This is a genomic window from Bradyrhizobium sp. MV1.5, from assembly GCF_055807615.1.
On the sequence record NZ_JBVVPL010000030.1, the window covers coordinates 60474 to 102228 of the forward strand.

Sequence of the window (41755 nt, forward strand, 5' to 3'; positions counted from 1 at the left end):
TGTTTTTTTTCCTTCGTGTCGCGCCCCCCGCCGTGTTTTTTTCCCCCCCCCCCCCCCGGGGTGGGGGGGGGGGCCCCCCCCCCCCCCCCCCCCCCACGGGTGAGGGGTTCTATCCGCGCGTGAACTTCTCTCCCTTTGGACTCGCGGACAGATATCCCTCATCCGGCGCTTCGCGCCACCTTCTCCCACAAGGGGAGAAGGGAAAAGACCGAGCCAAGTGATGCCCCACCCCAACGACCCCAGCCTCCGCTCCTTCATCGACGTCGATCCCGCCTCCGACTTCCCGATCCAGAACCTGCCTTACGGCGTGTTCTCGACTGCGGACAATCCAACTCCGCGCGTCGGCGTGGCGATCGGCAATTATGTGCTCGATCTCTGGGAGCTGGAGCAGGACTCTCGGCTCGACGTCGGGCCACTCGGCGTGTTCTCGACCCCGTCGCTCAATGCTTTCATGGCGCTGGGGCCAAAGGTCTGGGCGAAGACGCGGGCGCGGATCAGCGAGCTCCTGCGTGCCGATCATCCCGAGCTGCGCGACAACGAGGAACTGCGCAAGCAGGCTTTGGTGCCGATGCGCGACGCAAAACTACATCTGCCGTTTGCGGTCTCCGGCTACACCGATTTCTATTCCTCGAAAGAACACGCCACTAACGTTGGCGTCATGTTCCGTGGCAAGGACAATGCGCTGCAGCCGAACTGGCTCCATATGCCGATCGCTTACAACGGCCGTGCCTCGACCGTCGTGGTCTCGGGCACCAAGGTGAAGCGTCCGCGCGGGCAGCTCAAGCCGCCGAATGTGGAGGCGCCGAGCTTCGGACCGTGCAAGCGGCTCGATTTCGAGCTGGAGATGGGCGTCGTGGTCGGCCAGCCCTCAGCCATGGGCGGGATGCTCACAGAGCAACAGGCCGAGGAGATGATCTTCGGCTTCGTGCTGCTCAACGATTGGAGTGCACGCGACATCCAGCAATGGGAATATGTGCCGCTTGGCCCGTTCCTCGCCAAGGCGTTCGCGACCTCGATCAGCCCGTGGGTGGTGACGCGCGAGGCGCTGGAGCCGTTTCGTCTGAAGGGGCCGGAGCAGGAGCCGGTGCCGCTCGATTACCTCAAACAGGGCAAGCCGCAGAACTACGATCTCGAACTCCACGTCTCCTTGCGGGCCGCTGGAGCCAACGCGCCGGCCGGCATCAGCCGCACCAATTTCAAATATATGTACTGGTCCTCGGTGCAGCAGCTGATGCACCACGCCTCCTCCGGCTGCGCCATGAATGTTGGCGACCTCCTCGGCAGCGGCACCATTTCCGGCCCGGAGAAGAACCAGCGCGGCAGCCTGTTGGAGATCAGCTGGAACGGCACCGAGCCGGTCGAATTGCCCGGCGGCATCAAGCGGTCATTCCTGGAAGACGACGACAGCCTCGTCATGCGCGGCTGGTGCCAGGGCAAGGGCTATCGCGTCGGGTTTGGTGAGGTCGAAGGGACGATTCTGGCGGCGGAGTAGGGCGCGCTGCCGCCACGACCTCCGTCATTGCGAGCGAAGCGAAGCAATCCAGAATCTCTCCGCGGAGGCAGTCTGGATTGCTTCGTCGCAAGGGCTCCTCGCAATGACGTGGAGAGAGGTCACCGCTTCTCCGGCGCCACATCCTTGACCCGCGCGCAATGCGCGGCGACGTCCTCCAGGCTGTACTTCAGATGCACCCGCTTGTCCGACGGCGCCTGGTTGGTCGTGCACACGCCCGGTCGCCATTCCCGCGTGGGCCTGATCGGGCGCGGCGCAAAACCGCCGCCGCAGTTCGGGCAGACGTTGGAGAGTTTCGTCTCCACACAGTCCGCACAGAACGTGCATTCATAAGAGCAGATCCGCGCATCAGTTGCGTTCGGGGGCAGGTCGCGGTCGCAATATTCGCAGTTCGGTCGAAGCTGGAGGGCCATGCTCAGTCTCCGCAGATTGCCCGGGATCATCGCAGATCGTGCGGGCAGCGCGAATGCCGGATTTCCCTCGATTTCAGCCGGGTTTGATCTCCTTCAGCGGCAGCCGCGTGCTCTCCTTCAGCCTGTCGAGCACGATCGAGGAGCGCACATGCGCCACGCTCTGGTGCGGCATCAGCACGTCGTTGACGAGATTGGAGAGACCCTTGAGGTCGCGCAGCACGGCTTTCAGCACATAGTCGGCGTCGCCCGTGAGCGAATAGGCCTCCTGGATCTCGTCGATGCGGTTGACCAGAGCCCGAAACCGCTTGGAATTGTCCGGCGAGTGGGTCGCCAGCGTGACCTGGATGAAGGCGATCACGCCGAAGCCGAGCGCCTCGCTGGAGAGATCGGCATGATAGCCCGCGATCACCTTCTCCTCCTCCAGCCGCATCCGTCGCCGCGAGCATTGCGAGGCCGAGAGCCCGGCGAGGTCGGCGAGTTCCTGGTTGGTGAGGCGGCCGTCGTCCTGGAGCGCGGCAAGGATCTTGAGGTCGAAGGCGTCCACCGGAATCATGCGTAGTTCATCCATTTCATGCACAAACTGTGCATATTTTAATCAAAAGACGTCTCATTTGCACGCCCCTTGCGCGTCCCATGAAGGATAGTTCCTTCCAGCAGCAATTTGGGAGAGCACCATGGGTCCGTTTCCGCACGATGCACCGCCGGCCACGATCAGCGTCGACAATCCGATGGGCACCGACGGGTTCGAGTTCGTCGAATATGCGCATCCCGATCCGAAAGAGTTGCACGCGCTGTTCAAGCTGATGGGCTATGCGCCCGTCGCGCGTCACAGGACCAAGTCCATCACGGTCTATCGCCAGGGCGACATCAACTATCTCGTCAACGAGGAGCCCGGCACCCACGGCTTCGACTTCGTCGCCGCGCACGGCCCGTGCGCGCCGTCGATGGCGTTTCGCGTCGTCGATGCGAAGGCGGCCTATGACCGCGCGATTTCGCTCGGCGCCGAACCTGCCGATGTGTCCTCCGCGCAGAAGACGCTCGATGTCCCCGCGATCAAGGGCATCGGCGGCAGCCTGCTCTACTTCGTCGATCGCTATGGCGCCAAGGGATCGGCCTATGACAGCGAGTTCGAATGGCTCGGCGTGCGCGATCCCCGTCCCGCCGGCGCCGGCCTGTTCTATCTCGATCACCTCACCCACAACGTCCACCGCGGACGCATGGATGTCTGGACCGGCTTCTACGAGAAGCTCTTCAACTTCCGCCAGATCCGCTTCTTCGACATCGAGGGTCGCGCCTCGGGCCTGTTCTCGCGGGCGCTGACGAGCCCCGACGGCAAGATCCGGATTCCGATCAACGAGGACGCCGGCGATCGCGGCCAGATCGAGGAATATCTGAATATCTATCGCGGCGAAGGCATCCAGCACATCGCCTGCGGCTGCCGCGATATCTACAGCACCATCGAGGGCCTGCGCGAGGCCGGTCTGCCTTTCATGCCGGCGCCGCCCGAGACCTATTTCGAGCGGATCGACGCGCGCCTGCCTGAGCATGGCGAGGACCTCGCGCGCCTGCAGAAGAACGGCATCCTGATCGACGGCGAAGGCGTGGTCGACGGTGGCCAGACCAAGGTGCTGCTGCAGATCTTTTCGGCCAATGCGATCGGCCCCATCTTCTTCGAGTTCATCCAGCGCAAGGGCGACGACGGTTTCGGCGAAGGCAATTTCAAGGCCCTGTTCGAATCGATCGAGGAGGATCAGATCCGGCGTGGGGTGTTGAAGGTGGATGCGGCGTAGGCGCGCTATTTAGGCGCGCCGCGGCGTCAAACACAGCCGTCGTCCTGGCGAAAGCCAGGACCCATTAGCCCAGGGAGCGATCGGTGGGCGAGCTGGTAACTCCGGGTCTTCGTCAAACCACGTTTCGTGGCTATAGGTCCTGGCTCCCGTGCGCAATTGCGCACTAGGCCAGGACGACGGCGGAGTGTGGTGCGGCAGCGGAGATCTTGCCGCTCCTAACGCTCCGCCCACGCCTTCGTCACCGCGCCGATCTCCGCTGCTTCCGGCTCGCGCACCGCCGATGGCGTCCGCGAAAAGCGCGGCGCCGGGGCCGGCTGCTTCACGCCGTGGCGCTCGACGAAGACGTTGCGGGCGACCATGTGCGGATGCTTGGTCGCTTCCGACATGGTCAGCACCGGCGCAAAGCAGATGTCGGTGCCTTCCATGATCTTGCACCAGTCCTCGCGCGTCTTGCTCTTGAACACCGTCTTCAGTTTTTCCTTCAGCGCGGGCCAGGCCTTGCGGTCCATCTGCGCGTCGAAATCGGCGTCGGTCAGGCCGGCGTGCTCGCGCAGCAGCGCGTAGAATTGCGGCTCGATCGAGCCGATCGAGACGAAATGGCCGCAGGCGCATTCGTAGACGCCGTAGAAATGCGCGCCGCCGTCGAGGAAGTTCTCGTTGCGGCCTTCGGTCCAGCGGCCGAGCGTGGTCATGTCGAAGAAGAACGACATCAGCGATGCCGCGCCGTCGCACATCGCGGCATCGACGACCTGCCCCTTGCCTGACCGCGAGGCCTCCAGCAGCGCCGCAAGCACACCGACGACGAGGTAGAGCGCGCCTCCGCCGAAATCGCCGACCAAATTGAGCGGAGGCACCGGCGCTTCCTTCGTGCCGATCGCGGCGAGCGCGCCGGTGATGGAGATATAGTTGATGTCGTGGCCGGCGGCATTGGCGAGCGGGCCTTGCTGGCCCCACCCTGTCATGCGGCCGTAGACCAGCTTTGGATTGCGCGCGAGCACCACATCAGGCCCGAGGCCGAGCCGCTCCATCACGCCGGGACGGAAACCCTCGACCAGCGCGTCGGCATTCGCAAGCAGATCGAGCACCTCCGCGATCGCCGTCTTGTCCTTGAGGTCGAGCTCGACCACCTTGCGGCCGCGGCCTGCGACCGACTTCATGTTCTTCCTGGCGCCGACCCGATCGAGCGTGACGATTTCGGCGCCCATGTCGGCCAGCATCATGCAGGCGAATGGGCCGGGTCCGATGCCGGCGAATTCGACGATGCGGAAACCTGCGAGCGGACCGGAGGTGCGAACGGAGGAGGTGGGGGCTGATTTGTCGAGCACGCTGCTATTTCCTCGGGTCGCGGGCGGATGCCGATTGTTCGGCAATCGCCTCGGACATTCCTCTGTGGGCGAGTTAATTGGCTGATTAACTTTTCTCGCCTTCGCGCCAGCGAGGCAAGCGGTTTTCGTGCCGCATGGCCAAAATAAAAACGGCGCGCACCGAAGTGCGCGCCGCGGAAGATTTGTGTTGAGGCGCTAGAGCGCGATGATCAGCGTGCGGCAGCCACCGCGCGCTGCGCCATCACCTTGATCAGGTTGGCGCGGTACTCCGCCGTGCCGTGGATATCGGCCAGCAGATTGCTCGCCGAAATGCTCACGCCGTCGATCGCCGACGGCGACCAATTCGCCTTCAGCGCCGTTTCGATGGCCGGGACCCGCATCACGCCGCTTTGGGAGGCGCCGGTGGCGGCCACCCGAACGTCGCCCGATTTCGTCTGCGCCACGAACACGCCGGTCAGCGCGAAGCGAGACGCAGGGTGGCGCATCTTTTCGTAGCCCGCTTTCGCCGGAACCGGGAACGACACCGCGGTGATGAGCTCGCCGTCCTCCAGCGCCGTCGTGAACATGCCCTGGAAGAAGTCATCCGCCGTAATCGACCGCTTGTTGGTCTTCACGGTGGCGCCGAGCGCGAGCAGCGCGGCCGGAAAATCCGCGGCGGGATCGTTGTTGGCGATCGAGCCACCGATCGTGCCGCGATAGCGCACGGCGGGGTCGCCGAGCACCGAGGTGAGATAGGCGATCGCGGGAATCGCCTTCTTCACATCGGCATTCTGCATGATGTCGAAATAGGTCGTGCCGGCCTTGATGGTCAGTACGTCGGCCGAGAGTTCGACGCCCTGCAGCTCCTTGATCTTGCCGAGGTCGATGACGTCGGACGGGCTGGCGAGGCGTTGCTTCATCACCGGCAGCAGCGTCTGGCCGCCGGCAAGGAACTTTGCTTCGCTGCTCTTGGAGAACAGGCTGACGGCTTCGTCAACCGAGGACGCGCGATGATAAACGGTCTGGTACATCTTCGTTCCTCCCTTAAGCCGCGTGGATCGTGCGCCACACCCTGTCAGGGGTCGCGGGCATTTCCAGATTGTTCTTGCCGATCGCGTCCGTGATCGCATTGATCACGGCCGCTGATGCCCCGATCGCGCCGGCCTCGCCGCACCCCTTGATGCCCAAGGGATTGCCCGGGCATAGCGTCGTGGTGTGGGAGAGGTTGAACGAGGGAACGTCGTCGGCGCGCGGCATGGCGTAGTCCATGAACGAGGCCGTGACCGGCTGCCCGTTGGCGTCGTAGATCGCGTGCTCGAGCAACGCTTGTCCGATGCCTTGCACAAGACCGCCATGGACCTGGCCCTCGACGATCATCGGGTTGATCAGCCGGCCGAAATCGTCGGCTGCGACAAAGTTGACGAAAGAGGTCTTGCCCGTGCCGGGATCGACCTCGAGCTCGCAGATATACGTGCCGGCCGGGAAGGTGAAGTTGGTCGGGTCGTAGAAGGCGCTCTCCTTCAGGCCCGGCTCCATCCCGTCAGGCAGATTGTGCGCGGTGTAGGCCGCGAGCGCGACCATCGGGAAGGCGATCGCCTTGTCGGTGCCGGCGACCTTGAACTCGCCGTTCTCGATGACGATGTCGCCTTCCGAGGCTTCCAGCGCGTGCGCGGCAATCTTCTTGGCCTTGGATTCCATCTTCTCCATTGCCTTCAGGATCGCGGTGAGGCCGACGGCCGCCGAGCGCGAGCCGTAGGTGCCCATGCCGAACTGCACCTTGTCGGTGTCGCCATGGACGATCGAGACCTGGCTGATGGGAACGCCGAGGCGCTCCGCGACGAGCTGGCAGAACGTGGTCTCGTGACCCTGGCCGTGACTGTGCGATCCCGTCAGGACCTCGATGGTGCCGACCGGGTTGACGCGGACTTCGGCGGACTCCCAAAGACCGACGCCGGCGCCCAGGCTGCCGACGGCCTTCGACGGCGCGATGCCGCAGGCCTCGATGTAGCAGGACACGCCGATGCCGCGCAGCTTGCCGTCGGCTTTCGCCTTGGCCTTGCGCCCGGCAAAGCCGGCATAGTCGATCGCCTTCATTGCGGCGTCGAGCGAGGCGTTAAAGTCGCCGGTGTCATAAGCCATGATCACCGGCGTCTGATGCGGGAACTGGGTGATGAAGTTGGTCCGGCGCAGCGCGGCCGGATCGACCTTCAACTGCCGCGCCGCCGTTTCCATCAGACGTTCGATCAGATAGCTCGCCTCGGGGCGGCCGGCGCCGCGATAGGCGTCGACCGGCGTGGTGTTGGTGTAGACCCCGACCACCTCGGCATGGATCGCCGGGATGTTGTACTGGCCCGACAGCAGCGTCGCGTAGAGATAGGTCGGCACCGACGACGAGAACAGCGACATGTAGGCGCCGAAATTGGCGTAGGTCTTCACCTTCAATCCGGTGATCTTGTTGTTGGCGTCGAACGCCATCTCGGCGTGGGTGACGTGGTCGCGGCCATGCGCATCGGTGAGGAAGGCTTCGGTGCGGTCGCCGGTCCATTTCACGGGACGGCCGACCTTCTTCGAGGCCCACAGCGCCACCATCTCTTCGGGATAGATGAAGATCTTCGAGCCGAAGCCGCCGCCGACGTCGGGTGCGATCACGCGCAGCTTGTGCTCGGGTGCGATGTTGTAGAACGCCGACAGCACGAGGCGGGCGACGTGCGGATTCTGCGACGTCGTGTAGAGCGTGAAGTGCTCTTCCGCCGAATCGTAATCGGCAATCGCCGCGCGGGGCTCCATTGCGTTCGGCGCGAGACGGTTGTTGGTGACGTCGAGCTTCACCACGTTGGCGGCCTTGTCGAAGGCGGCATCGGTGGCGCCCTCGTCGCCGATCACCCAGTCATAGACCTGGTTGCCGGGAGCTTCGGGATGCAGCTGCGGCGCGCCGGACTTGATAGCCGCGTGGACGTCGGCGACCGCGGGCAGCTCTTCGTAGTTCACGACCACGGCTTCGGCCGCGTCGCGTGCGAGATTTTTGCTCTCGGCGATCACGACTGCGACGGCCTGACCGACGAAGCGCACCGTCTCCGGCGCCATTGCCGGCCATGCGCCCATCTTCATCGGGCTGCCGTCCTTGGAGGTGATGGCCCAGCCGCAGATCAGGTTGCCGACCTTGTCGTCGACGATCTCCTGTCCCGTCAGCACCGCGACCACGCCCGGCATCTTCAGCGCGGCGGAGGAATCGATTCCCTTCACCCTGGCATGCGCATGCGGGCTGCGGATGAAATGGGCATGAGTCATGCCCTGCAATTTGATGTCGTCGACGTAGCGGCCCTTGCCTGTAATGAAACGCTTGTCTTCCTTGCGCACGACGCTTGCGCCAATGCCTTCAACACCCATGTCTGGTCCTCCCGACCGGAATTTGTCTTGACCGCGCTTTCCCTCGAAAGCGGCGGCCATGGTTCTTATTTCGAGGCGGGCCGCTTACTCGGCCGCCTGCGAGACCTTCATGCGGCCTGCCGCGTCCAATACGGCTTTGACGATGTTGTGGTAGCCGGTGCAGCGGCAGATGTTGCCTTCGAGCTCGTGGCGGACGGTGGCCTCGTCGAGCTGCCCACCATAGCGGTGCACGATGTCGATCGCCGACATGATCATGCCCGGCGTGCAATAGCCGCACTGCAGGCCGTGATTGTCGCGGAAGGCTGCCTGCATCGGGTGCAGCTCGTCGCCCTTGGCGATGCCTTCGATCGTGGTGATGCTGGCGCCGTCGGCCTGGCCCGCGAGCATGGTGCAGGATTTGACCGCCTTGCCGTCCATATGGACGACGCAGGCGCCGCACTGGCTGGTGTCGCAACCGACATGGGTTCCGGTGAGGTTGAGGTGGTCGCGCAGCAGCTGAACCAGCAGCGTGCGGTCCTCGACGTCGACGGCAACAGCCTTGCCGTTCACCGTCAGTTTGACTGTAGACACGGTTGAATCCTCCCCGGGGTCGATTTTGATTGTTTCTAATTAGAGACAGCGACCCGGAACTTTGCAACTACGATTTTGGTCGCCCGCGTCATGGAAAAGTCATTGATCCGGAATGGCCAGCATTGGTGGGGGGTGGCCGAGTCGACCGGATGGGGGCACGGCCCCGGGGCGCAGCTGGGATGCCAGCCTCTATATCCCTTTGCAGTTCGCCTTTTCAGTTCGCCTTGGCCGATAGAGCCGGAAACTCCGCGGGCGCACCGAATTTACCGCCCCTTATCGATTCTGCCTTAGTTTTGCTCAGCTAGGTCAGGGGGCGGGACGCCACCGGATCGCGGCTGAATGAAAATGGGGGTGGGAATGTCCGGGCGTATCGCGTTTTCGTCGAAGCGCACAATAATGCCGACCCTCAGGTTCCGCGCCAAGATCATTCTGGGCTTTGCCGCCGTGCTGGTGATCTCCGCCGGCAGCATGGCTTTCTCCTATTTTGGCTTCGAGCGGGTCTCGTCCGGGGTCGGGTCCTACCGCAGCAGCGTCACCGAGGCCGATCTCGCCCGTAATATCGACCGGGAGCTGCTCGCCTATCGCTCGGCCGTCAAATATTTCGTCGTCACCGGCAAGGAGGACGACGCCAAGACGGCGCTGGACGCGGAGACCGGCCTGAAGAGCGCCATCGACCAGGCGGTCAAGAGCGCCAAGATGCCGGCGCGCCAGGAGAGCCTGGGCAAGCTCGCCAAGGAGTTCTCCAACTTCTCCGCGACCTTCGCGAAGGTCCTCCAGGCCAAGCGTGACAGCGCGCTGCTGGTGCAGAACCAGCTCATGCGCAACGCCAACCTCCTGAAATACAAGCTCGACGACATCGGTAACAACGCCTCCGATTCCGAGGCGCAGGCGATCGAGTTCGGGACCAAGCAGGTCAATGCCCAATTCCAGACCGCGAACGCGGCGGCGACCAATTTCGTGCTGACATCCGACCAGGCGATCGCGACCAGCGCGCTGGCGCGGCTGAAATTCGTCGAGAACTCGCTCAACGCGGTCTATTCCATGGACGACAAGATCGTCGCCGGCCTGAAGGACGCCAAGGAATTGCTCGGTGCCTATCGGGGATCGCTGGAGAAGCTGATCGCCAATGCCAAGATGATCGAGGATCTCGTCACCGAGATGAGCGGTTCGGCCGGCGCGATCCTTCAGGGTGCTACCGCCATGAAGGCGGACCTCGTTGCCGAACAGCAGCGGCTGGAGTCCGAATCGGAAACGACCATCGGGAAGACGGAGCAACTGGTGCTGATGCTGGCCGTCGGCGGCACGCTGCTCGGCGCGGTCCTCGCTTTCCTGCTCGGCACCGGCATTTCGCGTCCGATGATCGCGATGTGCAAGGCGATGCGCGAGCTTGCCTCGGGCAATTTCGACGTCGTGCTGCCGGGCCTGGGCCGCAAGGACGAGATCGGCGAGATGGCCGGCGCGGTAGAAGAATTCAAGGTGCAGGCCGTGGCCAAGGCCGAGCGCGATGCGGCCGCCAACGAGGCCCAGAACAAGGAAGCGAGCGCTGCTCGCCGCTCCGAACTGATTCGTTTCGCCGACGATTTCGAGAGCGCGGTCGGCGCCATCGTCTCCAACGTCTCGGCTTCCGCCGTGCAGCTGGAATCGGCGGCCTCGACGCTGACCCGCACCGCCGAGACGACGCAGAGCCTGTCGAGCCAGGTCGCCGACGTCTCCGAGCAGGCCTCCAGCAACATGCAGTCGGTGGCGACCGCGACCGAAGAGCTCTCGGCCTCGGTCGAGGAGATCGGCCGCCAGGTCCGCGATTCCAGCCGCATTGCCGAAGCTGCCGTGGTGCAGGCAAAGGAGACCGATAACCGCATCGGCAAGCTCTCGCATGCCGCCCAGCAGATCGGCGAAGTCGTCAAGCTCATCACGGCGATTGCCGAGCAGACCAATCTTCTCGCTCTGAATGCGACGATCGAGGCGGCACGCGCTGGCGAAGCCGGCCGCGGCTTTGCAGTGGTCGCCAGCGAAGTGAAGTCGCTGGCGAGCCAGACGGCGAAGGCCACCGACGAAATCTCCTCGCACATCACGGGCATGCAAGGGGCGACGGCCGAGTCGGTTGCGGCGATCAAGGAGATCGGCGCCACCATCGGCCAGATCTCGTCGATCTCGACGTCGATTGCGAGCGCAGTGGAGCAGCAAGGCGCGGCGACGCAGGAAATCGCGCGCAGCGTCCAGACGGTTGCGCAGGGCACTCAGACCGCCGCCACCGACATCGGCCAGGTCAACCGCGGCGCCGCTGAAACCGGCTCGGCCTCGGAAGAGGTGCTGCACTCGGCCAAGACGCTGTCGTCCGAAAGCACCCGCCTGCGCGCCGAGCTCGACCGCTTCATGGGGAATATCCGGGCCGCGTAGGGGCATTCCCGCCAATGTCGTCCTGGCGAAAGCCAGGACCCATTATCCCAAGCCGGAGTTGTCGGGCGAACTGTTAACTCCGAGTCATCGCCAAACCGCTCCCTGGGGTCATAGATCCTGGACCGTCGCTACGCTTGTCCAGGACGGCGAGACCCAGCGTCACCTAACCGCCGGTTGCGGCGCCACAAATTTACCGCAGCTTATCCTTTGCCATTTACCGTGCTCACGCGTCAGGAAGCGGGCTGCTTCCGGGCTGCGCCTGGTTTTCCGCGAATGGAATGGGGTGGGGAATGCCCGTCAAGTCGAAGCCGACCATATCGAAGCTGCTTACCTTGCGTTTTCGCGCAAAAATCATCCTCGGCTTCGTGGCGGTGCTCGCCATCCTCGCCGTCAGCATGGCTTTCGCGTATTTCGGCTTCGAGCGGATACAGGCCGCCGTGGCTTCCTACCGCTCCAGCGTCGCCGAAGCAGACCTTGCGCGGACGGTCGATCGCGAGCTGATCGCCTATCAGGGGCTGGCGCGGGCCTACACGCTGACCGGCGCAGCGGATGATGAGACCGCAGCCAAAGCAGCCGAAGAGAATTTGAGGGCCGCCATCGCCAAGTCGGCGGCGGCCACCACGGGCGCAGCGCGCCGCGAGCAGGTCGGCAAGCTCGAGGCCGACTTCAAGAGCTTTACCAAGGTGTTCGGCGAGATCATCACGCTGACGCGCGACAACAACAAGATCGCGACCGATGAGCTCAACAGCGTCGGCAACAAGATCCGCTTCAAGTTCGACGATCTTGCCGATACCGCGGCATTGGCGGGCCTGAACTCGGTTCAGAGCACGGCCAAGGACATCACCTCGCAATACCTTGCGGTCTCCACCTCGGTCAGCGCTTTCGTCGCCAAGCCGGAGCCGAAGACCGCCGACGGCGTGACCGCCCGCATCAAATTCCTGGAGACCTTGCTGGTCTCGATCTATGCCAACGACCAGAAGATCACCGACCGCGTCACCGAGATCAGCAATCTCCTCAAGCAGTACCGCGCCTCCTTTTCAAAGCTGACCGAGAACGTGAAGGTCATCGTCAAGCTGAACGGCGAGATGACCAAGACGGCCGCGTCCATTCTCAAGCTCTCGGGTGAGCTGCGGTCGGAGCTGACGGCGGATCAGCAGCGCATCGAGGTGAACGCCAATGCCACCATCGGCGAGACCGAGCGGCTGATGCTGATGATGGCGCTGGGCGGCCTTGCCGTCGGCGCTGCGCTCGCCCTGATGCTGGGCAACGGCATCTCGCGTCCGATGATCGCGATGTGCAAGGCGATGCGCGAGCTTGCCGCGGGCAATTTCGACGTCGTGCTGCCGGGCTTGGGCCGCAAAGACGAGATCGGCGAGATGGCCGGCGCGGTCGAAGAATTCAAGGTGCAGGCCGTGGCCAAGGCCGAGCGCGATGCCGCCGCCAACGAACTTCAGAACAGGGAGCAGGCCGCAAGCCGTCGTTCCGAACTGATTCGTTTCGCCGACGATTTCGAGAGCGCGGTCGGCGCCATCGTCTCCAACGTCTCGGCTTCCGCCGTGCAGCTGGAATCGGCGGCCTCGACGCTGACCCGCACCGCCGAGACGACGCAGAGCCTGTCGAGCCAGGTCGCCGACGTCTCCGAGCAGGCCTCCAGCAACATGCAGTCGGTGGCGACCGCGACCGAAGAGCTCTCGGCCTCGGTCGAGGAGATCGGCCGCCAGGTCCGCGATTCCAGCCGCATTGCCGAAGCTGCCGTGGTGCAGGCAAAGGAGACCGATAACCGCATCGGCAAGCTCTCGCATGCCGCCCAGCAGATCGGCGAAGTCGTCAAGCTCATCACGGCGATCGCCGAGCAGACCAACCTTCTCGCTCTGAATGCGACGATCGAGGCGGCACGCGCTGGCGAAGCCGGGCGCGGCTTTGCAGTTGTCGCCAGCGAAGTGAAGTCGCTGGCGAGCCAGACCGCGAAGGCCACCGACGAGATCTCCTCGCACATCACGGGCATGCAAGGGGCGACGGCCGAGTCGGTCGCGGCGATCAAGGAGATCGGCGCCACCATCGGCCAGATCTCGTCGATCTCGACGTCGATTGCGAGCGCAGTGGAGCAGCAAGGCGCGGCGACGCAGGAAATCGCGCGCAGCGTCCAGACGGTTGCGCAGGGCACTCAGACCGCCGCCACCGACATCGGCCAGGTCAACCGCGGCGCCGCCGAAACCGGCTCGGCCTCGGAAGAGGTGCTGCATTCGGCCAAGACACTGTCGTCCGAAAGCACCCGCCTGCGCGCCGAGCTCGACCGGTTCATGGGGAATATCCGGGCAGCGTAGGGGCATTCCCGCCAATGTCGTCCTGGCGAAAGCCAGGACCCATTATCCCAAGCCGGAGTTGCCGGGCGAACTGCTAACTCCGAGTCATCGCCAAACCGCTCCCCGGGGTCATAGGTCCTGATCAGCGCTCCGCTTGTCCAGGACGACCTGGCGCTCACTCCCTCCCGAACGCCCGCTTCAGCTCCACCTTTGCCCGCTCCAGCCGCGTGCGCTGCGTCTGCGGCAGCGTCTTGCCGGCGCGGTTGATATAGAACGTCAGCATCGACAGCGCCGAGCGATAGGCGCCGGACTTGCGGCGCGCGCTGTGCTCCGCCGAGCGCTTCAGGGAAGCCGCGATCTTCTTCGCGCTGGTCAGCTTGAACACGCCTTGCTTGAGGTCGAGCGCGTCGCTCTCCTTGGTTACGCGCTGTGACCAGCGCTTCGTGCGGCGCGCCTGGTGCTCTTGCGCGCCGCTGTTTTGCGAGAATGTGTCGTCTTTCTGGCATGAGCCATGCGTCAACTCCTTGCGGCTCCACCGAAAACCAGCGCCGCGAGCGGCCGTTCCTGCGGGAACCTGCCCTCGCCGCAGACGTTGTCGCAGGTGGCAGGCGGAATGCCGCACCCCCTTGATCGGATCGCTCCCGTCCACGCCATGTGAACCGGGGCCATGTCCATTGGTCAGATGCAACAACGCGATGGAATTGCAGCGAAGCCCAGCGCCGAACGATGGACCTGTGGTCTCCACGGCGTACGCGGCCGATCGCATCATCGAAACCAGCATTCCCGCACGACTTGATGCGCTGCCGTGGAGCGGCTTTCACACCCGGGTCGTGCTCGCGCTCGGCATCACCTGGATTCTCGATGGCCTCGAGGTGACCTTGGCCGGCGCCCTCTCCGGCGCGCTGAAGCAAAGCCCCTCCCTGCACTTCTCCAATCTCGATCTCGGCATTGCCAATTCCGCCTATCTCGCGGGCGCGGTGCTCGGCGCGCTCGGTTTCGGCTGGCTGACCGATCGCATCGGCCGCAAGAAGTTGTTCTTCATCACGCTCGCGCTCTATCTCTCGGCGACGGCCGCGACCGCTCTGTCATGGAATGTCGCGAGCTACGCACTGTTTCGCTGCCTCACCGGTGCCGGCATCGGCGGCGAATATACCGCGATCAATTCGACCATCCAGGAATTGGTGCCGGCGCGCTATCGCGGCTGGACCGATCTCGTCATCAACGGTAGCTTCTGGATCGGCGCCGCGATGGGCGCGGTGGCGGCCATCGTGCTGCTCGATCCCGCGGTGATCGGCCCCGATCTCGGCTGGCGCCTCGCTTATCTCATCGGCGCGGCCATCGGCCTCGTCGTGCTCTTGATGCGGATGTGGATTCCGGAGAGTCCGCGCTGGCTGATGATCCACGGCCGTCCCGACCAGGCCCACGCCATCGTCGACGAGATCGAGCGCTCGGTGATTGGACACGACCAGGACACGAGCGATGGCCGGTTCGCCAAGATCCGCCTGAAAATGCGGAGTCACACGCCGATCCGCGAGGTCGTGCACACGCTGTTCTCGGTGTATCGCCAGCGGGCGATGGTCGGCCTCGTGCTGATGATCGCGCAGGCCTTCTTCTACAACGCCATCTTCTTCACCTTTGCGCTGGTGTTGACCGATTTTTACGGGATCAGCGCCGATCATGTCGGCTGGTATCTGCTCCCCTTCGCCGCCGGCAATTTCCTCGGTCCGCTGCTGCTCGGCCGCCTGTTCGATACGCTCGGCCGCCGTACCATGATCATGTTCACCTACGGGACGTCGGGCCTGTTGCTGGCGCTGTCGGGTTATCTGTTCTCGATCGGCGCCTTGAGCGCGCAAGGGCAGACCATCGCCTGGATGGTGATCTTCTTCTTTGCCTCGCCGGCCGCGAGCGCCGCCTATCTCACCGTCAGCGAGACTTTTCCCTTGGAAGTCCGCGCGCTCGCGATCGCGGTGTTCTATGCGGTCGGCACCGGCATCGGCGGCGTGATCGGCCCCGCGTTGTTCGGGGCGCTGATCGATACGGGATCACGCACGAGCGTGTTCGCAGGCTATTTGCTGGGGGCATTCCTGATGATCGCGGCCGCGATCGTGGCGTGGCGCTATGCCGTCTCGGCGGAACGCAGATCGCTCGAAGAAATCGCGCGGCCGCTTGCTTCCATGGAGTAGACTATGAAATCGGAACTGGCTGAATTGGATCAGAAGCGCACCATGGTCGACGATGAAGCGCCCGATGCGGTGCCGGTGCCCCACGCACTTGTGCCGCATCTCAATGAAACAGCGATCCTGCTCGACATCGACGGGACGCTGCTCGACCTGATGCCGACGCCGCGCGAGGTGTGGGTGCCGCCCGGCCTGTCGGAAACACTGAACCGGTTGACGGAGCGCACCTCGGGCGCGCTGGCGATGGTCAGCGGCCGTTCGCTCAACGACATCGACCTGATCTTCGCGCCCGATGTCTTCCGCGCCGTCGCCGGCCACGGCGCGGAGATGCGGCTTTCGGTCGACAACGAAGCCGACGCCGTCAGCGCGCCGCCGCTGGACAAGGAGTTGAAGCGGCGGCTCGCGGCGGTTGCCAAGCTCAGTCCCGGCATTCTGCTCGAAGACAAGGGCTATTCGCTGGCGCTGCATTACCGCCTCGCGCCGCATGCGGAGAAGGCGATCTATGAAGCCGTTTCGCTGATCCGCGCCGACCTGCCCAATGCGCCGATCGAGGTGCTGCCCGGCAAGTTCGTTTGCGAGATCAAGCATTCCGGTTTCACCAAGGCGACCGGCGTGCGCGAATTGATGAAGCACGAACCTTTCAAGGGGCGCCGTCCGATCTTCATCGGCGATGATGTCACCGACGAGACCGTGTTCGCGATCATGCCCGACATGAACGGGCTCGCCTTCTCGGTCGGCCGCCGCGCCATGGGTGTCAACGGGCACTTCGACGCGCCGAACGACGTGCGCGCGTTCCTTGCGCGGCTGCTCGACGACTCAAGGTTGGAATAAGGCGCCGACATCTCGCAGCCACATATCGCGCGCGTAACTCTCCAGCGCGACCGCTTCATGCTGCGCGCGCCAATGTTCCAAAACCAAGTTTGTGTAGCGAAATCGTTGGGTTCCGTGAAGGTAAACCGGTTCCAACGCGCACGCCCGATTTTGGTTTCAATTGGTGCAAAGGATGATCAGGAACCATATTGATGAACGGCAGTTAAATGGGGTGGAATGAAACAGGAGGGGACGACCTGTGAATTTAGTCGTCGTTTCGAATCGCGTCGCGCGCGGCAAGGCCAATGAGCCCATGACGGGCGGTCTCGCGGCGGCGTTGTTACCCGTTGTGGAACATTCGGGCGCGATCTGGGTGGGTTCCTCGGGCCGTGTGCGTGACGGACATCAAAAGGAGCCGTTCGCCGAGATCGAAGCACTGGGTTCGGGCGCGATTGCCACGCTGGATCTGCCGGCGGCGCATTACGGCGGCTATTACGAAGGTTTTGCCAACTCTGCCCTGTGGCCGGCGCTGCACTCGCGCAGCGATCTGATCCGCGTCTCGCGCGACGACTATGTCAGCTATCGCGAGGTCAACGCTTTCATGGCGCGCGCCTTGATGCGCTTCCGGAAAGCACAAACCGCGTTCTGGGTGCAGGACTACCATTTTCTCGCGCTCGGCGCGGAGCTGCGGGATCTCGGCGTCGACGATCCGATTGGCTTCTTCCTTCACACGCCATGGCCGGTCGCCGCGGTGATGCAGGGCGTGCCCAACCATCGCGAGCTGATCACGGCGATGCTGGCCTACGATCTGATCGGCTTCCAGACCCATGACGATTGCCAGAATTTTCTCGGCTATGTCGCGAGCGAACTCGGCCTCGCCGTCGAAGACGGCGTCGCGACCTCGCAGCATGGCCGAACGCGCTGCGAGGTGTTTCCGATCGGCATCGACGCCGAGAAGTTCGCGCAATACGCGGCGAAATCGGCGTCGCATCCGGATGTGTCGCGGCTGCGCCGCAGCCTCAACGGTGAGCGGCTCGCGATCGGCGTCGACCGGCTCGATTATTCCAAGGGCCTCGTCAACCGCATCAGCGCGTTCGATCGGCTCTGGACCGAGCATCCGCAGTTTGCGCGCAGCATTTCGCTGCTACAGATCGCAAATCCCTCGCGCGGTGCCATTGAAGCCTATGGCAATTTGCAGAACGAGGTCGCGCGGCTCGTGTCCGACGTCAACGGCCGCCATGGCGAGGCCGACTGGACACCGATCCGCTATCTCAACAAAGGCTTTAGCCAGGCCGTGCTCGCGGGCCTCTATCGCACGGCGCAGATCGGTGTCGTGACGCCGCTGCACGACGGCATGAACCTTGTCGCCAAGGAATATGTCGCCGCGCAAAACCCGGCCGATCCCGGCGTGCTGGTTCTGTCGAAATTCGCTGGCGCGGCCAACGAGCTCGACGCCGCGCTGCTGGTGAATCCGCACGACATCGACGGGATGGCGCGCGCGATCGCGGTCGCGGCCGCGATGCCGCTCACCGAGCGCAAGATGCGCTGGGATGCGATGATGAAGAAGCTGCGCGGCCACACCATCCAGCAATGGTCGGCGGATTTCGTCGCTGAGCTGGAGAAGTGCCGGACGGAGAAGGCCGCGGTCGCTCCGCTCGCCAACCAGCCGCCGCAGGCGCTGCGCTGGCTCAAGTCGGCGATCTCAGGCGTGCGGTTGATCTAGTCTCCTTCTCCCCGTTTCTTGCGGGGAGGGCAGGGGGCGAAGACGAGAGCCTCAATAGCAATACGACACGCCCTCCAGAATCGCGCACTGCCGCTTGTTCGGCGCGTTCGGATCGTCGAGCGGCACCACGCCCTTACCCTGGCCGACGAACACGCCCGGCCCGACATGCACCGAGCTCTTGTTGCCGATGATGACGCTTTGATGCGGCGTCGCGCTCGAACGGGTGCCGTCCGGCCAGAGGATGGCATCGCCGGAAAGCATCCCGCGCCGCCCGTCGTCACAGCTGACATCGACCCCTTGCCGGGTGCAGACCTGTGCGGCGGCCGGCAAGGCGAAGGCGGCGGCAAGGGCCGAGATCAGGCTCAGCGCGGCGATGGTGTTGCGGATGGTCATGGTGCCCCCGGACGTTTTTGACGGTCTTGAGTGAATCGTCGCACCAAACCCGCCACCGGTTCAGCCGGCTGGCGGTTCCGAGCGTTGGCGCCGCGCCTGATATTGTCTATAAAATACAATATCTTACGGAAAAATCATCCGATTTCCCCGCGATCCCTTGCAAAATCATCGGTGCCCCTTCAAGAGAGTGCGCTCCGGAGAGATGGCCGAGTGGCTTAAGGCGCACGCTTGGAAAGCGTGTGTGCGGGAAACCGTACCGTGGGTTCGAATCCCACTCTCTCCGCCAGCCCGGCAAAGTCATCTCGTACTTCAATGTGCAGACAGGTCGAAATCCTGCCATTTTCGCGCATTTTCCTCACCAGAGGCTGCCGCAGCCAATCAAAAATGGCCTTCGAGAAGCTCGGAGAACCGCATTTTCTCCGAATCTTACTAACACTCGAATCGGTCTGGTGCGGCATTTTCCGGCAGACCGAGTGCTTATTGGAGAAGCAGTTTGCATCGCTCTCGCTCGACCGATGGGAACGAAATTCTCCCGACGAACCACGACTCGGAATTAAAGTATTCGATTGGCCGATGCATGCCGACGTGCCGGTACCGATGAGGTTTCTGACAAAATCTGATCGGTCTCATCAGGCGACCTGCTATCTTGGTCAATCCCTCCACTCGACCTCTGCAGCCTGGTTTGCTTCGTCCACATCAACGTACCAGGACCGCGGCCTCCCATCGGAGCCGTCGCTCCAGCGATAGCCCCGTCTCTTCAACATGTCCTTCAATTCAAATGGAGCGTGCTCCGCCCAGATCCGAATCGTTTTGCGGCGAGCCCGTTCGCGCAGAACGGCGAAGGCGGATCGATTCAGCTTTGAGACGTCAGACACCAAGATCTCTATCAACGCCCTGCAATCGTCGATGGCGCGATGTGCTTGGTGGAACAGACCGCCGCCGGCCAAAAGATATCCGAGACGAGATCCATCGAAGCCGTGTTTACGCCACTCCACTTCCGTTGCGGAGCATGCCTTAGGCTTTCGTTCGAACGCCGGCCAGTAGCCTTCCGCGAACTTTCGGTCGAAGTTTGCGTTGTGGGCTACGATCAGCACAGCATCCGAGACGAACGACGCGACGGCATCGGAATCGATACGATGCCCGGACACCATTTCATCGGTGATCCCGGTGAGTTCGGTGATTTCCTCCGGGATCGGGATCGACGGTTCGTTGAAGAAAAGACCTCGGCTATGGCTGCTATTCTGTCGTCTGGCAGATCGGTGAACTTGACCATGGCAAGTTCGATGGCTTCATCCTGCGCAGTTTTCAGGCCGGTTGTCTCGACATCGATAAGAATACCCGTCCTAGTTATCTGCCTATTGAATGCGGAGAATTCGTTCCGCGGGAGAAGCTTGCGGAGAAAGCGGTAATCGGGAGACCGGCCTAGCATCTCGGACATTCTTATCCGATCGGTGTTTTCCGACGACATGATTCGACCGTCTATTGCGGGGAGACTCAACGTTGAGACCTCAAGTCTACAATCCCGCGCACTATGGTCAAAGGCCTGCCACCGAGCGACTGAGGCTAATCTGGGTCTCGCTGCTGTTGCCTTTAGAGGAGCACGCGTAGCCGTCGGCCGTTGGCCGACTTATTCCGTAACAACTCATCTGCGAATGTCTGGAGCTGGGAGAAAAGCGGACGTCACAGCAGACAGAGGTCAGAGTCAGCCCTTGACTCAAAGTGGGCGACCGACATCACCACACGTGGGTCGTGCGCCAGCTGCCCGCTTTTGCCTTTAATTGTAGTGATCTGCGAACGGGCTCGCCTGGTTGCGGTACAATTACGATCGGCGATGCTTGTAATCTATCGAGGCAAGTCTGGGCGGGCCAAGGCGACTGCGCTGATCCGAGCATGCGTCGATGCCAAACCTTAAACGTAAAGTTTCTTAGCAACGCACCGCAAGGCGCGGAGCAGTATGGTCGACACAGGCGCTAGTACGACGGAATCGAAATAGCGACAGAGTCGTTTCGTCCTCGAATAGACGATCGGCCGCGCGCACAGAGGCGCAGCTAGAGCCTAGTTCATGTCGCGCCGCCGATCGACGAGGTGCTTACTGAAGCGTCTTAAAGTGGCGTCTAACGTTCTCTCCGCCGTTTCAAGGATGTAAATCTTGGCGCCATCGTCGCCATTGCGACCAAGGATCTTGACCTTGCGATTCTTGAATGTCGTCTGCAGCAGATCCTTCACGACTGGGTAAACGAAGCGTTCTTCGCCGGCGGCATGCACCAGCCAGGGAATATCGCCTGACATCCATTCGGCCGGATCAAGCCTCGGTCGGAAATTCGCCGCTGCTGTCAGACGCTGGTCGATCTCCGGCGATAGAAGCGCCCAAAGTACGATCGCGGCCGGAAGTGTCCGACTGTCGTCCGCCTCGCTTGTCGCCAAGGCAAACCGATACTGCCGATTTGCTATTGCAGGAATGAGCAGCCACTCGAGGTCGCCAATCGTGTATTCGCGATAGTGTGGCGAGCGCATCAACACGCCAATGGCTTTGGTGAAGGCGGTCGCGTTGTTTGGAAAGTCCGCTTCGAATGTCGACATCTTGAGCCTTTCACAATGACGTGCATGCGTCGTGCCCCGTCGTCTTACGCGCCGACATCGCCTAGCCTCGGGACACTTAGACGCCCCGCGCTCGACGGACATCTAGGTGAAGCAACAGGCCAACTTCGAGTTCGACAGCCGTGCGACCACGTTATGAAAAGCAACGGAGTTTCTAACGCGGATTATGAGTAGCTATCGAAATATTCGCGGAGACGCTGCTAGCAGCACTGCTGCACACCGAGATATAATTTGTCTAAACAGCAAACACAACACTAGGCGAAAAACGCTCACCGCGTTACTTCGAGCTACCGCCGCGAGCGTTCGTTCGTCAAGTCACAGCTCGAAAACTCACTCTTAGGATGCTGTGATCTCCTGCAAGTTCGCAAGAGTATCTCTTCTTTCGAATGGCGAACCCGGACAACGTTCGAGCCGAAGCGTCGCCTGTAGTCCTCCCAAACTTGCGGCGTTAAGACTTTGGTCTGAAATGTCACGAGACCTAAGGCGTGGCGTTTGCGACCTAGGTACCTTGTTCTCCGCGATTCCGTAGCTCAGGTTCAGCTTCTCTGAATCATGATTGCGGTGGGGCTAGACATGTATCTCTCCAAAAGCGAGTCAAAGCGCCGCTTGAAAGAGGCCGAGGACGCTCGTGCGAACCGGCTTGAAATCGTCAGCGCTCTTTCGCAAGGCAGTATTTCGAAGCGAGATTTGTTTCGATGGGGATTGCTGACGGCAACAGGCGCAATCCTGGCGAAGAACGGACTAAGTCCCTTCGCAACAAGTGCATACGCGCAGGTGCCGACAGGCACGCCGCCAAGCCCGCTGTTCGGCGCAAAAAAATTCACTCACCGGATGCCGCGGCAGGAATTGCAGAAGCCTATTCCACTGTTACGTCAGACCAACGGCGACGCGGCGTGGCAAGTCGCTCCGGGGATGAGCGAGCCTGCTGCCAAGAATTTATCGTACCACACCGACTACGACAATTCAGGGCGCGCCGGCTACCGCAATCCGGTCACCTATATTGGGCCGATGGAAGGGCGTCCGCCAGGTCCGCTATTTGCGCATCAACGCTGGGAGGAATTCTATCCGAAGGTCGGCTATCTCCTCTCGATGGGCCAATGCCGCACGGCGACGAAATTCTGTGATGAGATGCCTGACCAGAATCCTAACGCCATGTGGTCGTTCGGAGCGCGATCACCCGGAATGCGGGGAGCGCGAGAGGGGCGAAGGACGGGCTACGGAACGCCTTGTCTCATCAAGGCTCGCTACGGCGAGCCTGTCCTAACGCGAATCTACAACGATCTGCCGGTCGATCGCGCCCTCAACGGTGGCTTTGGCCGCAACGAAATCTCGATTCATTTCCACAATGCGCACAATGGCGCCGAGAGCGACGGCGCCTGCAATGCCTACCACTTTCCAGGAACGTTCTATGATTACCACTGGAGCACGGCGCTGGCCCGACGCGACATGCCGAGCGTCTGGCCGACGAGTGATCCGGATTACCTGCGCAAGGCCTCCGGCCCCGACGATGGCGACGGCATCGTTCCGGTCGCCGGAGATTTTCGTGAACTGCAAGGGACACTTTGGCTGCACGATCATCGGTTCTTCTTCACCGCCGAGAACGTCCACAAGGGGATGTTCGCGATGTGCAACTACTACAGTGGCCCGGACCGCGGCAGCGACAGGGCCGACCGAAACAACATCAACCTCAGACTGCCGAGTGGAAATCGTCTCCCTTGGGGCAATGTCGATTTCGACGTCAATCTGGTGGTCAGCAACCCAGCCATGGACAAGGACGGTCAGCTGTTTTTCGACATTTTCGACACTGACGGATTCGTCGGCGACATGCTCCTGGTCAACGGATCCTATTATCCCTATTTCGAGGTTCTTCCCCGCCGGTATCGCTTCCGGATCCTGAACGCCTCGATGTCACGTTTCATCAAGCTGGCGCTGGCGGTCAACAAAAGCCTGAGGTTTGCGCCGGAAACGCCGGTGCCGTTCTACTTCATAGCCAATGACGGCAATTTCGTCGTCAGCCCGATCCAGCTCACCCAGCTTGATGAGCAGGGTGTTGCCGAGCGCTACGATATCGTCATCGACTTTTCCGCGTTCCGGCCCGGCGACAGTCTCTACTTCCTCAATCTCTTGAAGCAGTCGGATGGACGCAAGCCGGATGGGGCCGTCTCGCTCAAGAAGGCTTTCAAGGGCGAGGAAGATCCGTGCGTCGGCCCGATCTTGGAATTCCGTGTCGTTTACTCGCTGAAGAGCGTCGATGATCCAAGCACGACCTATACGGCGGAAACTCCGGACCCCAGCGTCGACTTGAGCGATTCCGATTGGCGGACGGGTCGACGTACCTTGACCACGCAAATTCCCGTGGTGGCTCCGGTTCGAGAAAGGGTCATCGAGTTCGGAAGGTTCAGCGACGGAGATTCGCGCAACAACCCGGAAAAACAATGCATCCCCGACTGCGGCGACACCCTGATATTCCCGTGGTCGATCCGCGTGAACGGGCAGGCAGCGCACACACTCAATGCAAACCGCATCTCGGCCCTTATTCCCAAGCCCGGTGAAGTCGAGCACTGGACGCTCATCAACGGTGGCGGTGGTTGGGACCACCCGATCCACCTCCACTTCGAAGAGGGCGTTACCATCAATCGGGGGGCGGCCACGATTCCGGCAACGGAATTGCTGGTGAGAAAGGATGTCTGGCGGCTGCGGCCCGACGGCCGGGTCAAGTTCCAGGTCCGGTTTGGCGAATTCGGCGGTTCCTACGTCAACCATTGCCACAACACAGTTCACGAGGACTTCGCCATGCTGCTACGATACCAGCTGCTGTCGCCACCCCCCGGCGATCCGGATTACGCCAAGACTGGATCGAGCCCCCACTACAAGCCGACGATGACGCCGCTTCCGTCTGCCAGTGGCGTGACTTGGAAGCAACCCGAGGTGCTCCCGGAGGCAGATCCGGCCAACAGCCGCTTCTTCACTGGTGCCATATCGAAGACTTAGGAGGCGGGCATGCGCTTCACCGTGGCGTCACGCGTGCGTGTCTGGGGGGGAGCGGCAGCAAGCAGCTGGCTTGCCGCGCTCGCCATGGTGGTCTTGACCGGGGTAACACAAAGCGCAGAGACGCGCTGGAAGGAGGGCTACATCCCCAACGTCCCCGTGGTCACGCAGGATGGGCGAACATTGCTGTTCTATGACGACGTGATGAAGGGTAAGATCAGCATCATCAGCTTTATCTACACCAGCTGTCGCGATATCTGCCCGGTCGTGACCGCGCGATTGTCACAGCTCGAGGACAAGCTCGCCGGCAGTGCGGGGCGAGACTACTTCTTTGTGTCGATCAGCATCGATCCGGTGAATGATACACCCGACAAGCTGAAGGAATACAGCAAGGCTTTCGGCATCGGAGGAAGCTGGCTCTTCCTCACTGGCAAGGCGCAAGACATCGAGCTCATCCGCCATCGACTTGGCGAACGCAGCCGGGCTCTGACCGAGCATCGCAACGAAGTCCTATTGTTCAACGACGTCACGGGCGAGTGGGAAAGGAATTCGGCATTCGGTGACATCAACGTGTTGGCATCAGCCGTTCGTGCGATGGACCCTGTTGAGCGCGCAGCAGTACGGCCCGCAGAGCAAGCCAATGCCGGCACGTTCGTGGACGACCCGTTGAACCTGCCGGGGCAGGCTCTATTTCTGAAAACCTGCGGGGGGTGCCATACCATAGGTCGTGGCAGCAGGGTGGGGCCAGATCTCCAAGGCGTCAATACCCGAAGGAGCCGCGATTGGCTCACAGCATATATCATGGAGCCGGAGAAGGTGAGAGCCAGCAAAGATCCCGCCGCGCTCGCGCTCGCCCAAAAATACCCTGCCGTGCGAATGCCAAATTTGGGGCTATCGGAATTCGATTCGAGCGACGTCATCGCGTATATCGAGGCTATGACCTATGCCAAGCGCACGGACGAATCCACGCCACACGCGCACCATCACCATCATTGATCTGACATTGGGCGGCGCTATCTCGCGCCAAGTTGAACGTCGAAGGTCTTGCTCAGTACGGTTCCGTCGTTTCCTGAAACCGAATATGCCGCCGTGTAGCTGCCTGGCTTCCACGCCTCATCTTTCCGCTTTCGTCCGGACGCGACAAAGTACTGGGCTTTGTCGCGATCGAGAGCAGGTGCCCTGTATTCCCTCGTCAACCCGGTCCAGATCGGACGGCCGCTCCCACAGACTGTCGGCTCCGCTTCGTAAGCGAAGGGGTCCACGATTTTGTTCAGATGCCTTACCGTGAGATGAAGGTGAGGAAACTCCGTGTCTCCGGAGAGGCCTATCAGGCCGAGCGTATGCCCTGGCGAGACACGCTCATTCCGACTGACGCGCACGCTACCTTTGGCCAAATGGCAGTATTGGGTCTTCCATCCATTGGCGTGATCGATAACCACGCCGTTGCCGCATTCCTTGCCTTTGATTGCTGTCCTGCCGATCGTACGCACCGAAATGTCATCAATCTCGTCGCGGGTCGCGATGACCGTACCGGCAGCAGTTGCAAGGACTTCGACGCCCTGGCGCTGGACAGCCATATCGGGAATTCTGATATCGGTACCGTCGTGAGCGTCGTAACTTCGACCGCCGCACTGATAGTCGCGAACCCGGTCGGTGCTATCATGGTCGACGTAGTTCTGGATGAAACAGGTTGAGCCCAGCTCGCATCGAACAGGGAAATTCAGCTTGATCTCGTCGACTGGGCCCGCGCGGGCCGAAAGAGGAGCGGCAGAGAGAAGAAGGCTTGAAAGCAGCCAGACGTTCATCCCAGAACGCACCATACCGTCCGTCCCCGAGCCTAAGCTGGCTTCGCCATGGCGTGGTCAAGTCATTCACGACCTTGGTCGTGACGGATCATGGCCAGGATGTGGAGACGCTTGTCGGCGTCCTGGCTAGTGATTGGAGCGTGATCTCAACGCGGCGATACAAAACTACAGCAGCATCCGTTCGACAAAAAGCCGCCTTCGTGAATGCCTGGACTTCTACGAATGCAAACTGACCGGGGCGCGAGATTCGTTGAATTTCTGCGCAGCAATCACCACTTCCAGACGGTTGCGAACTTGCAGCTTCTGCATCAACGCCGTCATGTAGTGCTTGACGGTCTTCTCGCTGATGTTGATGGCAATTGCGATCTCCTTGTTGGTTTTGCCATTCATGAGCAGGCGAACAATTTGCCGTTCGCGAATACTCAGGATCACAGCCTGCGCGGCCTTGCGCCTCAGCGAAGCGTCTCGGAGCCCGGCTATGACCCTGCTTGCGAAGCTCTGTGTTATGTAGGTCTCACCGGTTTGAACCGCCCAGATGGCCTGTATCAATTCCGCGGTATTGCTTCCCTTTAGGACATAACCGCTGGCCCCCGCGTCCAGTGCGCGAATGGCCGAATCGACGCCGGTAGCTGCGGTGAACGCCACGACCTTCGTCATTGGTGAAATCTTGATCGCGTTTTCGATCGCGCTATAGACGTCGCCGGGGAGGCTAAGATCGACCACCGCGACCTGCGGCCGGTTCCGATCGCAAAGTTCCACGATGTCGTAGGCCGTTGTTCCCGATCCGATGACTTCGAACCCTGAAGTGCGGCGTAGCAAAGAGTGAATGGCTTCGATCATCAACGGATGATCATCAATGACGGCAATCGTGACCGTACTCATGGGAAACTCCCGTACAAAATACACAGCGCAACTCAGTCGGCGCAACCGTCGACCGGAACACGAAAAGCGTTCGACTTAAAAGCCAGCCGTCTTAGTCAGGTAAAAACAGGCAATTTCTGTCTCATATTCTTAGTATTAGAAATTTCAAATGTAAATGCGCATTGAAAGATGATGTTAACGTATGTCGGTTCTGAAGCAAATTGGTTCGCCAAGCGACAATGGCGTGACCTCAGTTCGTCAAGTTGACGAGCGGTATCTTAACCGAAACACGAGTTCCATCTGTCAACGAGATCACATCCAGCGAGCCGTTGAACGCTTCGACGCGCCGGCGGACCCCGTTTAATCCCAGCCCCGCGTGGTTACCTCGCTTGGGCGCCTGCAGTTGCGCAGTTGTTGCTGTTCCACTGTCGCTTACGACAACTTTTAGCGAGTTGCGCGTCTGTGATGCAGCCACGAGTTGCTCATTTCCGCGGGCGTGCTGATACGCATTGTTCAGCGCCTCTTGGACGATCCGGTACAAACAGACGCGCAGCGGAGCGGGACAGAAGGGCAGATTCTCGATCTCGCATTTGACAGTTGTGCCGGTTCTGCGTTCATGCTGCCGAACGGCGAGCCGCAAGGTTTCGGTCGTTGAGACGTCGGTGAGCTCGGGCAGTACCAAGCCCGTCGCGATGTCTCGCAACTCGGTCAAAGTGCCGTTCAGCAGTTCGTCAACATCTGCGAAAGAGGGCCGACCATCGTTGGCGGCTTCCAAATCGTTTGTCTCCAGCAGCTCACCGAGCTTCAGGCCGAGTACGGTCAGGACCTGAATCGGTCCATCGTGAAGGTCTTGCCCGAGTTGATTCAGAAAGCGCTCGTTGGATCGAATCGACTCCAATCGCGCGTTATCTGCCTCCTGGCGCAGCTTGTCGTTTAGAGTCGCAAGCGCAGCAGTTTGCGCCACTTTTTCCTTCAAGGCGATGCGGTGTCTTCGAACCGTGCGGGCTGCGCGCTTAACCAGCAGGTACAGCAAGAACATCATCGGCGCCGCGATAGAGGCGACGATGGCCCCCGACTCAATCCGGATGTCGCGCAACTCGCCCGTTAGTCTTTCGCCGTCGTTGAGGACCTTGCCTGCCGCGATGATCTCCTTCGTTCCCGACCGGTACAGCGGGGCGTAGACTTCGATTACGGGGTGCTGCGATTTTTGATCGGCGCTTTCTTTGATGGTTGCCGTCGCCTGTCCGAGAAAAGCGGCGTTCAGCCCGGCCGGTATGGACTTCGTTCCGACACGATGCTTGTTACCGGTGGAGTAAGCCAAGGTGCCGTCACGCCGCCAGATCTCGATTGATTTCGAACGTTTGCCAAGCTTTGTTTCGACTAATTCGTCCAGCTTCTTGACGCTATCGTCCGACAATTTGTTGGTAGTTATGAGCTCCTGCACCAACGGACCGAGAAAAAGATCGAGAAGTGATGCGCCTTCTTCGGCCGCGGTGAGCGTCAAACTCGATTGCAAGGCGTTGGAGACCGCATAAGCAAGTAGCGTCATCGAGCAGACGATAGTTATCGCTGCTGCAAGCAAAAAGGTCGGAAGCAGCGGGGTGGGGCGCCGTGCAATTCCAGCGATGCCCAATCTAATTTGCCAACCGGGCTGAGACATTTCCAATAACTTCTGAACTCAAAGACACTAACTCGCCACACCATCCCCGGGAGAAAAACAAAATACGACCCGGGATATTCCGGACACTGCTCCGTCGCGTCCTTATGACGCACCGTCAGAATACGGGGACTTCTACAGGCGTACACGCTCAGAAGCCGGTATGAGACAAGCTGCAATTTCCTTCGGGCGCTTCCATCCGGGCCGCCCGCATCTGCAAGTCTTTCCGAAGGAAAGCCTCCCGATTTTCTGACGATGACAATTGTGGCTTGCTATCGACCTACGTCGCCGGGCGATGAGACCAAGGTCCAAGCAATCACTCCGGCTTCAGTCCCGACGACGCTGAGACCTTGTCCCCTACCTCTTCGATCGCTTGCGGGCCTTAGTGGGCACATCGCAAACTCTCTTTGAGCAGCAGGGATCAAAGTCATGAGCACGAGCTTCGTCGTCAACCTCGCCGATCTCACCAAGATCCTCGACCAGATTAAGGTCGCCGAACGGAATGTCGCTGGCGAGAGCCTCATCGACATCATCGGTCAGGATGCGGCCTTGCTACCGATCGGTCTGCGAACCGTGGACGGCAGCTTCAATCACCTTTTGCCGGGACAGAGTCAGGCCGGCGCAGCCGACGAGATATTCCCGCGGTTGCTGACTCCGGTCTATACCAACGAGGCTGACGGCGACACCATGATGCTGGTTCCTCCGGGAACTCCAGGCTTTCCAAACGGCCTGTTCGTCACGAATACCAATTATGATCCCGCCGTCCCGGTCGCTCCTGGTGCGTTCGTCAACCCGCACAGCGTGGCCGATGCCGATCCCCGCATCATCTCCAACTTAATCGTGGATCAGACGCTATCTAATCGCTCCGCGCTAGTCGCTGCTCTTCAGGTAGTGGGCGCCGCCGACCCGAATGCCGCCGCAGACTCGATCCTGGCGGCGAGGGCCGCCGCGATCGCCGCTGCGGGCAACAGCGCCACCCACGGCGCTTACGTCGTCGCTGATGCCTCGGCCACGGCGGTGAAAAACGGCATGGCCGACGTGCTCGCCAAGCTGATCGAGTTTCGCAACGGCATGAACGACAACTCGTTAGACCCGGCCGACCAGACCGCGGTCGGCGATGCGGCCTCGGCCGCCCACATGGCCAAGCTGGCCCAGGATGCCGTCGTCGTGGCACTCCAATCCGCAGCCGGCGTCGCCCAATCCGACATTGACAAGGCAGCGACCCTGCAGACAGCACTGACTGCAATGGACACTGCGCTCAGTGGCTACTCCGCAGCGCTCGGCGACGGGCTGTCGTTTTCTGAATTCGCCCAGATTCTCCAGGCCCAGGTTGACGCGGCTGGGTATTCCGCCACGGCGACGTCGAATCTCGCCACGCTTGTGGCAGCCGAACAGGGCACCACCGCGGCCGGCGCTTCCGCGGCCTTCGTCGCCGCGCTGCAGGAGAACGGACTTGAGATTTCGTCGGATGGTTCGATTCTGATCGAGAACCGGTCCCCCGACATCGGCCTTTCCCCGCCCAACAGCGCCTGGATGACCTTCTTCGGCCAATTCTTCGACCACGGTTTGGACCTCGTGACCAAGGGCGGTAACGGCACCATCTACATGCCGCTGCAAGCCGATGACCCGTTGATCGCGGGCGCTGACCACATCCTCGGTACCGCGGACGACCTTCCGCCCGAGCTGCGCTTCATGACGCTGTCGCGCACCACGGCGTTCGACGCGAATGGCAATCCGAATCCGAACGGCACCGAATCGCAGAATACGACGACACCGTTCGTCGACCAGAACCAGACCTATACTTCCAGCGCCTCGCATCAGGTCTTCCTGCGCGAGTACAAGTTCACTGTCGATTCGAACGGCGATACCGTCGCCGACTCATTTGCAGAAAATAGCGGTCATTTGCTCAACGGCGCTCATGGCGGCATCGCCAACTGGGCGGAGGTGAAGGCCCAGGCAGCGACAAAGCTTGGCCTGATGCTCAACGATGCCGACGTGCTCGACGTGCCCCAGCTGGTGGTCGATGCCTACGGTCGCTTCAAGCCTGGTGCGCACGGCTATGCCCAGGTCATGGTGACCGTGACCGAGGTGGTCGGCGCCCAGACGTTCACGACCCTGATGACCGTCGAGGGTAAGGCGGGGGGCCTCGACCTCCATAACATTACGTTGGCAGACCTGCCCGCCAGCTTTACACCGCACGCCGGCGCAACCTCGTTCTCGGTTCACACCGTCGGCACTGGTCACGCCTTCCTCAACGACATTGCCAATACGGCGGGCCCAGTCATCGTCAATGGCCAGTTGCGGCCGGACGACATCGATCCCGTCACCGGCGTTGACGCGCATGTCGTCGGTAACGCCGTTCCAATGGACAACCAGGGCCACAATCTCGTCTACGACAACGAGTTGCTCGACCTGCATTTCATCACCGGCGACGGCCGTGGCAACGAGAATATCGGCCTCACCGCCGTCCACACCATCTTCCACTCCGAGCACAATCGCCTGGTTGAAGTGAACAAGGACACCATTATCGCCTCGGGCAGCGCGGCTGTGGTCAACGAATGGATGGCGCCGGATGCGAACGGCCTCCGCAATGGCATCAGCCAGGCCGCACTCGAAGCTATCCTGGCCGAGCCGAATGCCGCGCTCAAGGACGCTGCGATCGATGCGCTGAATTGGGACGGCGAGCGCCTGTTCCAGGCGGCGCGCTTCGTCACCGAGATGCAGTACCAACATCTGGTGTTCGAGGAGTTTGCCCGACGCATTCAGCCAAACGTCGATCCATTCGTGTTCACGAATTCGGCGGATCTCAACCCCGCCATCATCGCCGAATTCGCCCACACTGTGTATCGCTTCGGCCACTCCATGCTGACCGATACGGTCGACCGTCTCGACAACGACCTTTCCTTGGTCAACAGCAACGATCCGAACCAGGACGATCAAGTCCAGGTCACCCTGATCAAAGCCTTCCTCAATCCGATCGAGTTCACCACGGGCGGCATCACGCCCGGCGGCGGCTTTAGCGACGAAGCCGCCACTGGCGCGCTTATCCGCGGCATGTCCCGCCAGGTCGGCAACGAAATCGACGAATTCGTCGTCGAGGCCGTGCGCAACAACCTGCTGGGGCTACCCCTTGACCTGCCGGCCATCAATATAGCCCGAGGACGAGAGGCCGGTATCCCGCCGCTGAACGAGGCGCGGGCCCAGATCTACGCGATGACCGGTGCGGTCGACGTCAAGCCTTACGTCAGCTGGACCGATTTCGCACAGCACATCAAGCACCCGCTGTCGGTGGTCAACTTCATCGCCGCCTACGGCACCCATCCGTTGATCGAGGCGGAAACCACCTCGGAAGGCAAGCGCGCTGCCGCGATGGTGCTCGTGCTCGGTACCGACCAGGACGTGCCGGCCAATGCCGCCATGAATCCGCCGGTTCTGGCGCACACGATCCTCGCGTCGGATCCGCTGGCGGCCGATCGGCTGGACTTCCTCAACGCCACCGGCGCTTACGCAGCTGACGGCGTGGGACCGCATGATGACAGCCTCGGTGGCCTCAACCACGTCGATCTCTGGATCGGCGGCCTCGCCGAGGAACTCAACGAGTTCGGCGGTGAACTTGGCTCGACCTTCAATTTCATCTTCGAATACCAGCTCGAGCACCTGCAGAACGGCGACCGCTTCTACTATCTGAGCCGCACGCAGGGCATGAACTTGCTCAATTTGCTGGAACCCAATTCCTTCACCGATCTGGTGATGCGCAATACCGACCTTGGCGATCTCCATTCGACACATCTGCCGGGGGTCCTGATGTCCACCACCGACATGATCCTGGAGCTCGACCGGTTCGCGGGCCAGGAGAATTACAGCGGGGACCCCTCGCGCGATCACACCGATCCGGCCAACCGCGGCGACCTCGATCCAACCCACGATGACCCCTTCCTGCAGGCAATTGATCCCAAGGTGGTGCGCATCGAGGGCACCGCCCGCATAGTGAACGGCAATCCGGTATTCGATACCGACGGCAAGCCGATCCTTGACGGCGGTGTGCTTAAATTCTCCGGCGGCGAGCATGTGGTGCTTGGCGGCACCGAGGGCAACGATCGATTGATCGGCGACAAGGGGATCGACACGCTTTGGGGCGACGGTGGCAACGACTACCTCAATGCCGGTATGGAATCCGATCAGGTGTTTGGCGGCGACGGTGACGACATCATCGAGGATCCGTTCGGTGACGACTTCCTCCGCGGCGAGGCGGGAGACGACGTGATTGTGGCCGACCAGGGCATCGATCTGCTGTTCGGCGGCGAGGGCAGCGACTTCATCATGGGCGTGACGGACCCGAAGGAAGTGTTTGCTGGCCCCGGCAACGACTTTGTGCTCGGTGGCAGCGCGGCCGACGGCCTGATGGGAAACGAAGGCGACGACTGGATCGAGGGCGGCGAGGGATTCGACGGTCTCTCCGGTGAGAACTCTGACCTGTTCTTTGATTCACCCATCATCGGCCACGACATTCTCAACGGCCAGGGCAACGATACCGACTACGACGGCGAGTCCGGCGATGACATCATGGTCCAGGGCGCGGGCATCCAGCGCAACAACGGCATGCTGGGCTTCGACTGGTCGATCCAGAAGGGTGACGAGACGAATGGCATCATCGACCTCGGGATCTCGCGGTTCCTCACTCAAACCGCGCTGACGCTCCGCGACCGCAACGATTCCGTCGAAGGCGCCTCGGGCTGGAAGCACGACGACACCTTGATCGGGACAAGCGCGCCTGTCGGCGCGGTCGGCGCCGCAACGGGACCGGTCGGCGGCCCCGTGACCGACAGCCAGTTGCTATCCCAGAACGTGGACCTGATCCGCGGCATGGAGGATTTCATCAAGCTCGCGCCGGGAGGCCTGTTCGGCCAATCGGCAGCGACAGTCGCGGCGATCGCGGGCGGCGCGCACTTCCGCGACCTCGCCCCTGACACGACCGTCTTCAATCCGGCCAACGGCGGCGACATCCTGCTCGGCGGCGCCGGCAGCGACATCATCACGGGCAACGCCGGTAACGACCTGATCGACGGCGACCGCTGGCTCAACGTTCGCATTGCCGTTCATCAGACCAAAGATGCCACGGGACCCACGGGCGCCGTGCTGTTCTCAGTCGACGGTCTGACAAGCATCGTGACGGGGTCCGGCCATTCCGACTGGGACGGCAAATCGGTCGCCGACCTGATGCGCACCGGCAAGATCAATCCGGGCCAGCTCGAAGCTGTCCGCGAGATCATATCGGATGGCGCCAGCGCAACAGATGTCGACGTGGCGACCTTTGCCGGCGCCCGTGCGGACTTCACGATCACCCGCAACGCAAACGGGACCGTGACGGTCACCGACAACGTCGTGGCTCCGCTGCTCGGCGCAGACGGCCTGCGGATTCCGTTGCTCGATGACGAGGGCATCGACACCCTCGCCAACATCGAAATCGCTCGCTTCACGACCCGCGATGCGGCGGGGTTGCCGAACGGCACGGTCGATGTCTTCATCGGCCGCGCCACCGGCTCGGTGACGATCACGGGCGCCGAGAACGTTCTCACGGCCGACCGCTCCGGCATCGTCGACGTCAACGGTCTGCCCGGGGCAGGCGGATTCTCCTATCGCTGGGAGCAGTCGACCGATGGCCTGAACGGCTGGACACTTGCTCCAGGCACGGCGACCCAGCAGAACTACACGGTGCCGACCGGAAATCTCAATTTCTTCCGGGTCACCGTCAGCTACGTTGACCAGGATGGCCTCGCAGAGAGTTTCGTCTCAGCGAATTCGGCCAAGGTCGGCGGCAATGCGACCAACGATACCCTGAACGGCAATATTCTGGCCAATCTCCTCAACGGCCGGGGCGGCAGCGACACGCTGAACGGATCCGACGGGGATGACGTGATCAACGGCGGCCCCGGTGCTGACACGCTCAACGGCGGGCTGGGTAACGACCGGCTCGACGGCGGCGCGGCTGCGGATGCGATGACGGGCGGCGCCGGCGACGACACCTATATCGTCGACACTGGCGCCGACACGGCGGTCGAATTGGTCAACGAGGGCATCGATACCGTGCAATCCTCGGTCACCTTCACGCTCGGCGCCAACGTCGAGAACCTGACGTTGACGGGAACCGCCGCGATCAACGGCACAGGCAACGCCCTTGCTAACGTGATCACCGGCAATGCAGCTGCCAATGTGATGTCCGGGCTCGCCGGGAACGACACTTTCAACATCACTGCCGGTGCCAGCGGCGCCGACTCCATCGACGGCGGTGCAGACACCGATACGCTGGCCGTCGGGGGCACCGCAGGCAACAACTCGTTGAATGTTACCCTGGTGGGCGCAGCGCTCACCCTCGTCTCGAACAGCACGTTGACCAGCGTGGAATCGGTCACGGCCGATCTCGGTGCGGGCGTGGATACGCTGGCTTACACTGCGGGAAGTCCGGGAGTGACCGTAGATCTGCTCGCTGGAACGGCAAGTGGCTTCACCTCGATCGCCAATATCGAGAATGTCGTTGGTACCAACAATGCCGACACGATAACCGGCAACGCCGCGGCGAACACGCTCTCGGGTGGCGGCGGTGTCGACGTCCTCAACGGCGGCGTGGGCAACGACCGGCTCGATGGCGGCACGGGCGCCGATATCATGACCGGCGGTCTCAACAGCGACACCTACGTCGTCGATAATGCGGGCGACCAGGTGATCGAATCGGCACTCGAAGTGGGGGTCGATACGGTGGAGACGACGCTTGCCGCCTACACGCTGACGACCGGCGTCGAGAATCTGACCAACACCGCCAACGCGGCGTTTGCAGGCACCGGCAACGCAAGCGACAACGTCATCACCGCGGCGGCCGGAAACTTCGCCGACACCCTGAGCGGTCTCGGCGGAGCAGACACGCTCAATGGCAACGGGGGCAACGACACGCTCAACGGCGGAGATGGCAACGACATCCTCAATGGCGGCACCGGAAACGACATCCTGAACGGTGGCGCCGACGACGACACCATCACCTGGAACGCCAGTACCCCCGACGGCCGCGATGTCGTCAATGGCGGGACGGAGGGGGCGCTCGGCGATACCTTCATCGTCAACGGCAGCGCCACCAGCGAAGTCTACCGAATCTACTCCAACACTGACGACTGGAATAACAACGCCGCGGACGGCATTCAGAGCAGCGCCGTGCATGCTGGGCTCAGCGGTCTCGGCGCGGGAACGGAAATCGTTGTCACCCGCAACACCAACGGCGTTGGCGGCGCAGTGACCAACGCCAACATCATTGCGGAACTGACCGAAATCGAAGAGATCGTCATCAATACCGGCCTTGGCACAGACACGGTCCTTCCGATCGGAAACTTCAATCCGACAAACTTGTCGTTCAACACCATCACGGTGAACGACCAGGGTGGCGCGACCACCGTCGACCTGACCAATTTGAGATCGGCGCACCACGTTGCCTTCCATACCACCGGTAACGACGACACAATGATCGGTGCTCGTCCCCAGGACGAGGTCATCCCCGATGGCATCCCCGCTCCGGGCGGAAACGGCGGCGGCAACGACAACCCGGCCGGCAACGGCAGCATCACCTTCAACGCCTCCGACGTGCTCGCGCTGAAGAACCTCGTCAATGGCCTCCAAGGCGGCGAGGACAATGACGCGGTCGGCATCCGCGATCTGGAAGGTACCGGCAACAACCGGGCGCATCCGAACTATGGTTCGGCAGACCAGCCGTTCATCCGCATCACCGATGCCCATTACGGCGACTACGATCCGGCGACCGGCAATCGCGCCATCAACCCGCTATTCAACGGGCTCGATCCCCGCGCAATCAGCAACGCGCTCGGCACCCAGGAGGCTGGGCTTCCGAAAGAGGCGTCCGGCGTCAACAGCCTGTTCACGGCGTTCGGTCAGTATTTCGACCACGGCCTCGACTTCCTCGGCAAGGGCGGCAATGGCACGCTCCAGATTGGTGCCCCCGGGACCGGACACGCGCCGGGTACGGATAATCCCGCCGATCTGACCCGCGGCACGGTTGCCGGGATGGACGCCGATGGCGTGCCGCAGCACCTCAACAAGACCTCGCCCTTTGTCGACCAGAACCAGGCTTACGGCTCCGACGAACTGGTCGGGCAGCTGCTACGGGAAGGCGATGGGCATGGCGGCTTCTCCGGCCGGCTGCTCGCCGGCGGACCGGATCCGTCGAACCCGGCCTTCAACCTGCTTCCCACGCTTCGGGACATCATCCAGCATCATTGGGCCAACAACACGGTGTTCACGGCGGACTCGCTGCCCGGCGACCACCACGTGGCATTCCGCGACTACTTCGTGGGCCTTGTTAACGGCGGCGTCATTAACGACGCGATGGTGCCCGCGATGGTCAACGACTTCATGGGTAGCGGCTTCCCGTTGCTGCTCGACACCAATCCCTTCATGAACCTGCTCGACCACTATGTGGCCGGTGATGGACGGGCCAACGAGAACATCGCGCTGACCTCGATCCACACCATCTGGGCTCGCAACCACAACTTCCATGTGGACGGGCTTCTGGCCGCCGGATTTACCGGCACAGCTGAGGAGCTGTTCCAGGCGGCCAAGATCGTCAACGAGGCTGAATATCAACGCGTGGTCTATACCGAGTTCGCCGATCATCTTCTCGGCGGAATGCGCGGCGACGGCGACCACGGCTTCGACGGCTATCACCCAGAGGTCGATGCCCGGGTCAGCCATGAGTTCGCTACGGCAGCCTACCGGTTCGGCCATTCGTTGATCGGCCAGACGATGACGGTTCTGAATGCCCAGGGTCAACCGACTCAGGTCAACCTGTTCGATGCCTTCCTCAACCCGACCAACGATTCCAGTGCCTTCGTGAACATGTTGCCTCCGGACTACGTGCCGAAGCCTGGCTACGAGCAGCTTGGTGTCGGTGCAATCCTCGGCGGCAGCGTCCTGCAGGCGGCCGAGGCGGTCGACGTCAACATCGTGGATGCCGTGCGTAACGATCTCGTGCGGATCAGCGCAGACGTGTTCGCCTTCGACGTGGCGCGAGAATGGGACGTCGGCATCGGCTCGATGAACCAGATACGCGCCGACCTGATGGCCTCTGCCGACCCGTACGTTCAGGAAGCTGTGGGTTTCGCAGGCGGCAACCTCACGCCCTATACCTCCTGGGAAGACTTCCAGGCCCGCAACAACCTAAGCGATGCCTTGATCGCGCAGTTCAAGCAGGCCTATCCGGATCTCGTGCTGGCGGCCGGGGACATTGCCGCATTCCAGGCGATCAATCCCGGCATCGAACTCACCGGTCCGAACCACAATACGGTGAAAGGCATCGATCGCGTCGACCTGTTCGTCGGCGGGCTCGCGGAGAAGCACATAAATGGCGGCGTGGTCGGCCAGACCATGTGGGTCGTGCTTCACGAACAACTCGACCGCCTCCAGGAAGGCGATCGCCTGTACTATCTCGATCGCGTCGAGAACCTCGACTTCTATCAGACCGTCGAGGAGCAAGGCTTCGGTGCAATCATTGAGCGCAACACCGGGCTTGCGAATCTTTCGGAAGACGTGTTCGCGACCGTCCAGACCGGCACCGGCACCGGCACCGGCACCGGAACGGGAACAGGCACCGGCAACGGTGACGATGCGGGCAACGATGATGACGACGACGATGGAGATGACACCGGCAACGGCCCCGGCGGCGGCGACGACGGTGACGACGATGGCGACGAAGCCGGATCAGGGACTGGGACTGGCACAGGAACCGGCACCGGCACCGGCACCGGAACAGGCACGGGCGATGGTACCGACACTGCGCCGCCGATCGCCGCGATGGTCCTGGCGGGTACGCCGCAGACCGACGTTCTCACCGGCGCTGGCGGGGACGACAATATCGTGGGCTTCGCCGGCGATGATGTCCTGGTCGGCAATGCTGGTGCCGACTCGATCTCGGCCGGCGATGGCGCCGACTTCGTGAACGGCGGCGCCGGGCGCGACGTGATCCTCTCAGGGGCCGGCGATGATCAGGTATTCGCCGGCGACGGTGCCGATATCGTCTACAGCGACGCGGGAGTGGATCGTATCTTTGCCGATGGCGGCAATGACCTGATAAATGCCGGCGCGGGCGACGATACGGTGTTCGGTGGCGCAGGCAACGACCTGATTGTGGCCGAGATCGGCGACGGCAACGACGCCTATTTTGGCGACGACAGCGACGGTGGCAGCGGCGTTGATACTCTCGACATGTCGGCGATCACCGCAAACGCCTACGTCAACCTGGGCTCCGGACCGATGTCGAACGGAACGGCGATGAGTTCCCAGACCGGCAACGACACGCTCTGGGGAATCGAGAACGTCAACACCGGGTCTGGAAACGACACGATCGTCGCTAGCAATACGGTGAACGTGATGAACGGAGGTCTCGGCAACGACATCTTCAAGTTCAACTCGGTCGCAGCGGCCAACGGTGACACCATTGTCGGCTTCGAGCCGGGCGACCGGCTCGACCTCAGCGGCATCGATGCCGACTACTCGGCCGCCGGAGACCAGGGCTTCACGCTGGTCACGGGCGCCGCCTTCACGGCGGCCGGACAGCTCGCGGTAACCTACGAAACCCGGGCCGACGGCGACTTCACTGTCGTCCAAGGCAACGTAGACGGCAATACGGCCGCCGATTTCAAGATCGAGATCGCCGGACACCAGAACATTACGGCCGCGAACACGACACTGTAGTCGCGGCCGCAGAGAGACGGGATTGGCCCCGTCCCGTCTCTCTCGCTCCCCTCCGATCCCTCCGACCAGACGGCATCACATCCAATGGCGAAATCGAAAGAACTTACCGCTGCGAAACGCCGCCGGCTCAAAGAATTGACGCAGGGCCTGCGAGGCATTGGTCTCTTTCTCTTCATGGTCTCCGGCATGATCAACGTGCTGGCGTTGACCGGCTCCGTTTACATGATGCAGATATACGACCGGGCCCTGACCAGCGGCAGCGTGCCGACGCTGCTGGTACTCTCTGCGCTTGCGATCGGGCTTTATCTGTTCCAAGGCTGCTTCGACGTGGTTCGCTCCCAGGTGCTGGTGCGGGTCGGAGCAAGGATCGACCGCAAGATCGCGCCACTGGCGCATCGGGTCGCCATCGACATGCCGCGCTTCGGCTTCTCGACGTCTGAGGCGCTCGAGCGCGGGCGTGACGTCGATACGGTCCGCGGCTTCCTCGGCAGCCAGGGCCCTTCGGCGCTGTTCGATCTGCCGTGGATGCCGATCTACCTCGCCTTCATCTACGTCCTGCATCCGATGCTGGGCGCACTAACTGTAGCCGGCGCTCTCGTTCTCGTCGTGCTGACGGTCGTGAGCGAGATCATGACCAAGCGGCTCGCTGTCAACTTGCGAAAAGCTGCGATCGCGCGTAACGGCATTGCGGACTGCAACGCGCGCAATGCCGAAGTCCTCAAGGCGATGGGCTTCGCGGGTCGTGCCGTGGGTCGCTTCAACGAGGCCAACGGGGAGCATCTCGAGCTCCAGACCCGCGCCAATGACATAACCGGCTCTTTCGCGGCGGTGTCGCGCGTGCTGCGCATGGTGCTCCAGTCTGCGCTGCTTGGTCTTGGCGCCTATCTCACCATCAAAGGCGAACTGTCCGCCGGCACGATTATCGCAGTATCGGTGGCCTCTGCCCGGGCGCTTGCTCCCGTCGATCTCGCGATCGGCAATTGGAAATCCTTCATCGCCGCGCGCATGGCCTATCATCGGCTTCGTGAGACGGTCGTGGCGCTCGCCGCCGCCGAGGAACCCATGCAGCTTCCCGAGCCGACCGAGCGTCTCTCGGTCGACAAGATCACGGTCGCGGTGCCGGGATCCGGACAGGTCGTACTGAGCGAGGTCGGCTTCGAGCTCGAGGCTGGCCAGGCGCTCGGCATCATCGGCCCCAGCGCCGGCGGCAAGACCACGCTGGTGCGGGCGTTGACCGGGATTTGGCCAGTGCTGCGCGGCAGCGTCCGGCTCGACGGCGCAGACCTTTCGCAATGGCGGGAGGAGGAGCTCGGCAAACATGTCGGCTACCTGCCGCAGGAGATCGCCTTGATGGATGCCACCATCCAGGACAACATCTGCCGCCTCGAGCCGGATCCGGACTACCGCAAGGTTATCGAGGCTGCAAAAGCGGCGGGCGTCCACGACATGATCGTCAGGATGCCGGACGGCTATCGCACGAAGCTTGGACCTCAGGGCTGCGCACTATCGGCGGGCCAGAGGCAGCGGGTAGCGCTGGCACGCGCGCTGTACGGCAACCCCTTCATCGTCGTGATGGACGAGCCGAATTCGAACCTCGACGGAGAGGGAGAGGCCGCGCTGACGGCCGCGATCGAGAGCATACGCGCCCGCGGCGGCATCGCCATCGTGATCGCACACCGGCCGAGCGCACTGGTCGCAGTCGACCTCGTTGCCATCGTTCAGGCTGGCCGCATGGTCGCATTCGGCAAGAAGCAAGACATCATGACCCCGGTCCTGCAGCCGGCGGCGGCTACCGAAACCCGTGAGAGCGAATCCCAGATGAGGAGGCCCGCATGATCAACATTCAGGCCACCAAGCGGCAAACCAGCGAAACCGCGCCCGGCCGCGAGGACTATGAGGAGAAGGAGGATCGCCCCCGTCGTTTCGTGCCGCTCATCTTTCTGCTGATCGTCGGATCCTGCACTGCCTACCTGAAGAGCTTCCTGCCGGCGACGTTGGCGGAGCACGATGATCACCGGCCGCCGCACAGCTCGGATACCGAGGAGCAGGCCATCAAGGAGGAGGACGCCGTCGTCGATTCCGATGCCGAGCCCGGTGACGTTGAGCTCGCCGCAAAATCGTCGGGCAGGACTGAAGCCGTGAGGATTTCGGCTCGCCCGGACGAGGAGGGCGTTGCGTTGGGTTCCCGCGACATCATCGGCCAGGCGCGCACCCCGCAATCGAAAATCGACACTGGCTTCGGCGGTGAGACGCCGAGGGGCGCCAGCGATAAGCGCAGTCCGGACCGCCCCGACGCAGCGAGTGGCGGAGGCGGAGGTGGAGG

24 protein-coding genes, 1 tRNA gene and 1 pseudogene are annotated in these 41755 nt (G+C 62.1%); 13 read left to right on the top strand and 13 right to left on the bottom strand.

The features are described from left to right. Positions 1-220: 220 nt before the first annotated feature. Positions 221-1492, top strand: a complete 1272-nt coding sequence (gene fahA / locus AC0L2J_RS25165) for a fumarylacetoacetase (protein ID WP_473394857.1) — start codon at positions 221-223, stop codon at positions 1490-1492. Positions 1493-1611: 119 nt separating this feature from the next. On the opposite strand, the gene AC0L2J_RS25170 is transcribed toward fahA, so the two are convergent. Both AC0L2J_RS25170 and AC0L2J_RS25175 read right to left on the bottom strand, forming a co-directional pair. Continuing rightward, positions 1612-1923, bottom strand: a complete 312-nt coding sequence (locus AC0L2J_RS25170; RefSeq protein ID WP_473394859.1) for a DUF1272 domain-containing protein — start codon at positions 1921-1923, stop codon at positions 1612-1614. 73 nt (positions 1924-1996) lie between these two features. Beyond that, positions 1997-2476 (bottom strand): Lrp/AsnC family transcriptional regulator, encoded by a 480-nt coding sequence (locus AC0L2J_RS25175; RefSeq protein WP_473394860.1) that lies wholly within the window; start codon positions 2474-2476, stop codon positions 1997-1999. Between the two features lie 121 nt (positions 2477-2597). On the opposite strand from AC0L2J_RS25175, the gene hppD reads away from it, so the two are divergent. Next, entirely contained in the window at positions 2598-3713 is a 1116-nt protein-coding gene (hppD, locus tag AC0L2J_RS25180; RefSeq protein WP_473394861.1) for a 4-hydroxyphenylpyruvate dioxygenase, read from the top strand. Positions 3714-3928: 215 nt separating this feature from the next. Here the strand turns inward: hppD and AC0L2J_RS25185 are convergent, their stop codons facing one another. From AC0L2J_RS25185 to AC0L2J_RS25200, 4 genes are all read right to left on the bottom strand, one after another. Continuing rightward, entirely contained in the window at positions 3929-5038 is a 1110-nt protein-coding gene (locus AC0L2J_RS25185; RefSeq protein ID WP_473394862.1) for a CaiB/BaiF CoA transferase family protein, read from the bottom strand. A gap of 209 nt (positions 5039-5247) precedes the next feature. After that, positions 5248-6048: an FAD binding domain-containing protein gene (locus AC0L2J_RS25190; protein WP_473394863.1), complete on the bottom strand. Its 801-nt coding sequence runs from the start codon at positions 6046-6048 to the stop codon at positions 5248-5250. 13 nt (positions 6049-6061) lie between these two features. Next, the gene (locus tag AC0L2J_RS25195) at positions 6062-8404 is read right to left on the bottom strand and encodes a xanthine dehydrogenase family protein molybdopterin-binding subunit (RefSeq protein WP_473394864.1); all 2343 of its coding nucleotides are present in this window, start codon (positions 8402-8404) and stop codon (positions 6062-6064) included. Between the two features lie 84 nt (positions 8405-8488). Then, positions 8489-8974, bottom strand: coding sequence for a (2Fe-2S)-binding protein (locus AC0L2J_RS25200; RefSeq protein WP_007599059.1), 486 nt, complete (start codon positions 8972-8974; stop codon positions 8489-8491). A gap of 357 nt (positions 8975-9331) precedes the next feature. Here AC0L2J_RS25200 and AC0L2J_RS25205 point away from each other — a divergent pair, with 357 nt between their 5' ends. Then, positions 9332-11371 carry a methyl-accepting chemotaxis protein gene (locus AC0L2J_RS25205; protein ID WP_473394865.1) on the top strand — a complete coding sequence of 680 codons (2040 nt, stop codon included), beginning with the start codon at positions 9332-9334 and terminating at the stop codon, positions 11369-11371. 290 nt (positions 11372-11661) lie between these two features. Beyond that, positions 11662-13695, top strand: coding sequence for a methyl-accepting chemotaxis protein (locus tag AC0L2J_RS25210; protein ID WP_473394866.1), 2034 nt, complete (start codon positions 11662-11664; stop codon positions 13693-13695). 154 nt (positions 13696-13849) lie between these two features. Here AC0L2J_RS25210 and AC0L2J_RS25215 read toward each other — a convergent pair. Further along, positions 13850-14187, bottom strand: a pseudogene (locus AC0L2J_RS25215) (DUF3175 domain-containing protein). Positions 14188-14369: 182 nt separating this feature from the next. Between AC0L2J_RS25215 and AC0L2J_RS25220 the strand changes: the two are divergent. From AC0L2J_RS25220 to AC0L2J_RS25230, 3 genes are all read left to right on the top strand, one after another. Continuing rightward, complete coding sequence (locus AC0L2J_RS25220) at positions 14370-15857, top strand: MFS transporter (RefSeq protein ID WP_473394867.1); 1488 nt, start codon at positions 14370-14372, stop codon at positions 15855-15857. A gap of 3 nt (positions 15858-15860) precedes the next feature. Continuing rightward, positions 15861-16682: a trehalose-phosphatase gene (gene otsB, locus AC0L2J_RS25225; protein ID WP_007604474.1), complete on the top strand. Its 822-nt coding sequence runs from the start codon at positions 15861-15863 to the stop codon at positions 16680-16682. 238 nt (positions 16683-16920) lie between these two features. After that, positions 16921-18384, top strand: coding sequence for a trehalose-6-phosphate synthase (locus AC0L2J_RS25230; RefSeq protein WP_007604475.1), 1464 nt, complete (start codon positions 16921-16923; stop codon positions 18382-18384). Between the two features lie 51 nt (positions 18385-18435). Here the strand turns inward: AC0L2J_RS25230 and AC0L2J_RS25235 are convergent, their stop codons facing one another. Beyond that, complete coding sequence (locus AC0L2J_RS25235; protein WP_473394868.1) at positions 18436-18777, bottom strand: hypothetical protein; 342 nt, start codon at positions 18775-18777, stop codon at positions 18436-18438. Between the two features lie 196 nt (positions 18778-18973). Here AC0L2J_RS25235 and AC0L2J_RS25240 point away from each other — a divergent pair. Continuing rightward, positions 18974-19063, top strand: a tRNA-Ser gene (locus AC0L2J_RS25240). 364 nt (positions 19064-19427) lie between these two features. Here the strand turns inward: AC0L2J_RS25240 and AC0L2J_RS25245 are convergent. Together AC0L2J_RS25245 and AC0L2J_RS25250 are read right to left on the bottom strand one after the other, a co-directional pair. After that, positions 19428-19976 carry a 3'-5' exonuclease gene (locus AC0L2J_RS25245; RefSeq protein ID WP_473394880.1) on the bottom strand — a complete coding sequence of 183 codons (549 nt, stop codon included), beginning with the start codon at positions 19974-19976 and terminating at the stop codon, positions 19428-19430. Between the two features lie 856 nt (positions 19977-20832). Then, complete coding sequence (locus tag AC0L2J_RS25250) at positions 20833-21357, bottom strand: toxin-activating lysine-acyltransferase (protein WP_473394869.1); 525 nt, start codon at positions 21355-21357, stop codon at positions 20833-20835. Between the two features lie 591 nt (positions 21358-21948). Between AC0L2J_RS25250 and AC0L2J_RS25255 the strand changes: the two genes are divergently transcribed. Next, positions 21949-24366, top strand: a complete 2418-nt coding sequence (locus tag AC0L2J_RS25255; RefSeq protein ID WP_473394870.1) for a multicopper oxidase domain-containing protein — start codon at positions 21949-21951, stop codon at positions 24364-24366. A gap of 9 nt (positions 24367-24375) precedes the next feature. After that, positions 24376-25359, top strand: a complete 984-nt coding sequence (locus tag AC0L2J_RS25260; protein WP_473394871.1) for an SCO family protein — start codon at positions 24376-24378, stop codon at positions 25357-25359. A gap of 17 nt (positions 25360-25376) precedes the next feature. On the opposite strand, the gene AC0L2J_RS25265 is transcribed toward AC0L2J_RS25260, so the two are convergent. From AC0L2J_RS25265 to AC0L2J_RS25275, 3 genes are all read right to left on the bottom strand, one after another. Further along, positions 25377-26168 carry a M23 family metallopeptidase gene (locus AC0L2J_RS25265; RefSeq protein WP_473394872.1) on the bottom strand — a complete coding sequence of 264 codons (792 nt, stop codon included), beginning with the start codon at positions 26166-26168 and terminating at the stop codon, positions 25377-25379. 216 nt (positions 26169-26384) lie between these two features. Further along, positions 26385-27050: a LuxR C-terminal-related transcriptional regulator gene (locus tag AC0L2J_RS25270; protein ID WP_473394874.1), complete on the bottom strand. Its 666-nt coding sequence runs from the start codon at positions 27048-27050 to the stop codon at positions 26385-26387. A gap of 229 nt (positions 27051-27279) precedes the next feature. After that, the gene (locus AC0L2J_RS25275) at positions 27280-28662 is read right to left on the bottom strand and encodes a sensor histidine kinase (RefSeq protein WP_473394875.1); all 1383 of its coding nucleotides are present in this window, start codon (positions 28660-28662) and stop codon (positions 27280-27282) included. A gap of 453 nt (positions 28663-29115) precedes the next feature. Between AC0L2J_RS25275 and AC0L2J_RS25280 the strand changes: the two genes are divergently transcribed. The 3 genes from AC0L2J_RS25280 to AC0L2J_RS25290 all read left to right on the top strand — a co-directional run. Beyond that, entirely contained in the window at positions 29116-39432 is a 10317-nt protein-coding gene (locus AC0L2J_RS25280) for a peroxidase family protein (protein ID WP_473394876.1), read from the top strand. Positions 39433-39516: 84 nt separating this feature from the next. Further along, on the top strand, positions 39517-41268 hold the full coding sequence (locus AC0L2J_RS25285) for a type I secretion system permease/ATPase (protein WP_473394877.1): 1752 nt from the start codon (positions 39517-39519) through the stop codon (positions 41266-41268). Beyond that, the coding region (locus tag AC0L2J_RS25290; RefSeq protein WP_473394878.1) for a hypothetical protein at positions 41265-41755 on the top strand (491 nt) is incomplete at its 3' end. The genes AC0L2J_RS25285 and AC0L2J_RS25290, both read left to right, overlap by 4 nt.

Coding starts and splice junctions, on each gene's coding strand:
- otsB (WP_007604474.1), top strand. CDS start 15,861: ATGAAATCGGAACTGGCTGAATTGGATCAGAAGCGCACCATGGTCGAC.
- AC0L2J_RS25190 (WP_473394863.1), bottom strand. CDS start 6,048: ATGTACCAGACCGTTTATCATCGCGCGTCCTCGGTTGACGAAGCCGTC.
- AC0L2J_RS25260 (WP_473394871.1), top strand. CDS start 24,376: ATGCGCTTCACCGTGGCGTCACGCGTGCGTGTCTGGGGGGGAGCGGCA.
- AC0L2J_RS25195 (WP_473394864.1), bottom strand. CDS start 8,404: ATGGGTGTTGAAGGCATTGGCGCAAGCGTCGTGCGCAAGGAAGACAAG.
- AC0L2J_RS25210 (WP_473394866.1), top strand. CDS start 11,662: ATGCCCGTCAAGTCGAAGCCGACCATATCGAAGCTGCTTACCTTGCGT.
- AC0L2J_RS25285 (WP_473394877.1), top strand. CDS start 39,517: ATGGCGAAATCGAAAGAACTTACCGCTGCGAAACGCCGCCGGCTCAAA.
- AC0L2J_RS25280 (WP_473394876.1), top strand. CDS start 29,116: ATGAGCACGAGCTTCGTCGTCAACCTCGCCGATCTCACCAAGATCCTC.
- hppD (WP_473394861.1), top strand. CDS start 2,598: ATGGGTCCGTTTCCGCACGATGCACCGCCGGCCACGATCAGCGTCGAC.
- AC0L2J_RS25270 (WP_473394874.1), bottom strand. CDS start 27,050: ATGAGTACGGTCACGATTGCCGTCATTGATGATCATCCGTTGATGATC.
- AC0L2J_RS25170 (WP_473394859.1), bottom strand. CDS start 1,923: ATGGCCCTCCAGCTTCGACCGAACTGCGAATATTGCGACCGCGACCTG.
- AC0L2J_RS25250 (WP_473394869.1), bottom strand. CDS start 21,357: ATGTCGACATTCGAAGCGGACTTTCCAAACAACGCGACCGCCTTCACC.
- AC0L2J_RS25205 (WP_473394865.1), top strand. CDS start 9,332: ATGTCCGGGCGTATCGCGTTTTCGTCGAAGCGCACAATAATGCCGACC.
- AC0L2J_RS25235 (WP_473394868.1), bottom strand. CDS start 18,777: ATGACCATCCGCAACACCATCGCCGCGCTGAGCCTGATCTCGGCCCTT.
- AC0L2J_RS25175 (WP_473394860.1), bottom strand. CDS start 2,476: ATGATTCCGGTGGACGCCTTCGACCTCAAGATCCTTGCCGCGCTCCAG.
- AC0L2J_RS25255 (WP_473394870.1), top strand. CDS start 21,949: ATGTATCTCTCCAAAAGCGAGTCAAAGCGCCGCTTGAAAGAGGCCGAG.
- AC0L2J_RS25220 (WP_473394867.1), top strand. CDS start 14,370: ATGGAATTGCAGCGAAGCCCAGCGCCGAACGATGGACCTGTGGTCTCC.
- fahA (WP_473394857.1), top strand. CDS start 221: ATGCCCCACCCCAACGACCCCAGCCTCCGCTCCTTCATCGACGTCGAT.
- AC0L2J_RS25265 (WP_473394872.1), bottom strand. CDS start 26,168: ATGAACGTCTGGCTGCTTTCAAGCCTTCTTCTCTCTGCCGCTCCTCTT.